Origin of the sequence: Pseudomonas sp. S3(2024) (assembly GCF_036861315.1) — a bacterium.
GTDB classification, from domain to species: domain Bacteria; phylum Pseudomonadota; class Gammaproteobacteria; order Pseudomonadales; family Pseudomonadaceae; genus Aquipseudomonas; species Aquipseudomonas putida_A.
The window spans coordinates 459597-515168 of record NZ_JAZAQQ010000002.1 but is presented as its reverse complement, the minus strand read 5'-3'; the positions used below and the strand labels follow the sequence as shown (position 1 = coordinate 515168).

At 60.3% G+C, this 55572-nt stretch carries 55 protein-coding genes and 3 pseudogenes (2 of these 58 running past the window's edge); 21 read left to right on the top strand and 37 right to left on the bottom strand.

Going from position 1 to position 55572, the window contains the following annotated elements:
* Positions 1-904 carry the 3' portion of a GAF domain-containing sensor histidine kinase gene (locus VLA07_RS07065; protein ID WP_333988719.1) on the top strand. 272 nt of this gene lie to the left of the window's left edge, so the window shows 904 of its 1176 coding nt (coding positions 273-1176); its start codon lies beyond the left edge, outside the window; it ends in the stop codon at positions 902-904.
* A 123-nt stretch (positions 905-1027) separates the two neighbouring features.
* On the opposite strand, the gene VLA07_RS07060 is transcribed toward VLA07_RS07065, so the two are convergent.
* Together VLA07_RS07060 and VLA07_RS07055 are read right to left on the bottom strand one after the other, a co-directional pair.
* Entirely contained in the window at positions 1028-1474 is a 447-nt protein-coding gene (locus tag VLA07_RS07060) for a hypothetical protein (RefSeq protein ID WP_139054834.1), read from the bottom strand.
* Between the two features lie 110 nt (positions 1475-1584).
* Positions 1585-3207 (bottom strand): methyl-accepting chemotaxis protein, encoded by a 1623-nt coding sequence (locus VLA07_RS07055; RefSeq protein ID WP_098965194.1) that lies wholly within the window; start codon positions 3205-3207, stop codon positions 1585-1587.
* 276 nt (positions 3208-3483) lie between these two features.
* On the opposite strand from VLA07_RS07055, the gene VLA07_RS07050 reads away from it, so the two are divergent.
* Both VLA07_RS07050 and VLA07_RS07045 read left to right on the top strand, forming a co-directional pair.
* Positions 3484-4506 (top strand): transporter, encoded by a 1023-nt coding sequence (locus tag VLA07_RS07050; protein WP_183784307.1) that lies wholly within the window; start codon positions 3484-3486, stop codon positions 4504-4506.
* Between the two features lie 383 nt (positions 4507-4889).
* Positions 4890-6506, top strand: coding sequence for an inorganic phosphate transporter (locus tag VLA07_RS07045; RefSeq protein WP_115989069.1), 1617 nt, complete (start codon positions 4890-4892; stop codon positions 6504-6506).
* Positions 6507-6627: 121 nt separating this feature from the next.
* Here the strand turns inward: VLA07_RS07045 and VLA07_RS07040 are convergent, their stop codons facing one another.
* Positions 6628-7524 (bottom strand): LysR family transcriptional regulator, encoded by an 897-nt coding sequence (locus VLA07_RS07040; RefSeq protein ID WP_333988718.1) that lies wholly within the window; start codon positions 7522-7524, stop codon positions 6628-6630.
* A gap of 120 nt (positions 7525-7644) precedes the next feature.
* Here VLA07_RS07040 and VLA07_RS07035 point away from each other — a divergent pair, with 120 nt between their 5' ends.
* On the top strand, positions 7645-8400 hold the full coding sequence (locus VLA07_RS07035; protein WP_103519776.1) for an SDR family NAD(P)-dependent oxidoreductase: 756 nt from the start codon (positions 7645-7647) through the stop codon (positions 8398-8400).
* Between the two features lie 109 nt (positions 8401-8509).
* Here VLA07_RS07035 and VLA07_RS07030 read toward each other — a convergent pair whose 3' ends face one another.
* Positions 8510-8947 carry a multidrug/biocide efflux PACE transporter gene (locus VLA07_RS07030; RefSeq protein WP_333988717.1) on the bottom strand — a complete coding sequence of 146 codons (438 nt, stop codon included), beginning with the start codon at positions 8945-8947 and terminating at the stop codon, positions 8510-8512.
* Positions 8948-9036: 89 nt separating this feature from the next.
* Here VLA07_RS07030 and VLA07_RS07025 point away from each other — a divergent pair, with 89 nt between their 5' ends.
* Complete coding sequence (locus VLA07_RS07025; protein ID WP_223007815.1) at positions 9037-9891, top strand: LysR family transcriptional regulator; 855 nt, start codon at positions 9037-9039, stop codon at positions 9889-9891.
* 376 nt (positions 9892-10267) lie between these two features.
* Here VLA07_RS07025 and VLA07_RS07020 read toward each other — a convergent pair whose 3' ends face one another.
* Genes VLA07_RS07020 through VLA07_RS07010 form a run of 3 tightly spaced genes read right to left on the bottom strand, consistent with a single transcriptional unit; the run spans position 10268 to position 12300 of the window.
* A complete protein-coding gene (locus VLA07_RS07020) occupies positions 10268-11497 on the bottom strand; it encodes an RNA polymerase sigma factor (protein WP_333988716.1) in 1230 nt (409 codons plus the stop codon).
* Entirely contained in the window at positions 11490-11834 is a 345-nt protein-coding gene (locus VLA07_RS07015) for a YciI family protein (protein WP_007969364.1), read from the bottom strand. The genes VLA07_RS07020 and VLA07_RS07015 overlap by 8 nt, the downstream gene beginning before the upstream one ends.
* A gap of 40 nt (positions 11835-11874) precedes the next feature.
* Positions 11875-12300, bottom strand: a complete 426-nt coding sequence (locus tag VLA07_RS07010) for a YybH family protein (RefSeq protein WP_027612596.1) — start codon at positions 12298-12300, stop codon at positions 11875-11877.
* Positions 12301-12440: 140 nt separating this feature from the next.
* Here VLA07_RS07010 and VLA07_RS07005 point away from each other — a divergent pair, with 140 nt between their 5' ends.
* Together VLA07_RS07005 and VLA07_RS07000 are read left to right on the top strand one after the other, a co-directional pair.
* Complete coding sequence (locus VLA07_RS07005) at positions 12441-12926, top strand: GNAT family N-acetyltransferase (protein WP_333988714.1); 486 nt, start codon at positions 12441-12443, stop codon at positions 12924-12926.
* 18 nt (positions 12927-12944) lie between these two features.
* Positions 12945-13550, top strand: a complete 606-nt coding sequence (locus VLA07_RS07000) for a pyridoxamine 5'-phosphate oxidase family protein (RefSeq protein WP_330206637.1) — start codon at positions 12945-12947, stop codon at positions 13548-13550.
* A 137-nt stretch (positions 13551-13687) separates the two neighbouring features.
* On the opposite strand, the gene VLA07_RS06995 is transcribed toward VLA07_RS07000, so the two are convergent.
* The 3 genes from VLA07_RS06995 to VLA07_RS06985 form a co-directional block, all read right to left on the bottom strand.
* Complete coding sequence (locus VLA07_RS06995) at positions 13688-14176, bottom strand: GNAT family N-acetyltransferase (protein ID WP_247269592.1); 489 nt, start codon at positions 14174-14176, stop codon at positions 13688-13690.
* 324 nt (positions 14177-14500) lie between these two features.
* A complete protein-coding gene (locus VLA07_RS06990) occupies positions 14501-14998 on the bottom strand; it encodes a GyrI-like domain-containing protein (protein ID WP_247269593.1) in 498 nt (165 codons plus the stop codon).
* Positions 14999-15066: 68 nt separating this feature from the next.
* Positions 15067-15729 carry a LysE family translocator gene (locus VLA07_RS06985; protein WP_333988712.1) on the bottom strand — a complete coding sequence of 221 codons (663 nt, stop codon included), beginning with the start codon at positions 15727-15729 and terminating at the stop codon, positions 15067-15069.
* Between the two features lie 137 nt (positions 15730-15866).
* On the opposite strand from VLA07_RS06985, the gene alaC reads away from it, so the two are divergent.
* Positions 15867-17084 (top strand): alanine transaminase, encoded by a 1218-nt coding sequence (gene alaC, locus VLA07_RS06980; RefSeq protein ID WP_095137080.1) that lies wholly within the window; start codon positions 15867-15869, stop codon positions 17082-17084.
* A gap of 180 nt (positions 17085-17264) precedes the next feature.
* On the opposite strand, the gene VLA07_RS06970 is transcribed toward alaC, so the two are convergent.
* Entirely contained in the window at positions 17265-18620 is a 1356-nt protein-coding gene (locus tag VLA07_RS06970) for a GntP family permease (protein ID WP_027612590.1), read from the bottom strand.
* A gap of 82 nt (positions 18621-18702) precedes the next feature.
* Complete coding sequence (locus VLA07_RS06965) at positions 18703-19236, bottom strand: gluconokinase (RefSeq protein ID WP_027612589.1); 534 nt, start codon at positions 19234-19236, stop codon at positions 18703-18705.
* Between the two features lie 216 nt (positions 19237-19452).
* On the opposite strand from VLA07_RS06965, the gene VLA07_RS06960 reads away from it, so the two are divergent.
* Positions 19453-20484, top strand: a complete 1032-nt coding sequence (locus VLA07_RS06960) for a LacI family DNA-binding transcriptional regulator (protein ID WP_330206639.1) — start codon at positions 19453-19455, stop codon at positions 20482-20484.
* A 143-nt stretch (positions 20485-20627) separates the two neighbouring features.
* On the opposite strand, the gene VLA07_RS06955 is transcribed toward VLA07_RS06960, so the two are convergent.
* The gene (locus VLA07_RS06955; protein WP_333988708.1) at positions 20628-21500 is read right to left on the bottom strand and encodes a LysR family transcriptional regulator; all 873 of its coding nucleotides are present in this window, start codon (positions 21498-21500) and stop codon (positions 20628-20630) included.
* Between the two features lie 121 nt (positions 21501-21621).
* Here VLA07_RS06955 and VLA07_RS06950 point away from each other — a divergent pair, with 121 nt between their 5' ends.
* The 3 genes from VLA07_RS06950 (at position 21622) to VLA07_RS06940 (ending at position 24328) form a co-directional block, all read left to right on the top strand.
* Positions 21622-22062 (top strand): PACE efflux transporter, encoded by a 441-nt coding sequence (locus VLA07_RS06950; RefSeq protein WP_333988706.1) that lies wholly within the window; start codon positions 21622-21624, stop codon positions 22060-22062.
* A 125-nt stretch (positions 22063-22187) separates the two neighbouring features.
* The gene (locus tag VLA07_RS06945; protein ID WP_333988705.1) at positions 22188-23612 is read left to right on the top strand and encodes an MFS transporter; all 1425 of its coding nucleotides are present in this window, start codon (positions 22188-22190) and stop codon (positions 23610-23612) included.
* A gap of 155 nt (positions 23613-23767) precedes the next feature.
* Positions 23768-24328, top strand: a complete 561-nt coding sequence (locus VLA07_RS06940) for a hypothetical protein (protein WP_123588811.1) — start codon at positions 23768-23770, stop codon at positions 24326-24328.
* A 126-nt stretch (positions 24329-24454) separates the two neighbouring features.
* Here VLA07_RS06940 and VLA07_RS27170 read toward each other — a convergent pair.
* From VLA07_RS27170 to VLA07_RS06930, 3 genes and pseudogenes are all read right to left on the bottom strand, one after another.
* Positions 24455-24883 (bottom strand): annotated as a pseudogene (locus tag VLA07_RS27170) (methyl-accepting chemotaxis protein); the annotation flags it as partial.
* Positions 24884-24997: 114 nt separating this feature from the next.
* Positions 24998-25774, bottom strand: a pseudogene (locus VLA07_RS27165) (PAS domain-containing protein); the annotation flags it as partial.
* A 405-nt stretch (positions 25775-26179) separates the two neighbouring features.
* Positions 26180-27070: a LysR family transcriptional regulator gene (locus VLA07_RS06930; RefSeq protein WP_027612582.1), complete on the bottom strand. Its 891-nt coding sequence runs from the start codon at positions 27068-27070 to the stop codon at positions 26180-26182.
* A 99-nt stretch (positions 27071-27169) separates the two neighbouring features.
* On the opposite strand from VLA07_RS06930, the gene gstA reads away from it, so the two are divergent.
* On the top strand, positions 27170-27763 hold the full coding sequence (gene gstA / locus VLA07_RS06925; protein WP_333988703.1) for a glutathione transferase GstA: 594 nt from the start codon (positions 27170-27172) through the stop codon (positions 27761-27763).
* Between the two features lie 125 nt (positions 27764-27888).
* Here gstA and VLA07_RS06920 read toward each other — a convergent pair whose 3' ends face one another.
* The 4 genes from VLA07_RS06920 to VLA07_RS06905 all read right to left on the bottom strand — a co-directional run bounded on the left by VLA07_RS06920 (position 27889) and on the right by VLA07_RS06905 (position 31426).
* Positions 27889-28902 (bottom strand): ABC transporter substrate-binding protein, encoded by a 1014-nt coding sequence (locus tag VLA07_RS06920; protein WP_027612580.1) that lies wholly within the window; start codon positions 28900-28902, stop codon positions 27889-27891.
* Positions 28899-29426, bottom strand: a complete 528-nt coding sequence (locus VLA07_RS06915; RefSeq protein ID WP_333988702.1) for a sigma-70 family RNA polymerase sigma factor — start codon at positions 29424-29426, stop codon at positions 28899-28901. Before VLA07_RS06915 ends, VLA07_RS06920 begins: the two co-directional genes overlap by 4 nt.
* A 124-nt stretch (positions 29427-29550) precedes the next feature.
* Positions 29551-30342, bottom strand: a complete 792-nt coding sequence (locus tag VLA07_RS06910) for a phosphate/phosphite/phosphonate ABC transporter substrate-binding protein (RefSeq protein WP_333988700.1) — start codon at positions 30340-30342, stop codon at positions 29551-29553.
* A gap of 142 nt (positions 30343-30484) precedes the next feature.
* Complete coding sequence (locus VLA07_RS06905) at positions 30485-31426, bottom strand: fatty acid desaturase (RefSeq protein ID WP_333988699.1); 942 nt, start codon at positions 31424-31426, stop codon at positions 30485-30487.
* Between the two features lie 324 nt (positions 31427-31750).
* Here VLA07_RS06905 and VLA07_RS06900 point away from each other — a divergent pair, with 324 nt between their 5' ends.
* Together VLA07_RS06900 and VLA07_RS06895 are read left to right on the top strand one after the other, a co-directional pair.
* Positions 31751-32170 (top strand): GNAT family N-acetyltransferase, encoded by a 420-nt coding sequence (locus VLA07_RS06900; protein WP_123588699.1) that lies wholly within the window; start codon positions 31751-31753, stop codon positions 32168-32170.
* 61 nt (positions 32171-32231) lie between these two features.
* Positions 32232-32309 (top strand): annotated as a pseudogene (locus VLA07_RS06895) (peptide deformylase); the annotation flags it as partial.
* Positions 32310-32445: 136 nt separating this feature from the next.
* Here VLA07_RS06895 and def read toward each other — a convergent pair.
* The 3 genes from def to VLA07_RS06880 form a co-directional block, all read right to left on the bottom strand.
* Entirely contained in the window at positions 32446-32985 is a 540-nt protein-coding gene (gene def / locus VLA07_RS06890; protein WP_333988696.1) for a peptide deformylase, read from the bottom strand.
* Positions 32982-33938 carry a YihY/virulence factor BrkB family protein gene (locus VLA07_RS06885; protein WP_047599583.1) on the bottom strand — a complete coding sequence of 319 codons (957 nt, stop codon included), beginning with the start codon at positions 33936-33938 and terminating at the stop codon, positions 32982-32984. The genes def and VLA07_RS06885 overlap by 4 nt, the downstream gene beginning before the upstream one ends.
* A 163-nt stretch (positions 33939-34101) precedes the next feature.
* Positions 34102-34293, bottom strand: coding sequence for a CsbD family protein (locus VLA07_RS06880; RefSeq protein WP_247269605.1), 192 nt, complete (start codon positions 34291-34293; stop codon positions 34102-34104).
* Between the two features lie 196 nt (positions 34294-34489).
* Here VLA07_RS06880 and VLA07_RS06875 point away from each other — a divergent pair, with 196 nt between their 5' ends.
* The gene (locus VLA07_RS06875) at positions 34490-34867 is read left to right on the top strand and encodes a hypothetical protein (protein ID WP_333988693.1); all 378 of its coding nucleotides are present in this window, start codon (positions 34490-34492) and stop codon (positions 34865-34867) included.
* A 162-nt stretch (positions 34868-35029) separates the two neighbouring features.
* Here VLA07_RS06875 and fadD1 read toward each other — a convergent pair whose 3' ends face one another.
* Both fadD1 and fadD2 read right to left on the bottom strand, forming a co-directional pair.
* Complete coding sequence (gene fadD1, locus VLA07_RS06870; RefSeq protein ID WP_183784121.1) at positions 35030-36727, bottom strand: long-chain-fatty-acid--CoA ligase FadD1; 1698 nt, start codon at positions 36725-36727, stop codon at positions 35030-35032.
* Positions 36728-37089: 362 nt separating this feature from the next.
* Positions 37090-38778, bottom strand: coding sequence for a long-chain-fatty-acid--CoA ligase FadD2 (gene fadD2 / locus VLA07_RS06865; RefSeq protein ID WP_333988691.1), 1689 nt, complete (start codon positions 38776-38778; stop codon positions 37090-37092).
* 241 nt (positions 38779-39019) lie between these two features.
* Here fadD2 and VLA07_RS06860 point away from each other — a divergent pair, with 241 nt between their 5' ends.
* The gene (locus tag VLA07_RS06860; protein WP_096795063.1) at positions 39020-39964 is read left to right on the top strand and encodes an alpha/beta hydrolase; all 945 of its coding nucleotides are present in this window, start codon (positions 39020-39022) and stop codon (positions 39962-39964) included.
* 42 nt (positions 39965-40006) lie between these two features.
* Entirely contained in the window at positions 40007-40477 is a 471-nt protein-coding gene (locus VLA07_RS06855; protein ID WP_003227420.1) for a MaoC family dehydratase, read from the top strand.
* A 124-nt stretch (positions 40478-40601) separates the two neighbouring features.
* Here VLA07_RS06855 and VLA07_RS06850 read toward each other — a convergent pair whose 3' ends face one another.
* Positions 40602-41069 (bottom strand): ferritin-like domain-containing protein, encoded by a 468-nt coding sequence (locus tag VLA07_RS06850; RefSeq protein WP_003227422.1) that lies wholly within the window; start codon positions 41067-41069, stop codon positions 40602-40604.
* Between the two features lie 205 nt (positions 41070-41274).
* On the opposite strand from VLA07_RS06850, the gene VLA07_RS06845 reads away from it, so the two are divergent.
* A complete protein-coding gene (locus tag VLA07_RS06845; RefSeq protein WP_003227425.1) occupies positions 41275-41511 on the top strand; it encodes a DUF3820 family protein in 237 nt (78 codons plus the stop codon).
* 27 nt (positions 41512-41538) lie between these two features.
* Positions 41539-42720, top strand: a complete 1182-nt coding sequence (locus VLA07_RS06840; protein WP_135296405.1) for an aminotransferase class V-fold PLP-dependent enzyme — start codon at positions 41539-41541, stop codon at positions 42718-42720.
* Between the two features lie 5 nt (positions 42721-42725).
* Here the strand turns inward: VLA07_RS06840 and VLA07_RS06835 are convergent, their stop codons facing one another.
* From VLA07_RS06835 to zwf, 4 genes are all read right to left on the bottom strand, one after another.
* A complete protein-coding gene (locus VLA07_RS06835) occupies positions 42726-43451 on the bottom strand; it encodes an intradiol ring-cleavage dioxygenase (RefSeq protein WP_333988682.1) in 726 nt (241 codons plus the stop codon).
* Positions 43452-43626: 175 nt separating this feature from the next.
* Positions 43627-44292 carry a bifunctional 4-hydroxy-2-oxoglutarate aldolase/2-dehydro-3-deoxy-phosphogluconate aldolase gene (locus tag VLA07_RS06830; RefSeq protein WP_003227433.1) on the bottom strand — a complete coding sequence of 222 codons (666 nt, stop codon included), beginning with the start codon at positions 44290-44292 and terminating at the stop codon, positions 43627-43629.
* A gap of 17 nt (positions 44293-44309) precedes the next feature.
* Positions 44310-45023 (bottom strand): 6-phosphogluconolactonase, encoded by a 714-nt coding sequence (gene pgl / locus VLA07_RS06825; RefSeq protein WP_095137060.1) that lies wholly within the window; start codon positions 45021-45023, stop codon positions 44310-44312.
* The gene (gene zwf / locus VLA07_RS06820) at positions 45010-46476 is read right to left on the bottom strand and encodes a glucose-6-phosphate dehydrogenase (protein WP_097085913.1); all 1467 of its coding nucleotides are present in this window, start codon (positions 46474-46476) and stop codon (positions 45010-45012) included. Before zwf ends, pgl begins: the two co-directional genes overlap by 14 nt.
* 226 nt (positions 46477-46702) lie before the next feature.
* On the opposite strand from zwf, the gene VLA07_RS06815 reads away from it, so the two are divergent.
* Positions 46703-47563, top strand: coding sequence for a MurR/RpiR family transcriptional regulator (locus VLA07_RS06815; protein WP_169842436.1), 861 nt, complete (start codon positions 46703-46705; stop codon positions 47561-47563).
* A gap of 137 nt (positions 47564-47700) precedes the next feature.
* Here VLA07_RS06815 and VLA07_RS06810 read toward each other — a convergent pair whose 3' ends face one another.
* The 7 genes from VLA07_RS06810 to VLA07_RS06780 form a co-directional block, all read right to left on the bottom strand.
* Entirely contained in the window at positions 47701-48555 is an 855-nt protein-coding gene (locus tag VLA07_RS06810; protein WP_007969321.1) for a D-hexose-6-phosphate mutarotase, read from the bottom strand.
* A gap of 285 nt (positions 48556-48840) precedes the next feature.
* Positions 48841-50190 carry a carbohydrate porin gene (locus VLA07_RS06805; protein ID WP_027612565.1) on the bottom strand — a complete coding sequence of 450 codons (1350 nt, stop codon included), beginning with the start codon at positions 50188-50190 and terminating at the stop codon, positions 48841-48843.
* A gap of 191 nt (positions 50191-50381) precedes the next feature.
* Positions 50382-51542, bottom strand: a complete 1161-nt coding sequence (locus tag VLA07_RS06800) for an ABC transporter ATP-binding protein (protein ID WP_333988679.1) — start codon at positions 51540-51542, stop codon at positions 50382-50384.
* A 2-nt stretch (positions 51543-51544) separates the two neighbouring features.
* Positions 51545-52390, bottom strand: a complete 846-nt coding sequence (locus tag VLA07_RS06795) for a carbohydrate ABC transporter permease (RefSeq protein ID WP_007969317.1) — start codon at positions 52388-52390, stop codon at positions 51545-51547.
* Entirely contained in the window at positions 52383-53291 is a 909-nt protein-coding gene (locus VLA07_RS06790) for a carbohydrate ABC transporter permease (protein ID WP_007917874.1), read from the bottom strand. The genes VLA07_RS06795 and VLA07_RS06790 overlap by 8 nt, the downstream gene beginning before the upstream one ends.
* 150 nt (positions 53292-53441) lie before the next feature.
* The gene (locus tag VLA07_RS06785) at positions 53442-54743 is read right to left on the bottom strand and encodes an ABC transporter substrate-binding protein (RefSeq protein WP_027612563.1); all 1302 of its coding nucleotides are present in this window, start codon (positions 54741-54743) and stop codon (positions 53442-53444) included.
* A 118-nt stretch (positions 54744-54861) separates the two neighbouring features.
* A protein-coding gene (locus VLA07_RS06780; RefSeq protein ID WP_333988676.1) for a D-mannose isomerase crosses the window boundary here: on the bottom strand, positions 54862-55572 show its 3' portion. The gene runs 549 nt beyond the window's last position; 711 of the gene's 1260 nt are visible here — the last part of the coding sequence; the start codon falls outside the window, past its right edge; it ends in the stop codon at positions 54862-54864.

Sequence of the window (55572 nt, the reverse complement as noted above, 5' to 3'; positions counted from 1 at the left end):
CCGCGATCATCACACCCCGCGCCTGTACAAGTTCGAGAGCTACATCTCGGTGCCGGTGTTCCGCACTGACGGACGGTTTTTCGGCACGATCTGCGCGCTCGATCCGAACCCCGCGCAACTCAAGTCCAGCAGCATCCAGAGCACCATGGAGTCGTTCGCGCGGATGCTCGCATTGCAGATCGAAGCCGAGGAAAACGCGCAGCTCACCGAAACCGAGTTGTTGCAGGAGCGCGAAACCGCCGAGTTGCGCGAACAGTTCATTGCCGTGCTCGGCCACGACTTGCGCAACCCGTTGTTTGCCATCAGCGCGGGCGCCGAAATGCTCCTGCGCAAGCATCCGGATCCGGCCATCGAAGTGCGGGTACGCAATATCCTTGGCAGTGCGCAAAGGGCAACGCGGTTGGTGGATGATGTGCTCGACTTTGCTCGCGGACGTCTGGGCAATGGTATTCCGGTCGCGATCCAGCCCTGCGCCGACTTGACCGACGCGGTGCAGCAGGTGGTGACGGAAATCCGCAATGTGCATCCGCAGCGCACCATTCACGCCTGCATCGGCGAATTGCAGGGCGTGGCCTGCGACCGTGGCCGGATTGCCCAGTTGCTGTCGAACCTGCTGGCCAATGCCGTGACCCATGGCGACCCGGAAGGGGATATCGAAGTCATCGCCCAGGTCGAGCACGGTGCGTTGATGCTGGCGGTGAAGAATCAGGGGCATATTCCCGAGGCGGTTTTGCCGCATCTGTTCCAGCCATACTCGCGCCCAAGCGCCAGCACGCCCCAGGCCGGGCTCGGTCTGGGGCTGTATATCGCCAGCCAGATCGCCCAGTCCCATGGCGGGCATTTGCATGTAGCGTCCACCGCACAGAGCGGCACGCTTTTCACCTTCAGCCTGCCAACCCTCTGAAACACACCGCAGTTCTCTGTAGGAGTGAGCCTGCTCGCGATAGCGGTGTGTCAGTCACCATGAATAAGGCAGATATACCGCTATCGCGAGCAGGCTCACTCCTACAGGGGAATCGCGTGATGCTTAAGCCGAAGTGCTGACCAGCGAGCCCGAGCTGCTCGATCCGGAATCCTGCAACGCCTGCAACAACGCCGCCGTGGCCGTCTGCAACGAAGCCGAGGTGCTGGAGATTTGCGACTCGGCGGACGCCACGTCGGCAGCCTTGGCATCAGCGTCTTCCTGCTTGGCCTGAGCCGCTTGCAGCGCCTGCTGCTGTTCCTGCAATTGCTTTTGCAGCTCGGCGATCTGCTTGCGCAGTGCTTTCACCGAATCCGATTCACCGCTGCTGTCGGAACTGCTGTCACCTGCCGGAGCCGCGCCCCCGCCAGCCGCCACTTTGCTGGTGTCGGCGCTGACGCCCGCGCTGCTGGTTGCAGGGGTCGAAGTGTCGTCGCTAGCGTCGCTGATCCTGGTTTTGCTGGTGGCGGTGCTGACGGTCTGATTGATCGAAACGGAGGTGATGCTGACCATGGGAGGGCTCCAATGCCGGTTATAGATAACCGGCCATCGGCGGCACTCGCACGGATTTGAGATCGACTGTGTACCGACTCGGTAACCGAACCGGTACACGTCAGCTGACGTCAGGCGCTCAGGCGCGCGGTGACTTCGTTGAGTTGCCCGGACAGGCCATGCAGGTTCTGGCTGGCGCTTTCGGTGCGCTGCACGCTGTTGAGGTTGGTGCTGGCGATGGACGTGATCTCGGTCAGGTTGCGCGAGATGTCTTCGGCCACCGAGGTCTGCTCTTCGGCGGCGGTGGCGATCTGGCGGTTCATGTCGCGGATCGCTTCCACCGCGTGGGTGATGCGCTCCAGCATCGCACCGGCCTGGGTCACTTGCTCGACGCTTTCGTCGCTGCGTGCCTGACCGCTTTCGATCGCTTGCGCAGCATCCACGGCGCCGGTCTGCACGTTCTGAATGATCTGGTTGATTTCAATGATCGACTCGGCCGTACGCTGCGCAAGGTTGCGCACCTCGTCAGCGACCACGGCGAAACCACGCCCGGCCTCTCCGGCCCGTGCCGCTTCAATCGCTGCGTTGAGCGCCAGCAGGTTGGTCTGTTCGGCGATGCCGCGAATCACTTCCAGCACTTTGCCGATGCGGCCGCTGTCGCTTTCCAGACGACGAATCACTTCCGCGGTGTTGGCGATTTCGCCACGCATCTTAGTGATGGTGTGGATGGTGCCCTGCATGACCTTTTCACCCTGCTGGGCAGACTGGTCGGCATCGTCGGCAGCGCGCGCCGCATCCGCCGCGTGACGGGCGACTTCCTGGGCAGTGGCAGACATTTCGTTCATCGCCGTGGCCACCTGATCGGTGCGGTTGAACTGCTCGTTGGTGCCGCCGGCCATGGTCGTGGCGATCGCATTCAGTTCGCCGCTGGCGCTGTCCAGATCACTGGCGCTGCGTTGCAGATGAGTGAAGGTTTCGGCGAGGAAATCACGCAGGGTATTGGCCGCGGCGGCGAGGTTGCCCAACTCGTCCTGACGGTCGTTGGCAACGCGCTCGGCGAGGCGCCCACGGCTCAACTGGGTGACGTAGTCGATCAGCTTGCGGATCGGCTCGATCAGGTTGCGGTTGACCAGCCACAGGCTCAGCAAACCGATCAGCAGACCCGAGCCGAGCATCACCAGAATCCCCAGCAGCACGGTGCTGTCAGCACTGGCGCTGATTTGCGCCGACTGTTCGGTGCCCTGCTTGCGCAGCTCGGCGACCAGTTCGCTCATCTGATCGCTGGTGGCACGGTCCACACCTTTGACGGCGCTGTCGCCAGCCGTTGGATCGGCACCCGCAGCGACATAGGCATCGCGGCCCTTCTGGTAAGCGCTGCCGAGTTGGCGGTGCTCATCACGCAAGCGTTCGATGCGGGATTTCAGCGCCGGCTCAAGACCTTTCTGCCCGGCCAGTTCACCGAGAATGTTCTGCACATCGCGCTGACGATCTTCGAACTGGCTCCAGTACTTGGCCAGGTCCGCCGGTTGCTTGCCGCGCAGCAAGACGTTTTTCCACTCCTGCACCTGCACTTTGAATTGCAGGTTGGCCTCGTCGATCAGTTGCGAGGTGTGCAACGGGCCGGCGATCAACTGGCTGTAGTTCTGCACGCCGTTGGACAGGAAATGAAAGCAGGCCAGTGCGATCAACAGCATCGCCAGCAGGCTGCCGCCCAGCAGGGCGAGAATTTGTGCTCTCAAGGATTTTTGCAGCATCGCGAGATACTCAGGACAGGGATGAGGCACGCCCGGTAAGGCGTGGAATTTTGCCGGACATCCGTGTCGGCGAGCCTTGGCTCATGGCCAAGCGCGCGCAACGTAACCCAAGCGTGATCGGCGTACCAGAGCGCTTCTTGAAGAAAATCCGACCGCCGGTAAGACATTGATCTGGCGTCACTTTGTCGTCACACAAGTGTCATCTGCGGTTGCGATGATGCGGCTCAGTGAACCTGCCATTCCGCGACCGACGCGCCCTCCTCGCAGCGAGCCTCCATGAACCACAGCCTCGACCTCAGTCATCGCGATCCTGATTTGTTCGGTCTGCTTTACGGCTTCCGTTTTCGTCCCGGTGAACGTGGCCGCGAAGTCGATTCGGCGACCGCCCTGCGTTGTCTGCAAGACGACAGCGACAGTGATGAATTCCTCTGGCTGCACCTGAACCTGGCGCACGCCGCGTGCGAGCGCTGGATGAAAAGTCATCTGCAATTGCCCGAAGAGTTTTTCGAGGCGCTGCACGAAGGTTCGCGCTCGACGCGCATCGAACACGTTGACTCGGCGTTGCTGGCAGTGGTCAACGACGTGGTGTTCAACCTCAGCAGCATGGTTTCCTCAGACGTGTCGACGCTGTGGGTCTGCGTGCGCAGCAAACTGATCGTCAGCGCACGCCTGCAACCGCTGCACTCGGTGGACAAATTGCGTTCGTCGGTGAAGGCCGGCGAATGCTTTCGCTCGCCGTCGGAACTGCTGGTGCACTTGCTGCGTGATCAGGGTGAAGTGCTGACGCAGATCGTGCGCAAGACCAGCATGAGCGTCGATCAGGTCGAGGACGAATTGCTCTCCTCACGCCTGTCGACCAACCGCGCCGAACTCGGCGCCAATCGCCGGGTGCTGGTACGCCTGCAACGGCTGTTGGCGCTGGAGCCGGGTTCGCTGCTGCGCCTGCTCAATCGTCCGCCGCCGTGGCTGCAGAAGGAGGACGTCAAGGAGCTGCGCAAATCCACCGAGGAGTTCGCGCTGATCATCAACGACCTCACCGCCCTCGGCGAGCGGATCAAACTGCTCCAGGAAGAAATCGCCGCCAACCTCAACGAACAGAGCAACCGCACCCTGTTCACCCTGACCGTGGTCACGGTGCTGGCGTTGCCGATCAACATCATTGCCGGTTTCTTTGGCATGAACGTGGGGGGAGTGCCACTGGCGACGGATCCCGAGGGGTTCTGGATATTGGTGGCGCTGGTGGCGACGTTTACCGTGATTGCCGGGCGCTGGGCGTTTCGCAAGCGTGGGGATTATTGACCCCTGATTTATGTGTTCACCACAGATCTCTGTTGGAGGGGGCTTGCTCCCGAAGGCGTCAGGTCAGCCAACATCATCGCTGAATGACAGACCGCATTCGCGAGCAAGCCCGCGACCACCCCGGATCGCGACCAGCCAAAATACTTCATTCACGGCCCATCTCCTGTGGGAGGGGGCTTGCTCCCGAAGGCGTCAGGTCAGCCAACATCTTCGCTGAATGACAGACCGCATTCGCGAGCAAGCCCGCTCCCACATTAAGATCTTCATCAGCCTTCAGATCAGCGGTGAGCTAATCCGCCAAACACTGACCTGCCGCAGTCTCTCTGTAATATTTAGCAACGATCATGACCGACACTCCTTCCCTCGCTCAGGATTGTCCGCTCATGGCTACTCCCTCCCTGACCGCCGCCCGCCCCACGTCCGCCCACGGCGGCCGGCCGGCACTCGATAAAAAACCCGGCCCGTTCACTTATGTGGTGTTCTTCGCGGTGCTCGCGATGGGGATGCTGTTCACCGCTTACAGCCTGATGCACGACATGCATGAGCTGGGCACCACCGTCACCACCTGGACCCCATTCCTGCTGCTCGGCGTAGCGCTGCTGATTGCGCTGGGCTTTGAGTTCGTCAACGGTTTCCACGACACCGCCAACGCGGTCGCGACGGTGATCTACACCCACTCGCTGCCGCCGAACGTGGCGGTGGTCTGGTCGGGTTTCTTCAACTTCCTCGGGGTGTTGCTGTCCAGTGGCGCGGTGGCGTTCGGCATCATCGCCCTGCTGCCGGTGGAGCTGATTCTGCAGGTCGGTTCGTCCGCCGGTTTCGCGATGATCTTCGCCCTGTTGATCGCGGCGATCCTGTGGAACCTAGGCACCTGGTGGCTGGGCCTGCCGGCCTCCTCTTCCCACACGCTGATCGGTTCGATCATCGGCGTCGGCGTGGCCAACGCCTTGATGCACGGGCGCGACGGAACCAGCGGCGTGGACTGGGCGCAGGCGACCAAGATCGGTTATGCGCTGCTGCTGTCGCCGTTGGTGGGCTTCGGCTGCGCGGCGCTGTTGCTGCTGGCCATGCGCGCCTTCATCAAGAATCGCGCGCTGTACAAAGCGCCGGAAGGCAACAACCCGCCACCGTGGTGGATTCGTGGTTTGCTGATCGCCACCTGCACCGGTGTGTCTTTCGCCCACGGCTCCAACGACGGGCAGAAAGGCATGGGCCTGATCATGCTGATTCTGGTTGGCACCTTGCCGATGGCTTACGCGTTGAACCGCACCATGCCCGCCGATCAGGCGCTGCAATTCGCTGCCGTCGCCGAGGTCACCCAGCAAGCGCTGGTGAAAAATACCCCGCTGCCAGCCCCGGTGGATCCGCGTCCGGTACTGTCCGATTACGTGCGCAGCAAGCAAGCCACGCCGCAACTGATCCCCGCCCTCGCTGCCCTCACCGGGCACATTGGCGAAGAGGTCAAAGGCTATGGCTCGCTGTCGAAAGTCCCGGCCGAGGCCATGGGCAACGTGCGTAACGACATGTACCTGGCCAGCGAAAGCATTCGCCTGATGGACAAGAACAAGGTCGGCAACTTCGACGCCGACACCACGGACAAACTGCAACTGTTCAAGCAGCAGATCGACAACGCCACGCGCTTTATTCCGTTGTGGGTGAAGATCGCCGTGGCCATCGCCCTGGGCCTCGGCACCATGGTTGGCTGGAAACGAATTGTGGTGACGGTCGGTGAAAAAATCGGCAAGACCCACCTGACCTACGCCCAGGGCGCCTCTGCGGAAACCGTGGCGATGCTGACCATCGGCGCGGCGGACATGTTCGGTTTGCCGGTCTCGACCACCCATGTGCTGTCATCGGGTGTGGCCGGGACCATGGTTGCCAATGGCGGCGGGCTGCAGATGAAGACCATCCGCAATCTGCTGATGGCGTGGGTGCTGACCTTGCCGGCGGCGATTCTGCTATCGGGCAGCCTGTACTGGCTGTTCACCCAGATTTTCTGAACAACCCGGCCCCCCCTGTAGGAGTGAGCCTGCTCGCGATAGCGGCGCTTCAGTCACATCTGCATCGACTGACAGCACGCCATCGCGAGCAGGCTCACTCCTACAGTTGATCTGCGGCGAGTTACAACGTCGAACGGATGACATCGCCCAACCACTCCATGAACACCCGCACCCGCAGCGGCAAATGCCGTTGCCGCGCATACAGGATGGCAATGCCCATCGCCGGCGCCGTGAACTGCGGCAGCACAGTCACCAGTTCTCCGTTATCCAGATGCGGCTGCATGCCGGTGCGCGGTACCTGAATCAGACCGAAGCCGCCCAGGCAGGCCGACTCGTAAGCATCGGTGCTGTTGACCGTGACGCTGCCAGCCATCGGCAATCGCCGCACCTGTCCGTCCTGTTCATACACAAACCCTTCCGAGCGCGAACCGAGCACCCCGACGTAGTGCACCAGCCGATGCTGCGCCAGATCCTCCAGCGTCTGCGGCACGCCGTAGCGCTCAAGGTACGCCGGGCTGGCGCAGTTGATCATCGGGAAGTCGCCCAAGTGCCGCGCCACCACCGATTGATCCGGCTGCGCGCCGATGCGTACCACGCAATCGAAACCTTCGCTGAGCAAATCGACACGGCGGTCGGTGCTGCTGATTTCCAGTTCCAGATTCGGGTGGCGCACCATGAACTCCGGCAGCAGCGGCATGATCAGGCGCCGCGCGAGGATGTTCGGCATGTCGACACGAATCCGCCCGCTCAGCGAGGCCGGATCCTGCCGAAACAGCCCCTCGATCTCGTCCATGTGCGACAGCAGATCCTTGCTGCGTTCGTACAGCACCAGGCCGTCCTGAGTCGCCTGCACCTTGCGCGTGGTGCGTTGCAGCAGGCGGGTGCCGAGCAGGGTTTCCAGGGCCTGGACATGTTCGGAAACCGTCGAGCGCGGCAACCCGAGACTCTCGCCAGCAAGGGTGAAACTCGACAGTTCGCTGACCCGGACGAAGGTGCGCAGCAGTTCCAGTTTGTTCATGAGGACACCCGTTGATTGTTCGGCTGAGTCGATCAGTGATTCCGGTTTCAGTCTGTTTATCACCCCATGGCGGATAAATAAACTTTGCTCATCACCACTCAACGCAATCGAGGATTTCACATGAGCCGCAAAATCGCATTGATCACCGGTGCCAGCCGTGGCCTGGGCAAGAACGCCGCCCTGCACCTCGCCGCCGAAGGCGTGGACATCATCGGCACCTACAACAGCCGCGCCGATGAAGCCCAGGCACTGGTGGCTGAACTGGAACAACGCGGCGCCAAAGCCGTGATGCTGCAACTGGATGTTGGTCGCAGCGAAACCTTTGCCGATTTCGCCTCGCGGGTTGCGCAAGCGCTGCAGCAACTGGAGCGTCCGCGTTTCGACTTCCTGATCAACAACGCCGGGATCGGTGTGCACGCGGCGTTCGCCGAAACCACCCCGGAACAGTTCGACCTGCTGATGAATATCCAGCTCAAAGGGCCGTTCTTCCTGACTCAGCAACTTCTGCCGCTGATCAATGACGGCGGCCGGATCATCAACATCTCCAGCGGCCTGACCCGCTTCAGCCTGCCGGGTTATGCCGCCTACGCGGCGATGAAAGGCGCGATGGAAGTGCTGACCCGCTATCAGGCCAAAGAGCTGGGCGCGCGGCAGATCGGCGTGAACATACTGGCGCCGGGCGCCATCGAGACCGACTTTGGCGGCGGTGCGGTGCGCGACAACGCGGCGTTGAACGCGATGGTCGCGAGCAATACCGCACTGGGTCGCGCCGGGCAGCCGGATGATATTGGTGGCGCGCTGTCGATGCTGCTGGCGCCGGGGGCGCAGTGGATCAACGGGCAGCGGGTTGAAGCATCCGGCGGCATGTTTCTCTAAACCCAACACGCCCCTGTAGGAGCTGCCGAAGGCTGCGATCTTTTGATCTTGTTTTTAAAAAATCAAAGTCAAAAGATCGCAGCATGCGGCAGCTCCTACAGGGTTCGGGTTAGCCCTGACAGGCGCTGCGCTGCACAAACCGCTCCCGCACCACGTCATAGCCCCAGTGATACACATAGGTGTACGGCAGGAAAAACAGCAGAACGCCGATGTCGAGCAAGAACGCCTGCCACAGGCTGACCGACAACCACCAGGCAATCAGCGGCACGCCCATCACGATCAATCCGCCCTCAAACAGCAACGCATGGACCACCCGCGTCCAGGCGTTGTGCGCGACGTGCAGGCGCTTGAGCATGCGGTCGAAAAAGCCGTTGAACAGCACGTTCCACGCCAGCGCCAGCAGGGCAATCAGCACGGTCACCGCGCCCATGTCCAGCAGCGGTTTGTCCATGATCCACGCCAGCAACGGCGTACAGATCAGGATCGCCAGACACTCGAAACCGATGGCCTGGAAGATACGTTCAGTGATGGATTTGTTGGCAGTCATGGCCTGACTCCTTGAGTGAAGAGGGTTGCCATGATCGGCCACCACGCCGATACTTCATAACCAATAACCATCGATCAAGGCGATAGTTCATGGCTTCGCAAGAAGTGCTGTTGGCGTTTGTTCAGGCTGCCACTCAGGGTTCGTTTTCGGCAGCGGCGCGCAAGCTGGGGCGCAGTCAGTCAACCATCAGTGCCGCAGTGGCCAGCCTGGAGATCGATCTGGATCTGGTGCTGTTCGACCGCAGCAGCCGCAAACCGACCCTGACTCCGGCCGGCCATGTGATGCTGCAACGGGCCGAGGCGATTCTGGCGGCCACCAGTCGTATGGAAATGAGCGCCCGGCAACTGGCCCAAGGCGTTGAGCCGAAGCTAACCGTGGCGATTTCCGACACCTATCAATCGGCGCGTTTCGAAGCGGCGCTGGTCGGCTTCGAGCAGCGTTACCCGGATCTGGAACTGGAATGCCTGATCGCCGAGTGCGACGACCTGATCGAGTTGGTCCAGCGTGGCCGCGCGCACCTGGCGTTTGCCGAAATGCAGGACACCTATCCACCGGATCTGGTGACCTCGACCGTCGCCGAGCGCACTGACCTGGCGCTGTTCGTCAAAGATGATCATGTGCTGACCCGTGTCGAACGGGTCGACCAGCAGGTGCTGGAGCAGCATCGCGAGTTGCGCCTGGCGACCATCGTCAATCCCTACGACAGCCGGGCGAAGGGCCGGGTGTGGTCGGCGCCGAGTTACCTGATGCTGATGGAAATGGCGGAGATGGGCTTTGGCTGGGCGGCGCTGCCGCGCTGGCTGGTGGCGCGTTTCGGTAATGGCTCGCTGGTGGAACTGACGGTGCGCGGCTGGCCGCGGCCGGTGTATGTCGATGCGTTGTGGTCGCGGATTTATCCGCCGGGGCCGGCGGGGAGCTGGTTGCTGAGCAAGATGCTGGAATAGAAGCTCCCAATCGCGAGCAAGCCTGATGTTTTCATGCTGACTTTACCGGCCCCTTCGCGAGCAAGCCCGCTCCCACAGTTCGAATGCGCTCACCTGTGGGAGATGCTGGAATAGAAGCTCCCAATCGCGAGCAAACCCGAACTTTTCATGCTGACTTCACTGGCCCCTTCGCGAGCAAGCCCGCTCCCACAGTTGGAATGCGCTCACCTGTGGGAGATGCGGGAATAGAAGCTCCCAATCGCGAGCAAACCCGAACTTTTCATGCTGACTTCACTGGCCCCTTCGCGAGCAAGCCCGCTCCCACAGTTGGAATGCGCTCACCTGTGGGAGCGGGCTTGCTCGCGAAGGGGCCAGTATTGCCAATGAATTCCTCGGATCATTCCAGTTCGCTCAGCCGCCCCTCGATAAACCGCCGCTCCGGCTCTTGCCGGGTCAGTTCCAGTGCTCGCCGATACGCCGCCCGCGCCTGCTCCACCCGACCCAACTGCCGACAAAACTCCGCCCGCGCCGAATGTGCCAGGTGGTAATACTGCAACTCGCCGCGATCCAGGATCCCCTCGATCAGCGTCAGCCCCGCCAACGCGCCATCGCGCTTGGCCACTGCCACCGCGCGGTTCAACTCGATCACCGGCGACGGCATCGCGCGCAACAGCACGTCATACAGCCCAACAATCTGCTGCCAATCGGTTTCTGCCGCTGACGGCGCTTCGGCATGCACCGCGGCGATCGCCGCTTGCAGGCAATACGGCCCGAACCTTCGGGTGGTCAGCGCCCGCTCCACCAGCGCACAACCTTCAGCAATCAACCCGGCATCCCAGCGCGAGCGATCCTGATCGTCCAGCAGGATCAATTCTCCACTGGGTGACGTGCGCGCCGGCCGCCGCGACTCATGCAATAGCATCAACGCCAGCAGGCCCATGACCTCCGGTTCCGGCAGCAGCTCCATCAGCAACCGCCCAAGCCGAATCGCCTCGCGAGTCAGATCTTCGCGGGTCAGCTCGGCGCCCATCGATGCCGAATAGCCTTCGTTGAACACCAGATAAATCACCCGCAACACGCTGTCGAGGCGCTCGGGCAGTTCGCTCAGGCTGGGGACTTGATAAGGAATTCTGGCGTCGCGAATCTTCGCCTTGGCACGGACGATGCGCTGGGCAATCGCCGCCGGTGCCGAGAGAAACGCGCGGGCGATTTCCTCGGTGGTCAGGTCACAGACTTCACGCAGGGTCAGCGGCACTTGCGCATCCGCCGCCAGCGCCGGGTGACAGCAGGTGAAGATCAGCCGCAGGCGGTCGTCTTCCACGTCTTCGCCACTCCAGTCGGCCTGCTCCAATTCTTCGAGCTGCGCCAGCAACAGCGGCTGCGAGGCCTTGAACCGGGCGCGGCGGCGCAATACATCGATGGCCTTGAAGCGCCCGGTGGACACCAGCCAGGTACGCGGATTGTCCGGTACACCGTCGCGCTGCCAGCGCTCGACCGCGACGAAGAACGCCTCGTGCAAGGCTTCTTCGGCGAGATCGAAATCCCCGAGCAGACGAATCAGGGTCGCCAGAATCCGCCGCGAGTCTTCGCGATAGACCTGCTCGACCCGCGCCCGGACTTCAGACATTCAACTGCCGCACCGGACGCACTTCAACGCTGCCGACCCGGGCCGCCGGAATGTTACCGGCGACCTGAATCGCTTCGTTGAGATCCTTGGCATCGATCAGGTAAAACCCGGCCAGTTGCTCCTTGGTTTCAGCGAACGGGCCATCGGTGATCGACAGCTTGCCGTTGCGCATGCGCACGGTGGTCGCGGTCTGCACCGACTCCAGCGCTTCGGCCGCGACCATCCGCCCGCTGCCCTGAATCGACTCGGCATAGGCCCAGCACTCGGCGTCTTCCGGGCTGTCGGGCGAGGTGTGCAGCAGGCGCTCATCGCTGTAGACCAGGCATAAATACTTCATGGCGTTCTCCTGAATCGAACGGATCAACTATGGCTGAAGATCAGGGTTGTACATCGAACAGCGTGCTGCCGCTCATCGGATCGAACGGTGCCGACCAGTGCTCGTGAGCGATCTTCCACGTCCCGCCGACCTGCCGATAGCACGCGGTGGCGCGCATCCAGCAGCTCTGGGTTTCGCCCTTGTCGTTGGTGCCGCCGCAATGCGTTACCCAATGGGCGAAGGCGAGGTTGTCGGCGGTCTCGATGGCGATCTCGTGAAACTCGAAAACGTGCGGGCCGGAACACATCTCCATGCAGGCTTCCCAATGTGCACGGTAGGCCGCTTTGCCCTTGAATTGCAGGGCCTTGATCGCATCGAAGGAGACGATGTCGTCGGTGTACAACGTCATGACCTTGTCGACGTTCTTGGTCATTACCGCGTCGCGGTAGGTATTGATCAGGGTCTGGATTTCAGTCTGTGCGCTCATGGTGTTCTCCGTGTTTTTGTTGTGAAGACACCCTTAGTCGTTCGGCAAACCGGCAGATCGACAGCCGAAACAAAAAATTTCCGCCGAACACAAAATCGCTAGAATCCGAGGCTCATCTTTGTAGGAAAAAGGAAATTCCCGTGTCAGCCCAACTCGTGCCGTACGACCGCCTGAACGCCTTGCAGCGTCAGCAAGTCGAGGCGATTGAAATCCATCCCGAGCAGATCAAATTCTCCGGCGACATCCATGGCGCGCTGCACACGCTGCTGTCCAGACCCGGCCCCGGCGTCAAAGGTTTCGCGCTGCTGGCCGATCAGGTGCCGGTGGCTTTTCTGCTGCTCAAGCGCCCACCGGTGTTGCCGGACTGGGCCGATGAACACAGCGCCACCCTGCACGCCTTGCAGGTCGATCACCGGGCGCAGGGCAAAGGTTACGGCAAGGCTTGCCTGCAGGCGCTGCCCGAGGTGGCGCGTGAAGCATGGCCGGAGATCAAGGGGCTGGAACTGTCGGTGGATGCCGATAACGATGCCGCCATCGCGCTGTACGCCAAACACGGTTTCGTCGACAGCGGCGAAGCGTACAAGGGCCGGGTCGGTTACGAACGGCGTATGGGACTGTTTTTCTAAATCATCGAGGGATGCACGATGATCGATTCAATCGAAGCACTGGAAGCTATTTACGGCCTGCCCCACGACCGCGCGGTGCGCAAGCAGATCGGTTTTCTCAACGAGGATTATCAGGCGATGGTGCGCCTGTCGCCGCTGGTGATCGTCAGCTCGGTGGGCGCCGACGGTCTCGACAATTCGCCGCGCGGTGACAAAGCCGGGTTCGTGCGGATCATTGACCAAAACACCCTGGCCCTGCCGGACCGCCCGGGCAACAATCGCATCGATACACTGCGCAATGTGCTGCACGATCCACGGGTGTCGTTGCTGTTCATCATTCCGGGCATTGGCGAGACCTTGCGGGTCAATGGCACCGCGACCATCAACGCCGATCCTGAGCTGCTGGAAAGCTTTGCGGTGAACGGCAAACCGGCGAAAACGGTGTTGCTGGTGACGGTAGAGGCAGCGTTTTTCCACTGCTCGAAAGCCTTTGTGCGCTCTGACGCCTGGAACCCGGAAACCCACCTGCCGCGCTCGGCCCTGCCCTCTGCCGGCGCCTTCCACAAGCGCCTGAATGACGGGCAGTTTGACGCCGAGACCTACGACCGCGAAGCACCGAAAAGAGTAAGCGACACTCTCTACTGACACCTATCAACGAGTCACCACTGCTCCCCTGTGGGAGCGGGCTTGCCCGCGAAGGCGTCGTGTCAGATAAATCATTGGCAACTGACACACCGCCTTCGCGAGCAAGCCCGCTCCCACATTTGGGCTTGCAGCGATTTTCAGAGGGTCAGAATCATCTCGTGCCACGCCATCCCGCCGTGATCCGACTCCGACGGCTTGATGTAGGCAAAGCCGAACCCGGCGTACAACGGAATGTGCTGTTCCTTGCACATCAAGTGAATCGTCGCCTTGTCCATCCCGCGCATGCGCTCGATGAACTCGGCCATCAGTCGCTTGGCCAAACCCTGGCCCTGATAGTCCGGGTGCACCACCACCGACATGATCACCACGTTCGGCCCTTGCGGGTCGTGACCGATCAGCTCCTTGAACGCCTCGTCGGACATTTGCACATCAAACGCCGCGCCCGAGTTGATGAACCCGGCGACTACGCCGTCTACTTCGACGACGATGAAACCCTCGGGCCAGGTGGCGATGCGCGTGGCGATCTTCTCGCGAGTGGCGGCTTCATCGCCTTCGTAGGCAACGGTTTCGATCGCGTAGCAGCGGTCCAGGTCGGCGGCGGTGACGTTGCGGATGACGGTGTTCATGGCAGCTCGAAAATCAGCGGAGAAAAGTGCGCAAAGCATAAAGGAATAAGGTGTTCATATCGATCCGCGCCAGGGGTGTAAAGCCTGCGTATAAGCGCTTTTCTTCGTGCCGGTGACAGGCTATTCCTGCGGTGTGTCTCTGATCATCCTTGGGGGTAACCGCTTATGAGCAGCGTTGAAATCGGCCTGTTGATGGTGTTGGGCATCAGTACGTTCGGCTTTATCACCTTGGGCATCGACCTGTTGCGGGCGCGACGGCTGGGCAAGGGCAAACGCGGTTGAACAGCATGAGGCGGATCAGTGATCCGCCTCATCGTCATGGGCTCAGGCTTTGCTGTCGACTGGGACGCAGATTTCCAGTTTGCCGGTGTGCAGTCGCGGATTGAAATCGGCGCTGTAGCGTTCCAGTTCCGGGGCATTCAGTTCCACGTAATGGGAAGTCGGTAGCCAGGTCTTGTAGATGTATTGCAGGGTTTGGGGCAACTGGTCGAGCGGTCCCTTGTGCTCGAACACCGCGTACTGCCGGGGCAGCACTTCGACCCACTGATAGACCTTCTGGTCGAGGTCATCGAGCTTGCTGATTTCTACCCCTGCGATGTAGTCGAAGCCACCCTTGCCGTCGAAATTGCTGCAGACGCCGTAGGTCACTTCGTTCTTTTGTCCCGGTATGTTTCCCAAGTGCGGCAAGAACTTTTCCCACAGCGCGGGGATGTCCTTGGTAGCAGTGCCCTGGGTAAATCGACCACGAAATCCCGCGATCAGCAGGAAGTGTCCATGTTCGAAGCGAGGTTCCGCCACTTCGACGCGTTTTTGCTCATCCATGACTCGACTCCTGGAACAAAATTAGGGGTTCGGCTGCTGAGTATAGAAGCCAAACACGATTCGCAATGTCACAAGGTGTGCAACTGGTCGGCAGCGCCGGAGCCAACGAACTCGTTATAACCGGATACGATCACGTAAACCGCGAAATAGCAGAAGATCGCCGCCGATGCCATGTAGGAGTAGCGCAACAGCTTGTCGCCGAGCAACTTGCCGCCGTGGCTTGCGGCAAAGCACAGACCGGCCGACCACAGCAGGCCGGCGCAGAGAAAACCGCCGAGAAACAGCGCCGAGCTGAGCGGGCCGCCGCCACCGGAACGGGCGATCAGGGTGCCGCCAACCGCGGCGAACCACAGAATCGCGCTGGGCGAGGACATGGCGAGGAAGATCCCGCGAAAGAATTCCTTGCGATGCGAGTTCTGCCCCACCTCCGCCGTCGCTGCCAACTGCGCTTCGTGGTGAATCGCCGAATAGATCATCTTCGCCGCAAAGTAGATCAGCAGCGCCGACCCGCCGATCCACAGCACCCAGCGCACGCTTTCGTACTGCAGCAACACGGTCATCCCGGCCAGCGCCAGCACCGCGTAGATCAGGTCGCCGACGCAAGTGCCGAGGCCCAGCGCGAAGCCCTGAAAGTAACCGCGCTGCATCGCCAGGGTGATCATCGCGATGTTGGCTACGCCGATGTCCAGGCACAGCGAAAGGCTCAGCAAGAAGCCGCTGGTGAATTCCATTAAGCATTTCCTTGGAAAAAATTATTGTCGTGCACGCTGGACAGTCTGCCATCGCTGCCCTTATCTTCCGCCACAGGTCACCGCAGTGACCAGCGTCGCTCGGACGGTTCCGGGCGCTTACGTTATCCGAGGCAACAATGGCTGAACAAGGTTCGCCGCGCCGCTTTGCGCGCATAGATCGACTCCCCCCTTACGTTTTCAACATCACCGCCGAGCTGAAGATGGCCGCGCGGCGTCGTGGTGAAGACATCATCGACTTGAGCATGGGCAATCCCGACGGGGCCACGCCGCCGCACATCGTCGAAAAACTCGTACAAGTTGCCCAACGTGAAGACACCCACGGTTACTCCACGTCCAAGGGCATTCCGCGCCTGCGCCGGGCGATTTCCAACTGGTACAAGCAACGCTACGCGGTCGATATTGACCCGGAAAGCGAAGCCATCGTCACCATCGGTTCCAAGGAAGGCCTGGCGCATTTGATGCTGGCCACCCTGGATCAGGGCGACACGGTGCTGGTGCCCAACCCGAGCTACCCGATTCACATCTACGGCGCAGTGATTGCCGGCGCCCAGGTGCGTTCGGTACCGCTGGTGCCGGGCGTGGACTTCTTCGATGAACTGGAGCGGGCGATTCGCGGTTCGATCCCCAAGCCGAAAATGATGATCCTCGGTTTCCCGTCCAACCCCACCGCGCAGTGCGTGGAGCTGGATTTCTTCGAACGGGTGATCGCCCTCGCCAAGCAGTACGACGTGCTGGTGATTCACGACCTGGCCTACGCCGACATCGTCTACGACGGCTGGAAAGCCCCGTCGATCATGCAGGTACCCGGCGCCAAGGACATCGCGGTGGAGTTTTTCACCCTGTCCAAGAGCTACAACATGGCTGGCTGGCGCATCGGTTTCATGGTCGGCAACCCGGAGCTGGTCAACGCCCTGGCGCGGATCAAGAGCTATCACGACTACGGCACCTTCACTCCGCTGCAAGTGGCGGCGATTGCCGCGCTGGAAGGCGATCAGCAATGCGTGCGCGACATCGCCGAGCAGTATCGCCAGCGCCGCAACGTGCTGGTCAAAGGCCTGCATGAGCTGGGCTGGATGGTCGAGAATCCGAAAGCGTCGATGTACGTCTGGGCGAAGATTCCCGAGGCGTACGCGCATCTGGGTTCGCTGGAATTCGCCAAGAAGCTGCTGGCCGAGGCCAAGGTCTGCGTCTCGCCGGGGGTGGGTTTTGGTGAGTATGGCGATGATCACGTGCGCTTTGCGCTGATCGAGAACCAGGACCGGATTCGTCAGGCCGTGCGCGGGATTCGCGGGATGTTCCGGGCGGATGGCCTGGCCCCGAAAACCACTGCCTGACACCTACCCCCCTGTGGGAGCGGGCTTGCTCGCGAAGGCGTCGTGTCAGTCAACATTTTCAGCGACTGATACACCGCTTTCGCGAGCAAGCCCGCTCCCACAGGGGTAATGCATTCATCCTGATATTGTCGGGCACAAAAAAACCGCATCGCTGCGGTTTTTTTGTGTCTGTGTGATCGCTTACACGAACAGCGACAACAGCAGGATAAAGCCCAGGCCCACCACCGACAGGATAGTTTCCATAGCGGTCCAGGTCTTGAAGGTTTCGGCCACGGTCATGTTGAAGTACTGCTTCACCAGCCAGAAACCGGCGTCGTTCACGTGGGACAGAATCAACGAACCGGCACCGGTGGCCAGCACCAGCAGCTCACGGTTAACGCCCGGGATCATCCCCACCACCGGCACCACGATGCCGGCGCCCGTGATGGTCGCCACGGTGGCCGAACCGGTGGCGATACGAATCACCGCCGCCACCAGCCATGCCAGCAGAATCGGCGAGATCTGCGCGCTGACTGCCATGTGGCCGATCACGTCGCCCACACCACTGGTCACCAGCATCTGCTTGAAGCCACCGCCAGCACCGATGATCAGGATGATCGCGGCGGTCGGCGCCAGGCTCGCGTCCAGCCACTTGAGCATCTGCTGCGAACCGATGCCCTGCTTGTGACCGAAGGTGTACAACGACAGCAGCAAGGCCAGCAGCAGGGCCGAGATCGGGTGACCGATCATGTCCATCCAGGTGCGGAAGAAGTGACCGTCCGGCAACGCGACGTCAGCGAAGGTTTTCAGCAGCATCAGGAACACCGGCAACAGCACGGTAATCAGGGTGATGCTGAAGCTCGGCAACTTGGTTGAGTCGTCGCTTTCACGGGCCAGTTGATCAACCAGTTCCTGATTCGGGTGACCGGGGATGTGCTTGGCGATGAAGGTACCGAAGATCGGACCGGCAATGATGGCGGTCGGCAGCGCGACGATCAGACCGTAGAGAATGGTCTTGCCGATGTCAGCGCCGAACACGCCGATGGCCAGCAGCGGGCCCGGGTGCGGTGGCACCAGACCGTGTACCGCGGACAGGCCGGCGAGCAGCGGGATACCGATCTTGATGATCGACACGCCGGTGCGCCGGGCCACGATGAACACCAGCGGAATCAACAGCACGAAGCCGATTTCGAAGAACAGCGGGATACCGACGAGGAACGCGGCGAACATCATTGCCCACTGCACCTTGTCCTTGCCGAAGGCGCGGATCAGTGTCTGGGCGATCTGATCGGCACCACCGGATTCGGCCATCATTTTGCCGAGCATGGTGCCCAGCGCGAGGATGATGCCGACGAAACCGAGCACGCCACCGAAGCCGTCCTGGAACGCCTTGATGATGGTGCCGATCGGCATGCCGGACGTCAGGCCGAGGAACGCGGCCGCAATGGTCAGCGAGATGAAGGGGTGAATCTTGAATTTGGTGATCAGGATAATCAGGCCGATTACCGTGACCACTGCATCGAGCAGCAGGTAGGCGTCGTGGGACATGCCAAACATTGGGGGTGTCTCCTGGCTTGTTGTTGTTATTAAAGCGGGTTAAACAGAATTCGTGAGGACAGCGCTAGCTCTTTCAACACACTCATACCGCCTGTTTCAAACCGTGGGCCTGCCACCAGACGTGCGCCTGGGCCGCCAGTTCTTCAACGCTGTGGATCGAAGCATTCAGCGCCAGGGTCAACGGCTCACCTACCGGCGATTCGAGGGTGGCGAACTGGCTTTCGATCAACGTTGCCGGCATGAAGTGTCCCGGGCGATGGGACACGCGGTCGGCGGCCACTTCCGGGGTCAGCTCAAGAAACACGAAGCCCAGGCCCGGCAAGGCACTGCGTAGCACTTCGCGATAACTGTGTTTAAGGGCCGAGCAGGTCAGCACCGGGCGTTTACCCGATGCATCGACGCGACGCAGTTCATCGCACAGGCTGTCGAGCCAGCCGGCACGGTCGTCGTCGTTCAAGGGGATCCCCGCGCTCATCTTTTCGATGTTGGCGGCCGGATGAAAAGTATCGCCTTCAATGGCAGTGGCGCCGCTCAATTGGCACAGGGCCTCGCTGACGCACGTCTTGCCGCAACCGGCAACGCCCATGATGACCAGGGCGGTGATGGGATGACTCATATAACACCTCAGCGCGCAGACAGCGCTACCTTTGCTAGCTATGACTCTAGTGCACAGGCAGAAGTTGCCGACGCCTTCTTGTCGTTTTTTTGGGTTGCAGCAGGTTTGTTCCCAACGCCAAAAAGCGAAGATCAGGCAGGACCTCGCTTACGCATTTGCAGCTGCATCAGGACAGCGCTACCTTAGTGCCTTGATTTTTGTTTGGCAAGCCGCCCGATGACCACCCCTAAAAACGATAAAAACACTCGCACCACCGGCCGTCCCACCCTTAATGAAGTTGCCCGCCTCGCCGGCGTGAGCCCGATTACCGCCTCCCGCGCCTTGCGCGGGGTCAGCACCGTGGCCACGGAGCTGGTGGAAAAAGTGCAGAAAGCAGCCAGTGAACTCAACTACGTGGTCAACCCTGCCGCCCGCGCCCTGGCCTCGGCGCAAAGCCATTCGGTGGTGGTGCTGGTGCCATCGCTGTCCAACCTGCTGTTCATCGATACGCTGGAAGCCATTCATCGGGTGCTGACACCCAAGGGCTTCGAAGTGCTGATCGGCAACTTCCACTATTCGCGCGATGAAGAAGAAAACCTGCTGCGCAACTATATGGCCTATCAGCCACGTGGTTTGCTGCTGACCGGCTTCGACCGCACGGAAAGTTCGCGGCGGATGATCGAGGCCAGCAATATTCCCTGCGTGTATATGATGGAACTAGACAGCGCCGCCGGCGTGAATTGCGTGGGTTTCTCCCAGCTCAGCGCCGGCGAAACCGCGGCCGAACATTTGCTCTCGCGCGGTCGCAAGCGTCTGGCCTACATCGGTGCGCAACTCGATCAGCGCACCTTGTTGCGCGGTGAAGGTTTCCGCAAAGCCCTGCAGAAGGCCGGGCGCTACGACCCGGATCTGGAAGTGCTGACGCCGCGCTCCTCGTCCGTGGGCCTGGGCGGTGAGCTGTTCCTGCAACTGCTGGCAGCGCATCCGGATGTGGATGCGATCTTCTTCGGCAACGACGACCTGGCGCAGGGTGCGCTGCTGGAGGCGCTGCGCAACGGGATCAAGATCCCCGAGCAGGTGGCGATTCTCGGCTTCAACGACTTGCCGATGTCCGAACACATGGTGCCGCGCCTGAGCAGCATTAACACCCCGCGTGAAGCGATCGGCCGGCGCGCGGCGGAGCAGATGTTGACGTTGATGGCGGGCAACAGCGTGGCGCGGCCCGTTGAGGATATGGGTTTTGAATTGAAGATTCGCGAGAGTACCTGAAACCTCCTACAAGGATCGCCTGCACACTGCAAAATCCTGTGGGAGCGGGCTTGCTCGCGAAAGCGGTGGATCAGTCAGCACATACTTTTCTGACACACCGCCTTCGCGAGCAAGCCCGCTCCCACAGGAGATCTGAGTCGGGTTCAGTGGCTGAGCAGTTCGACGAGCGCCAGCGCGCCCTTCTGCAACGGCTGGCTCTTGAGCCACACCGCGTGCACCGGCAGTACCAGGCCGTTTTCGATGTTGCGAAAATTCAGTCGCTTCAAGCGCCCGCTGTCCAGCCACGGCTGCACCACCGACAACGGGAAATTGCCCCAGCCCAGCCCCGCCTCGACCATCTCCAACGCGGTCTCCAGCGTGTCGGTGCGCCAATGCGATTCGGCCACCAGCGGCCGGGTTTCGCTGATCGGCAAGTCGCGGCTGGCGACGAAGATCTGCCGCACATGCACCAGGTCTTCGAGAAACAGATCCTGCCCCTGCAACAACGGACTGTCCGCCGCGAGCGTGGCGATCATCCGTTCGCTGCCGACAAACTGAAAACGCTCCAGCACGTTCATGCTCAACCCGGCGAACGCCAGACACACGCTGACGCGGCCACTGTGCAGCATCGCCAGCACATCGTCCTGCGGCGCGGTCAGCACTTCGATGTCGAGTAACGGATGGCGTTCGGCAATCACCTTGATCGCGGCGAGCAAGCGGCGCCGGTCAATGTCCGCGACCACGCCAATCGACAGCTTGCTCTCCAGCCCCAGCGACAACTCCACCGCATGCACTTGCAGTTGCTTGAGCTGCTCGGCAATCAGCCGCGCGTGGGGCACCAGTGACAGTGCCATCGCTGTCGGCTGCGGCTCGCGATGGCTGCGGTCGAACAAGGCGTAGCCAAGCTCCGCCTCCAGATTGCCGATAGCCATGCTCACCGCGGAAGGTACCCGGCCCAAAGCGCGGGCAGCAGCGGAAAACGAGCCACGCTCGATCACTGCGAGGAATAGTTCGATGCTGTCGCTGTTGAAATTCAAAACACCACCTATCACCAAAACTGAAAGCTACTGACTTTTTCTGTCACGCATATTGAAGCTATCTTTTGCCGCCTTCGCCAGTCCCGCTGGCCAACACGTTGCAAGAAAGAGGCAAATCCCCATGCAAGGCGTCAAACGCAAACTGGTCTACGTGTCGCTCTACGAAGTGATCGGCATGACCTTCTCCGCCCTCGGCCTGGCGCTGTTATCCGGCACTTCGCCCGGCAGCACTGGCCCACTGGCGGTGATCATCACCACCATCGCGGTGACCTGGAATTTCATCTACACCTCGCTGTTCGAGCACTGGGAAAGCCGCCAGCAGTCACGCACCCGCACGGTCAAACGGCGCGTCGCTCATGCAGTCGGTTTTCAGCTGACACTGATCGTGTTCCTGATTCCGCTGATCGCCTGGTGGATGAATATCAGTCTGGTGCAGGCGTTCCTGTTGGATCTGGCGCTGATCATCTTCATCCCGTGCTACACGTTTGCCTTCAATTGGCTGTTCGATCGCGTCTTCGGCTTGCCGGCCTCGGCGCTGCCCGATTCGACCGCTGCGGCATAAATCGTTAATTGGTAAGCAGTTATTGCAAGAAATCGGCGGTTCTCCGGGGCTAACCGCCGAAATTCACAATCCGTGAACTCCGATAGCAGGCTAAGCTTTTCCATCAATAAAAAATGGATCCGCAGATGACTGCTCATGCCCCCGCCGCCGCGCAAAGCGACGGCATCGACCCGATACGCGCCGCCGAGATTTCCGCCCGCATCGACCGCCTGCCCGCCGTCGCCACCATCTGGCGACTGGTGGCGCTGTTGTCGATTGGTGGTTTCTTCGAACTCTACGATTTGTTCCAGACCGCCTACATCAGTCCGGGGCTGATCCGTGAAGGGATCTTCGCCACCGGCAATCAGGGCGTGTTCGGCTTCTCCGATCAGGCAGCGTTCGCGTCGGCGACCTTCCTCGGCCTGTTCCTCGGCGCGAGCCTGCTCAGTCCGTTGGCTGACCGTTTCGGCCGCCGCGCAATCTTCACTTTTGCGCTGGTCTGGTACACCGTGGCCACGGTGCTGATGGGCGTTCAAAGCTCGGCGCTGGGCATTATCTGCATGCGTTTTCTGGTGGGCATCGGCCTCGGGATCGAGCTGGTGACCATCGACGCCTACCTCTCGGAACTGGTGCCCAAACGCATGCGCAGTTCGGCGTTTGCCTTCGCCTTTTTTGTGCAGTTTCTCTCGGTGCCGGCAGTGGCACTCATGTCCTGGTGGCTGGTGCCGCAGGCGCCGTTCGGTGTGTCCGGCTGGCGTTGGGTGGTGTTGGCGAGCGCGGTGTTTGCACTGTTCATCTGGTGGCTGCGCAAGCGTCTGCCGGAGTCGCCACGCTGGCTGGCGCAGCATGGGCGGTTCGATGAAGCGAACAGGATTCTCGACGACATCGAAGCCCGCTGCGAAAAGGATCACCGCCAACCACTGGCCGCTCCGGAAGCGGTGCCTGTCGATGTCGAGGGCAAGGGCCGCTTCGCCGACATCTGGCAACCACCATATCGGCGTCGCGCATTCATGCTGATCGTGTTTCACGTGTTCCAGGCGATCGGTTTCTTCGGTTTTGGTAACTGGCTGCCGGCGTTGCTTTCCGGCCAGGGTGTGAGCGTCACCCACAGCCTGATGTACGCGTTTATCATCACCCTCGCCTACCCGCTCGGGCCGTTGCTGTTTGTGAAGTTTGCCAACCGTTTCGAGAACAAGTGGCAGATCGTCGGCTCGGCCCTTGGCGCCATGACTTTCGGCACCTTGTTCGCGTTGCAGACCAGCGCCTTCGGCCTGATCTTCTGCGGGGTGATGATCACCTTCTGCAATGCCTGGCTGAGCTTCAGTTATCACTCGTACCAGAGCGAACTGTTCCCGACCAACATCCGCGCCCGGGCGGTGGGCTTCTGTTATTCGTTCAGCCGCTTGTCGACGGTGTTCAGCAGCCTGCTGATCGGGCTGTTTCTCGACCACTTCGGCACGCCCGGGGTACTCGCTTTCATTGTCAGCAGCATGCTGATCGTGATGCTGACCATCGGCTGGTTCGGCCCGCGCACACGCAATCTGGCGCTGGAAAACATTGCCCACCGCTGAGGCTACACGGTCATCCTCTGCCGCCCGACGGCAAGGGATGACCGCTTTGCTGCACATGCCAGATAACTAACACGTTGAAATAAAAGAACTTTCTTTAAAGGCACGCTAATTGCTCGGATATGCCCGTCAGCAATTATCCAAAGGTCTCCATCATGATGTTGGTCAGTGCCAAACAGCAGCAGCTCATCCACCTGCCCAAGCGGCTGGCGGATGACGCGACCACGACCGCCGCTGCCGGTCTGCAAAGCGGCCTGCACGGCGCCATGCTGCAATCGCTGCAGAACCAGGCCCAGTCGCAAGCCACCGATGCGACCTCCAGAGTCGAGGATTCGGCCACGCAGATCGCCACCCAGCAAGTGGCCGCCGCCACGCGCATCAGCGATAACGTCGACGAAGCCTTCGCCAAAACCCGTGTCGGCCTGCAAACCACCGACGCCACGGCGGCCGGCACCACCGCCGGGACCTCGGCCACTGACGCGTTCAAGGACTACATGAGCAAGTCGCCGGAACAGCGCCTGCGCGACAGTATCCTTCAGAGCATGGGCATCACCGAAGACGACATCAAAGCCATGCCGCCGGAGAAACAACTGGCCATCGGCAAAGAGATCGCCGAGCGTCTGCAGGACAAGATGAAGCTGGCGCAAGCGGAAAAAGACAACGTCAATGACGTCAAAGACAGCGACAAACTGGCGGACAAGTTTCTCGCGGCGCTTTGATCTGAAAGTTGCTTAGAAACCAATGTAGGAGTGAGCCTGCTCGCGATAGCGATACATCAGTTACTTATCCAGTGACTGACGCACCGCAATCGCGAGCAGGCTCACTCCTACCGTTGTTGATGGGTGTCAGTTCAGCTGCAACGTCGCATTGAACTGCCCGATCGCATCCACCACATGCCGTGATCCCTGCTGAATTTCCAGAATCACCTCCCCGGCCTCATTCGCCAGTTCCACACCCAGCCCGGTGCGGCTCAGGCTCGACTGCATGCTCGACACCGCGCTCAGCGACAGGTCATGGTTTTTGCGTACCACTTCGACAATCTCCAGGGTCGCCTGACTGGTGCGCGCCGCGAGACTGCGCACCTCATCCGCGACCACGGCAAATCCGCGTCCGTGTTCACCGGCTCGCGCCGCTTCGATGGCCGCGTTGAGCGCCAGCAGGTTGGTCTGGTCGGCGATGCCGCGGATGGTCTGGACGATGGTGCCGATGATGTCCGACTGCTTGCTGACCGCATCAATGCTCAGCGCCGCTTCGTTGAGGTCGCGGGAAATGTCCTGAATGATCTGCACCGTCTGCTGCACCACCTGTGAGCCCTTTTGCGCGCAGGCGTCATTTTGTACCGAGGTGCTGTGGGCCGATTCCGCGGCGTTCTGCAGCGTAGTCATTTGTTGGGTGATGTCGCTGGCGAACTTCACCACCTTGTACAAACGACCTTTGGTGTCGAACAGCGGGTTGTACGAGGCTTCGAGATAAACCATCTGCCCAGACTTGTTCTTGCGTTCGAAACGGTGCGAGTGATATTCGCCGCGATTGAGCGACGCCCAGAACGCCTTGTACTGCGCCGATTCGGATTCGGAACGGTGACAGAACATGCTGTGGTGATGGCCAACGATTTCGTTGAGCGAGTACTGCATGGTTTTCAGAAAGTTGTCGTTGGCGGTAATCACATTGCCCTCGGGCGTGAACTCGATCACCGCCATCGAACGGCTGATCGCCGCCAGCATGCTTTCCTCTTCGTGTTCTTTGTTGACCCGGGCGGTGATATCCGACGCGACCTTGATGACACTTTTTACTTGTTTGTCCGCGCCGTACACCGGCATGTAACTGGCTTCCAGCCAGATCTCCTTGCCGGACTTGTTCAAGCGCAGAAACGTGCCGCTGATCGGCTCACCCCGGGCCAGGTCGCGCCACAACTTGGCGTACTCCTCGCTGCGGTAAAACGCTTCTTCGCAAAACACCCGGTGATGTTTGCCGCGCACTTCCTCGGCGCTGTAACCCATGGTCTTGCAGAAGTTTTCGTTGGCATCCAGAACAATGCCCTCGGGGGTAAATTCGATCATCGCCATGGAGCGGCTGATCGCTTCGAGCTTGGCGTTGGCTTCGGTCAAGGCGCAGCTGAAACGCTCGATTTCCTGCAGGTCAGCCTTGTGATGTAGGTTGAACATGGTTGTATCACCTTCCGCGCGGTCTTTTGATTTGATGAAAGTCAGGTCTTTCAGCATCCACCACTACGTTCCACAGAACAGGCACACGCATTCCTCCACGGGAGGAAGTTGTCAGGTGATAAATGATGTTTAATCCGAGGGTCCATGCAGCGACGCTCTAATCAAGACATCCTTCTCTTGATAGCCCAGCAGCGGGCCAGCCCTAACGTGCAGAAAACTTCCATGTACAACTTGCTCCTTGTTGGTTCAGTGTCCGGTGCCTTGGGTTGCGCACTCTGGCAGCGTTGAAATCACGGCTAACAGATGACGGTCGACATAGTTAGTTACAGCTAGCATAGCCATCGCCATGCCGTGCGCAAGGCCACTAGTCGGCCAGTATCTGGCACTTTTTGCACAAGAAACGGTTCAGCGAGCTGTCGCGACCGCCGTCTCCGCCACCAGATCCAGCAACGCCTGCACCGCCGCTGGCGGCGTCTGCCCCGCAGGCAGCACCAGCGAAAACACCCGTTCGATACGTGGCTGCAGGGCAATCACGCGCAAGCCCTGGCGCTCGGCCGGCAAGGTCATTTCCGGCACCAGGGTCACGCCGAGATTTTCCCGCACCAACGTGAAGGCGCTGCTCCATTCGCGCACCTCGACCCGCACGTCCTGCAACTGCAACCCGGCCTCGGCGGCGAGGCTGCGGGCGTTGGTCGAGCAACCGCCGGTGGCCAGCACAAAAGGCAGCGCCGTCAGTTCTTGCAGGCTGACGCCCTGCTCGGTTCCTCGCAGCGCCAGCGGATGCCCTGCCGGCACCACCGCTACCCATTCATCCCGACCCAATGGCCCGGCGTTACGCTCGGGTGTCGGGTTGAGCACCACACCAACATCCACCAGACCGGCCGCGAGCAGGGTTTCCACCTCGTCGTCGCTGACCTCCAGCGCCACCACTTCGATCCCCGGATACAGCCGATTGAACTGGCGCAACAGCGGCGGCAGAAAACTCGCCAGCACCATGGGAAAACTCGCCAGACGAATTGTCCCGCGCAGCATCGGGCGCACGCTGTCGACGGTCTGGCGAATGGTCTCCAACGCACCGAGCATCAGCCGCGCCTGCTCGATCACCGGCAGGCCGATGGCGGTGGGCAAGGTCTGTCGGCTTTCGCGGCTGAACAGTTGCACGCCGAGGGTTTCTTCCATCAGCGCCAAGGCCTGACTCGCGCCGGACTGGGTCATGCCGACCCGCTCGGCAGCGCGGGTGATGTTGCCGTGATCGGCCACGGCGACCACCAGCCGCCAATGCATCAGGTTCATCATGGCAGTAGCTGTCCTTATGGCAGGTTTCTGAAAGATTAATTTTACCGAGGGTGCGGCGCACTATGACACTGGCGCCAATTCCTCACCAGAGAGCTGCCGATGAAGCTGTATTACGCCCCGCAAGCCTGTTCACTGGCGCCGCACATTGTGTTGCGCGAACTGAAGCTGCCCTTCGTGCTGATCCGCGTCGACAACCGCAGCAAGCTCACGGCCAGCGGCGAAGACTTTCTCGCGATCAACCCCAAGGGCTACGTCGCGGCCCTGCAACTGGACGACGGCGCGGTACTGACCGAAGGCCCGGTGATCCTGCAATATCTGGCGGATCTGCAACCACAGCCAGGACTGGCGCCAGCACCCGGCAGTTTTGAACGGCTGCGTTTGCAGGAGTGGCTGAATTTCATTTCGAGCGAGATCCACGGCGGGCTTGGTGCGCTGTTCGATGAGCGGTTGCCGGCCGAGGTGATCAAGGAGAAGTTGTTCAAGCGTTTTGCGGTGTTGGTCGCAGTGCTGGAGCAGCAGGAGTATCTGCTGCCGAGCGGCTTCAGCGTCGCGGATGCCTTGTTGTTTGTGGTGTTGCGCTGGGCCGGGTTGTTCGGGATCGAACTGGCGCAGTGGCCGGCACTGGCGCGGTTTCAGGCGCGGATTGAGCGGCGGCCGACCGTGATGGCGGCGTTGGCTGCGGAAGCGGCGTAAGTCTTTAGATCATTCGCGAGCAGGCTCGCTCCCACAGGGGTTTTGTGCACGTCAAAAATCCAGTGTGGGAGCGAGCCTGCTCGCGAAGGCATCAGTTCAAACAACACCGATCAACCGGCAGAAACTCAAAGCCCCGCCGTCACCTTGCTCGCCACCTCCCCCGGTACCCACGCCCTCCACACCTGCGGCTGATCGCGCAAAAACGCTTCGGCAACCTGCCGCGGTGGCTGGCGTTTTTCGCTCATTCCGGCCAGCGTCTGGTTCAGCAGATCAATCGGCAAATCGACTTTCTCGAAGAACGACACCAGCTCCGGGTATTGCGCCTTGAACGGCGCCGACACGCCAATCGCCAGGCTGGCCGGCATCGAGCGGGTGCCCTTGGGATTCGGGTTGTTGGCATCGGCCAGGGTTTTCCAGGCTTCAGCATCGAACGGCGGCTCTTCGAGCTTCACCAGTTTGAAGCGCCCGAGCAGCGGCGTCGGCGACCAGTAATAGAACAGCACCGGTTTGCCGCGTTTGATCGACGACGCCACCTCGGCATCCAGCGCCGCGCCGGAGCCGGTGCGAAAGTTGACGTAGCTGTCGGTCAGCGCATAGGCCTTGAGTTTCTGGCTGTTGACGATCTCCGAAGTCCAGCCGGTCGGGCTGTTGAGGAAGCGTCCACGGCGCGGGTCTTCCGGGTCGCGGAACACGTCCTTGTAGCGCGGCAGGTCGGCCACCGATTTCAGCTCCGGTGCCAATGGTTTGATCCCGCGCTCGGGGTCACCCTTGATCACGTATTCCGGCACCCACCAGCCCTCGGTCGCGCCCTTGACCGTGTCGCCAAGGCCGAACACCTTGCCTTCATTGGCAGCCTTGACCCACGCCGGACTGCGCCCGGCCCACTCCTCGCCGATCACCTGAATATCGTTCTTCGCCAGCGCCGCTTCCAGGCTGACGGTGCTGCCCGGCAGCGTGTCGGTCGGGTAGCCGTAACCTTTTTCGACGATCAGGCGCAGCACTTCGGTGATGAAACTGCCGCTTTCCCAAGTGATGTCACCGAAGTGGATCGGTGCGGTTTTTTCCGCCGCCGAAACAGCGCCGACGCTCAGGCTCAGCGCCAGTAACGAACGGCCGAGCAGGGTTTTGATTGATCTCATGCGGACCTCTTGTCTGTCAGGATTTGGTTGGCGCTGTGGCGGTCGCACAGGGCTTGGGAGCGGCTCATGTAAACGCTGACCGAACGCTGAGAGATGCCCAGTTCGGCGGCGATTTGCGGGTAGGTCAGGCCATCGATGCGCGCCAGCAGAAAGGTCGAGCGAACTTTGCCCGGCAGGCGTTGCAGGCTGTGATCGAGGCGTTTGAGGGTCTGGCTCAGTTGCGCGAGGTCTTCAGGCGAGATAGCGACCTCGACGTCGATCTGCTGCGCATGCCGGCGCTCCAGATCCGCCCGGCGCCAGCGCTGATAAAGCAAGCGCTGAGCAATCGTGGTGAGCATCGCGCGGGGTTCGCGAATCGCCGTGATACTGGGCGCCTGAAGCAATTGCACGAAGGTTTCGGCGGCGATATCTTCCGCGCCTGCGGAGTCGTGCAGATGTCGGCTCAGGTAAGTGCACAGCCAGCGGTAGTGGGCGCGGAACAGAGCGTCGAGATGATTGCGGTGAGCGGTGTCGGCGCCGGACATAAGGGCTCCTGGGTAAGGGTCGCTGAATGTCCGGTGATCCGGTGGCGCGATCGTAGCAAGGCGCCTTATGCATTAATAATATTTATATTTCATTTTTATATTCTTTTTGGAGATATAAGGCTGTTCAGCGCAAGCGCCCGTAGCCCAACTCTTCAGCCTCACGTTGATAGTCGAGCAAGATCTGATAATCGCTTTCGCTGGCGGGCAACACTTCAGGCAAGCCGAGGATCTGCGCCACATCAGGCAATTCACGCAACGCCTGATTCATTACCCGGCGCAACTGTTCGATCTGCTCATTCGTGGCAGTCGCGGCGGTGATAAACGGCAACGTCGGGCTGAACGCACTACGCGCCACAACCCGCAATCCGTTGACCTCCTCAGGTGCGTATTGCGCAAGGCAGGCATAGGTCACGCTGTCGATCGCCGCCAGATCGGCGCGCGCTTCACGCAACCAACGCAGACTTTCGCGGTGCGCCCCACTGATGCCGACCGTGGCGAAAAACTGCCCGTCGCGGTGCAACGGCGCCAGACGCTGGCGCAACAGGTTCATGCCGCTGTTGGAGTCGTCACTGTTGATCACCCCGCGACTGCCACGAAAATCCGCCAGGGTTTTGCGCGTATCGTCAGCACGGCTGAGAATCAGGCTGCAATGATTGCCGGCAGTGGCGTCGGGCAATTCGTAGCGCGGGCGACCGACGATGCGTACCTGATCGCGCAGCAAGGTCATCAAGGGATAGCCGCAGGTCTGGGTCAGCAGCAGATCCGGCGACAACCAAAGCTCGGGGAGCGACAGGCTTGCGGCGTTGAGGCGGGAATGGCCGAGGTGTTCAAGAATGCGGGCGATCCAGCGTTCGTTGGCCGCGCGAATGGGCTCGGGGGCGGTGTACATCAGCAGTTCGAGGTGGTGTTGGGTCATACACATTATTCCCGGACAACAGATTTCCACTGTAGGCCTTCGCCTGCTCGCGAATGCGGTGTGTCAGCCTCCATATGCGTTATTGACACACCGCTTTCGCGAGCAAGCCCGCTCCCACAGGGGTTTTGTGGTGTTTTTGAGGTTAGTGGTAAGGATGTTGCGGACTGTCGATCGGCCTGAATCCATGCTGCCGCCACAACTGCCCATAACCCTGCACCAGAAACCCGCCACTGCGCGCCACCCATTGTTCGCGGCGCATCCGGTAGGCCGCCGGCAAGTCGTACCACGCCAGCCCCGGCAGGTCGTGATGCACCAGATGAAAATTCAGATTCAGAAACAGCCAGCGCCACGGCCAACCGGCTTCGTTGAGCACGGTGCGCTGCTCCGGTTGTGCGTGCGGGCGGTGTTCATAGTAGGAGCGGATCATCGCGATCGACAGTGCCGGCACACTGATCAGCAGCAGGTAATGCCAGACCGGCAACACGCTGAAGCGCGCGATAAACCACAGCATCAACACGCTGAACGCACCGTGGGTCAGCCACATCGACCAGGCCTGACGCTCGCGGTTTTTCAGGCGTTGCAGTTCTTCGGCAGCCAGCGCGATCAATCCCAGCGGCGCACCAATGATGAAGCGGCCGATTACGGTTTTATTCAGCCAGTGCAGGCTGCGTTCGAACAAGGAACTGCCCTGCCAACGCGCGGCCGTCAGATAACGGCTTTCCGGATCGATACCGGGCACAGTCAGGTGTTCATCGCGGTGATGCAGCAGGTGGCTGTCGCGATACAAGGTATACGGGTACCACACCGCAAAAGGTGCGTAGCCGAGGATTTTATTGAAAAGCACCGAGCGGGTCGGGTGCCCATGCAGCAATTCATGCTGCACTGACAACCACAGCACCAGCAGCGGAATCAGCAGCAATGTGCTCAAGCCGCGACCGAGCCACTGACCGTTGATGATGATCGCGAACCAGCCGCCATACACGCCGATCAGCAGCAGCCAGGTCGGCCATTCGGTGCGGGCGGTGAAGCGCTGGCGCAGGGTTTCGATCTGCTGGCGATGGTCGGCGTCGAAGTAATTCGGCATGGCGTGGCTCGGAACGGGAATCTTCCCCTTCTGTGCAACGAAGCCGAGCAATCTTGCAGATTATTTTTGCGCTGAAACGGGAGCCCGGGGGACGGGCTCCCGAAGGACGTGATCAATGACCGAAAATATCGACCTTCTTGGCTTTCTTCTCTGCACGCTTTTCAATCGCCGTCTTCACCGGTTTCTTCTTCGCGGCTTTCTTTGAATCCATACCTTTGGACATGATGCGTACTCCACTCACAGGGATGTAGGCTCAGGTATACACCTATCGCGCGTCGCGCGTTCTTTTATAATCGGCGCTTTGCCCGCCGCCAGTCCGATCCCATGCCCGATACCCGATACGTCCTGCTCGACGAGCCGTTGTGGCCGTTGATGAACAAGTTTTACCGCAGCCACCAATCGTCGATGAAGGCGGTGCGCGATGCGCAGTTGTGGGTGGCCCGTCGAGAGGACATCGTTGCCGCATTGTGCTTGCGGCCGGTGGCGGGCGGGTACTGGTTGACCGGATTGTTTGTTGATCCGGGTTGCCGTGAGCAAGGGATCGCCGGAGAGTTGATCACGGCGGCGGTGAAGGATTTGCAGGAGCCGGTGTGGCTGTTCTGTCATCCGGACTTGCGCGGGTTTTACGAGCGGCGCGGTTTCAGTTTCGATCCCGCCCTGCCCTACGCACTGGCCGAGCGGTTGAGCCGGTATGCGCGGAGCAAGCCGATGATTGCAATGGGGCTGGAACCACATTCAATCTAAGATCACAGATACCCTTGTGGGAGCGGGCTTGCTCGCGAAGGCGTCGTGTCAGTCGCTGCATCAATTGACTGATACGNTCAGCAAGTTCGGCTTTACCGAAGTGATGTTTCCGGATCTCGATCCCACAGCCGATGACTGATCCTGAGAACACCTCTATCCCAATGTGGGAGCGGGCTTGCTCGCGAAGGCGTCGTGTCAGTCGCTGCATCAATTGACTGATACGACGCCTTCGCGAGCAAGCCCGCTCCCACATTGGGATAGAGGTGTTCTCAGGATCAGTCATCGGCTGTGGGATCGAGATCCGGAAACATCACTTCGGTAAAGCCGAACTTGCTGAAATCGGTAATCCGCGACGGATACAAGCGGCCGATCAGATGATCGCATTCGTGCTGCACTACCCGCGCATGGAAGCCTGACGCCACGCGTACGATCGGCTCGCCCTTGGGATCAAAGCCTTCGTAGCGAATCTGCTGATAACGATCCACCGCACCGCGCAGGCCGGGCACCGACAGACAGCCCTCAAAGCCCTCGTCGGTCAGCGGACTCAGCGGCGTGATCAGCGGATTGATCAGGATCGTCTGCGGCACCGCTTCGGCGTCCGGATAACGTTCGCTGTGCTCGAAACCGAAGATCACCAGTTGCAGGTCGACGCCGATCTGCGGCGCGGCGAGGCCGACGCCACCGACACTTTCCATGGTCTGGAACATGTCATCGATCAGTTGCCACAGCTCGGGGCTGTCGAACATTTCCGGCGGCACGGGTGGAGCAATGCGCAGCAGGCGTTCGTCGCCCATTTTGAGGATTTCACGGATCATGGTCGGGCTTCGTCAGTGTCCGGCTTGAGCGAGTGGTCACGCCCCAGGCCAGAGACATGTTGTTTGGGATGTTCATCGAGTTCGCCGGGGACTTTCTCGCCCTCGTCCTTGCCCTCGCTGGACATGTGTTCGATCACCGCATTCATCTCGGCGCCGAGCAGCAGCACCGCCGAGGAAATGTAGAAATACAGCAACAGCACGATGATCGCCCCGATGCTGCCATACATCGCGTTGTAGTTGGCGAAGGTTTTGACGTAGAACGCAAAGCCCAGTGAGGCGATGATCCACACCACCACGGCGAGTACCGAGCCGGGGGTGATGAAACGGAATTCCTGTTTGACGTCGGGCATCACGTAATAGATCAGCGCCACCGCGACCATCATCAGAAACACGATCACCGGCCAGCGCGCAATCGTCCACACAGTGACGATGAAGTCTTCCAGCCCCACCTGCGCGGCAATCCAGCCCATCACTTGCGGCCCGAGCACCATCAGTGCGGCCGCCACCAGCAACATGCCGGCAATGCCGACGGTGTAGAACACCGACAGCGGGAAACGCTTCCAGATCGGCCGGCCCTCGACCACGTCGTAAGCGGCGTTCATCGCGCTCATCATCAGCCGCACGCCGGCAGACGCGGTGTACAGGGCGATGACGATACCGACCGAAAGCAAGCCGCCCTTGGACTGCTGCAACTGATCGATCACCGGGTTGACCTGTTCCAGCGCCTGCGGTGGCAGCACCAGTTCCGACTGCAGGCGCAACCAGCTAAAGAAGTCCGGCAGGTGCAGGAAACCGATCAGGGCAATCAGGAACAGAATGAACGGGAACAGCGAGAACAGCATCTGGTAGGCCAGTGCCGAGGCGTAGGTCGACATCTCGTCGTCGACGAATTCAGTGACCGTGCGCACCATCACCCGGTGCAGTGGCAGACCTTTCATATCTGGAAAAATCATTCGCGTCTCCTTTCGCCGCATTACAGGTTGAAGTCGTGGCGACTCAGGGGCCGTTTTCTACATCACGGTAGCCTACTTGGCGACCTTCGTGGATGGCTGTCGGGTTTTGACACAAAAACGGCCATCCTTGGATGGCCGCTCGTGTGTTTCGTTCAAGGCGGAATTACGCCTTGTCGACACCTTTCTTGATGGCGTCTTTGGCTTTGCCGACAGCTTGCTGGGCTTCGCCTTTTTTCTCTTGCAGTTTGCCTTCGGCTTGCAGCTTGGTGTTGTCGGTTGCTTTGCCGACGCCTTGCTTGACGTTGCCGACTGCTTCGTTAGCCATGCCTTTTACTTTATCGCCAGCGCTACTCATGGTGTTTCTCCTTGGTGCATTGAAGGGGAAAAGTCAGTACGTAATGATTGACTGGCCGGGTTTGCCACGAGTTTCATTTATTTTTGCCGTTCATTTCGTCGTGCCATGCAGGTTGGGCTTTATGTTTACCCCGCAAGCCCCGAGAATGCGCAGCTATGGGCGCGGTGCGCCAACGATCAGATCCCGCAGGAATGTTATGAAACTCGATAAAAAGCAGGCCATTGCCCGTCGCAACCAGGAACTGGGCGGCGCTGTGCTCGGCACCAACAACTGCCACTTCGCCGAATTGAACCGCAACCGCAACATCTGGTGGTTCGACCTGCCGGTGACGCGCCTCGCCGTCGGTCAGTACGAGTGGATTCACCTGCTGATGCACACCCCGGCCACCGACGAACTGCTGCACCTGAAAGTGCCGACCGTGTTCCTGCGCGAAAAGCTCGAAGGCCTGGTGATTCGCAACCAAGGCAAGCGCAAGGCGGCATTGAGCCTGGAATTGAGTGCGGACAAGGATTCGTATCTGCAGGACATGCGTCCGGCGGGAACCAACGTGAATTTCGCGCCGTTCCGGCAGTAACCGAAAAGCTTCGCGAGCAAGCCCGCTCCCACATTTGACTGTATTCCAACTGGAGGAACGCGGTTGAATGTGGGAGAGGGCTTGCTCGCGAAGGCGGCATCACAGTCACTACAGATCCACCACCTACCAACAAAAAGCCCCGCATCTGCGGGGCTTTTTGCTTCAGGCGGCGGACTTGGCCTTGATCTTCTTCAGCTCTTCATCACGCAACTCACGGCGCAGGATCTTGCCGACGTTGGTGGTCGGCAGCGCATCGCGGAACTCCACCGAACGCGGCACCTTGTAACCGGTGACGTTGGCGCGCATGTGGTCCATCACGGTTTCCTTGGTCAGGGTCACGCCCGGTTTGGCCACGATAAAGATCTTGATCGCCTCGCCCGACTTCTCGTCCGGCACGCCGATGGCCGCGCACTGCAACACACCCGGCAGGGTCGCCAGCACGTCTTCCAGTTCGTTCGGGTAAACGTTGAAACCGGAGACTAGGATCATGTCTTTCTTGCGATCGACAATGCGCATGTAGCCATCGGGCTGGATCAGCGCGATGTCACCGGTCTTCAGCCAGCCTTCGCTGTCGAGGATCTCGTCGGTGGCTTCCTGACGCTGCCAGTAGCCCTTCATCACTTGCGGGCCCTTGACGCACAGCTCGCCGATTTCGCCCATGGGCTGCTCGACACCGGCATCGTCAATGACTTTGCACAGGGTCGACGGCACCGGAATGCCGATGGTGCCGATCTGAATGTTCTGGATCGGGTTGACCGTGGCCACCGGGCTGGTTTCGGTCATGCCGTAACCTTCGCAGATCGAGCAACCGGTCACCGCTTTCCAGCGCTCGGCGGCGGCCAGTTGCAGGGCCATGCCGCCGGACAGGGTGACTTTCAGATTGGAGAAATCCAGCTTGCGGAAACCTTCGTTGTTGCACAGCGCGACGAACAGCGTGTTCAGGCCAACGAAGCCGCTGAACTTCCACTTCGACAGTTCCTTGACCATCGCCGGCAGGTCGCGCGGGTTGCTGATCAGGATGTTGTGGTTGCCGATCAGCATCATCGCCATGCAATGAAAGGTGAACGCATAGATGTGGTACAGCGGCAGCGGGGTGATCAGGATCTCGCAGCCTTCATTGAGGTTGGAACCCATCAGCGCCTTGCACTGCAGCATATTGGCGACGAGGTTGCGATGGGTGAGCATCGCGCCTTTGGCCACGCCGGTGGTGCCGCCGGTGTACTGCAACACCGCGACATCGCTGCTGTGCGGATTGGCTTCGGCCACCGGCTGGCCCTGGCCCTTGCTCAGCACGTCGTTGAACTTGACGGCTTTGGGCAGGTGATAGGCCGGGACCATCTTCTTCACGTACTTGATCACGCTGTTGATCAGCAGGCGCTTGACCGGCGGCAGCAGGTCGGCGACTTCGGTGACGATGACGTGCTTGACCCCGGTTTTTGGCACCACGGCTTCCGCCAGGTGCGCCATGTTGGCCAGGCAGACCAGGGCTTTGGCGCCGGAGTCATTGAATTGGTGTTCCATTTCCCGCGCGGTGTACAGCGGGTTGGTGTTGACCACGATCAGCCCGGCGCGGATCGCACCGAAGACGGCGACCGGGTACTGCAGAACGTTGGGCAGTTGCACGGCGATTCGATCACCGGGCTGCAAGTCGGTATGCTGTTGCAGATACGCGGCAAACGCACCGGACAATTCGTACAGTTCACCGTAGGTGATTGTCTTGCCCAGGTTGCTGAAAGCCGGCTTGTTGGCGAAGCGTTGGCAGGATTGCTTCAACACTGCCTGAATATTCGGGTACTCGTCTGGATTGATGTCGGCAGCAATTCCAGCCGGGTATTTATCCTTCCAAAAGTCTTCGATCATGGAAGCCCACTCCTCAGCAACGCGAATTCTTCACCGCATTTGATGCGATTATTATTGGTGTGTGTTTTGTATTGGTGAATCTGGCTTTTCTACAGGCCGAGAAGTCACAAAGCGCGCCGAGAGTAGCAGCTTTGCCGAGGGCCGACTAGAGCCAAAAGCGGCCTCCATGGTCACTTTAGTGACTCAAGACTTTCCAGCAGTCATTTTAGAGCAAAAATCCTATACCACCCTGAAAGCCCCGGTTTTCCGGGCCTTCACCCCCCAAAAAGCATCGCGGGCAAGCCCGCTCCCACAAGGTTGGTGGAGATCCCTGTGGGAGCGTGGCTTGCCCGCGATCCGCGCCACGCGCGGCCATTCACCAATCAGGCAATGTCGCGCAACTCCCGCCGCAGAATCTTCCCGACCGGCGTCATCGGCAACGACTCACGCAGCACGATGTGTTTCGGCACCTTGTAAGCGGTGAAATTCTCTTTGCAGTACGCCTTCAGTTCTTCGAGGCTGACCCCGGTTTCCCGCGCCACCACAAACAGCTTCACCGCTTCGCCCGAACGCTCGTCCGGCACGCCGATCACCGCGCAGTTGGCGACTTTCGGGTGGGCCATCACCACGTCTTCGATCTCGTTGGGGTACACGTTGAAACCGGAGACGATGATCATGTCCTTCTTGCGATCGACGATGCGTACGAAGCCGTCCGGGTCGATCACCGCGATATCACCGGACTTGAACCAGCCCTCGGCATCCAGCACTTCGGCGGTGGCTTCGGGTTTGTGCCAGTAGCCTTTCATGATCTGCGGGCCTTTGATGCACAGCTCGCCACGCTCGCCCATCGGCTGCTCGACACCCTCGTCATCGATGACCTTCAGCAGCGTACCCGGCACCGGCAGACCGACGGTGCCCAGACGCGACTTGTCGCCATACGGGTTAGTGCAGGCCACCGGCGATGTTTCCGTGAGGCCGTAACCCTCGGTGATGCGGCAACCGGTGATCTGCTCCCAGCGCTCGGCGGTGGCCTTGACCAGCGCGGTACCGCCGGAGTTGGTCAGCTTGAGGCTGGAGAAATCCAGGGTCTTGAAGTCCGGGTGCTCCATCAGCGCGACGAACAACGTATTCAGTCCGAGCAACGCCGAGAAGCGCCAGTTCTTCAGCTCTTTAATGAAGCCTGCGATGTCGCGCGGATTGGTGATCAGCACGTTGTGGTTGCCGGAAACCATCATGCACATGCAGTTCGCGGTGAAGGCATAGATGTGGTACAGCGGCAATGGCGCCACCATCACCTCCTGCCCTTCGCGCAGCAATGGCTGACCGTCCGGCCCCAACTGCGCAAGACACGCGCGCACCTGCTGCATGTTCGCCACGAGGTTGCCGTGGGTCAGCATCGCGCCCTTGGCCAGGCCGGTGGTGCCGCCGGTGTATTGCAACACGGCGATGTCGTCGAGACCGACTTTCAGCGGCTTGATCCCCAGACCACGGCCCAGGCGCAGCGCACTCTTGAGCGAGATCGCCTGCGGCAGCGAATAGTCCGGGACCATTTTCTTCACTTTGCTGACCACGGTGTTGATCAGCCAGCCCTTGGCGGTGGGCAGCATGTCGCCCATCTTCGCTTCGATCAGGTACTGGATGTCAGTGTCCGGCAGCACTTCCTGGACCTTCTGCCCGAACATGTTCAGGTACACCAGCGCGCGGGCACCGGAATCCTTGAACTGGTGGCGCATCTCGCGCGCGGTGTACAGCGGGTTGGTGTTGACCACGATCAGCCCGGCGCGCAAGGCACCGAACACGGCAATCGGATATTGCAGCACGTTGGGCATCTGCACCGCGATGCGATCCCCCGGCACCAGATCGGTGTGGGCTTGCAGGTAACCGGCGAACGCCGCGCTGTAGCGCTCGAGTTCAGCGTAGGTCAGGGTCACGCCCATATTGCTGAAGGCCGGACGGTCCGCGAATTTCTTGCAGGAACGCTCAAACACCTCGATCACCGACTTGAACTCGCCCATGTCGATGTCCAGTGGTACGCCGGCGGGGCGTTTGTCATTCCAGAAATCAGGTTGCATTGTTCTTGTCCTCTTTACCTGAATCGATCCGGGAGCCGCTTTTCTGTGGTTTCGCGCTGATCCCTGAGGGCACAAAGCAAAAAGCGGAGCTTCACGGACACTAGCAGTTATGGCCATTGAGGCAAATATGGGCGATGGCGACATTGATCGTATGAATCTTCCTGCCGTGGCGTGAGCTGATCGGACGCGCTATACAATGCAACGACTGCGGGCCGATACCGCTCGATAAAAAGGAATTGCCATGATCCACCGAGGCTTTTGGCTGGACGCGAGTGACCGCAGCCGCCTGTTCGTCAACCAGTGGTTGCCTGCCGCGCCCTTGAAAGCGCTGATCCTGCTGGCCCACGGCATGGCCGAACACAGCGCGCGCTACGAGCGGCTGGCGAATGCGTTCTGTGAACAAGGCTACGGTGTGTACGCCCCGGATCTGCGCGGCCATGGCAAAACCGCCGAACACGGGACGCTCGGGCATTTCGCCGATGACGACGGCTGGTGCAAGGTGATCGGCGATCTGGCCAGCCTCAATCAGCACATCGGCCAGCAGCATCCCGACGTGCCAATCATCCTGCTCGGGCACAGCATGGGCAGCTACCTCGCTCAGGGTTATCTGCTGCATCACAGCGCCAGCCTGCACGGGGCGATTCTCAGCGGTTCGAACTTCCAGCCGGTGGCGCTTTACGGCGCCGCACGGCAAATCGCCCGTTTCGAAAAACTGCGTCAGGGCGGCAAGGGCCGCAGTGCGCTGATCGAGTGGTTGTCGTTCGGCTCGTTCAACAAAAAATTCAAACCGGCGCGCACGCCGTTCGACTGGCTGAGCCGCGACCCGGTCGAGGTCGATCTGTATGCCAACGACCCGTTGTGTGGCTTCCGCTGCACCAATCAATTGTGGATCGACTTGCTCGGCGGCTTGCAGCAGATCAGCAAAGCGTCCAATCTCGCCCAGATCGACCCGGGCCTGCCGCTGCTGGTGATCGGCGGTGAATGTGATCCGGTGAGCGAAGGCAAGCGTCTGACAGATCTGGCCGAAGCGTTGCGCTCGGCCGGCAGCCAGAACCTGCAACTGAAGATCTACCCGCAGGCGCGGCACGAATTGTTCAACGAAACCAATCGCGACGAAGTGATTGCCGATGTGCTGACCTGGATCGACCAGGCGCTGAGCCATCGCCGCCCCCATCGCAGCGAATAATTTTTGTGGATTCACTTTAATCCGTCACAGGAATCAAGACCGATGACCCAGGTTACCAACATCCCTTACGAAGCCCTCGAAGTCGGCCAGACCGCCAGCTACAGCAAGACTGTCGAAGAGCGCGACATTCAGCTGTTCGCCGCGATGTCGGGCGACCACAACCCGGTGCACCTGGACGCCGAGTTCGCCGCTGCCAGCATGTTCAAGGAACGCATCGCCCACGGCATGTTCAGCGGTGCACTGATCAGCGCGGCCGTAGCGTGCGAGCTGCCTGGGCCGGGCACCATCTACATCGGTCAGCAGATGAGCTTTCAGAAGCCGGTGAAGATTGGCGATACCCTGACCGTGCGCCTGGAAATCCTTGAGAAGCTGCCGAAGTTTCGCGTGCGCATCGCCACTCGCGTGTTCAACCAGCGCGATGAGCTGGTGGTGGATGGCGAGGCCGAAATTCTGGCACCGCGCAAGCAGCAGACCGTGACCTTGCCGACGCTGCCGGCGATCAGCATCGGCTGATCATCAGGTACACAAAACAAAAGTGGGAGCGGGCTTGCTCGCGAAGGGGTCGTGTCAGCAACAGCATCGTTGCATGACACACCGCTTCGCGAGCAAGCCCGCTCCCACAGTTTTTTAGCGTGGCTTACGAACGAGCGCGAGCCTGGTTACGCAGGGCTTTCACTTGGTCGTGGTTGCGTTGTACGCCGTGGTACTGACGCTCAACCAGGTCACGAATACCTACCAGGCCGTGCTTGTTGATTTTCTCGATGGCTTCACGATAGGCCTTCAGGGCGTGGTCTTCACCGCGCTCGGCTTCGTTCAGCACAGCCTCTTCGTCCTTGCCAGTGAACATGGCTTTGACGTCGACCCAGCGACGGTGCAGGTCACCGCTGACGCTGGTAGAGGTTTCCGGATCACCGCCCAGTTTACGCACTTCAGCCTGCAGTTCAGCGGCGGCAGTCGCGCAATCGGCAGAACGGGTCACGAACAGGGTTTTGAGTTCTGGATGCTTGATGTCTTCAGCGCAAGTCTTGAACCCTTCCTGGCCGTCCTTGCAGGTTTCGATCAGGTCGTTGAGTACAGAGATCGCTTCTTTATTCATGTCAGTCATTTTTCAATTCCTTGCGGTTGGTTGAAGATGCAAGGGTTATTGCAGTGTGCGTGCCAGCTTTTCATTCAAAAATAAATCGTTATTTTTCAACAACTTAAAGATATTTGAACTATCTGTATCACGGTTATTTGCATGATCTGTCATTTGGCCTGCATGCAGAATGCCTGTATTTTCCTGACTGATTGAATCCAGATGACTGCCACTGATGAATCCTGAAAAACTTGAACTGCTGATCACCCGTGAAATGCCCTTCGGCAAGTACAAGGGCCGAATCATTGCCGACCTGCCGGGGCCTTACCTGAACTGGTTTGCCCGCGAGGGTTTTCCTCACGGCGAACTCGGCGGACTGCTGGCGCTGATGCAGGAAATCGACCATAACGGCCTGTCGGACCTGCTCGAACCGTTACGCGCCAAACACGGCAAACCTGCCCCGCGCCACTGAAGCGCCCTCCTCCCTAGAGCCTCGACCATGCCTGATAACACCCGCCGTGCCCGTGACGAAGCGTTCTGGCAAACCTTCGCCGATCGTTACGAAGCGCAAACCGGCCCGCTGAACCTGGAGAACGGTTACTTCGGGCGCATGTCGCGCACAGTGATCGAGGACTATCAGCGCAATATCGAGCTGATCAACACCAGCAACTCGGTGTACGTGCGCCAGCGTTTCGAACAGCACGACAGCCTGGAGATCCGTGCGCAACTGGCCGAGACCATCGGTGTGCGCGCGCAGAGCGTGGCCTTCACCCGCAACGCCAGTGATGCGCTGCAATCGCTGATCCGCAATTACAATCGCCTGCTTCCGGGCGATCAGGTGCTGATCAGCGACCTGGAATACGACACGGTGAAAGGTGCCATGCGCTGGCTGTCACGCCATCGCGGCGTCGACGTGATCGAGATCAACCACACTCACCCGGCCAGTTTCGACAGCCTGCTGGACAGTTACCGCGAAGCCTTCATCCGCTATCCGAAACTCAAACTGATGGCCCTGACCCATGTTACCCACCGCACCGGTCTGGTGATGCCGGTGCAGGCCATCGCCGAACTGGCGAAACAGCATGGCGTGGACATCATCCTCGACGGCGCTCACGCCCTTGGCCAGATCGAGTTCAACCTTGAGGCAATGGGCATCGCCTTCGCCGGTTTCAACCTGCACAAGTGGATTGGCGCGCCATTGACCTTGGGCTTTCTGTACATCGCCCCGCAGCGCCTGGCCGACATCGATCCGGACATGGGCGAAATGCACTTTCCGGCCACCGACATCCGCGCCCGCACGCCGTACAGCACGCCGAACATTCCGGCACTGATGTCGCTGCCGCTGGCGCTCGAGGAGCACCGCTCGCTCGGCGGCGCTGCGGCCAAAAGCGCCCGGCTCAATTACCTGCGCAATCTGTGGGTCAGCGCGGTGCGGCACCTGCCGGGGATCGAGGTGATGACCCCGGACGATCCGCGCCTGTATTGCGGAATCACCTCGATGCGTTTCACTCGCCACGCCGATCAACAGGCAATGGTCGAGCGCCTGCTCAACGAGTACAACCTGTTCACCGTGGTACGCAACGGCGCAGCGAGCGGGCCGAGCATTCGCATCACGCCGGGGCTGACCACCACTGCGGCTGACATGCAGTTGCTGACCCGTGCACTCAACGAGCTGCGTTGATCGGTTCACACGGTGTACTTGTCGAAGTCCTCGGGTTTGATCTGCGACGAGGCGGCAAAGGTGTCGATGCCGATGGTCAGGTGGCCGAAGAAACCGTCCTCGTGAGAGTCGCGGCCGATCGGCCACACGGTCAGGGTCGAATCTTCGCCGCGCATGTTGCTGTAGTAGCTGTCATCGGCATTGTTCAAGGGTGTCGAGGCTCGCCCGCGATAGTCACGGGCATTGAGTACCGCGCGTGACACCACTTCGGGGAAATACAGCTGACCGACCCAGGCCACGTTGCGCTCCTCCAGATATTCACTGCCGCTGACCATGCGCACCGCCACATGAATGTGCAGCGCCCGACCGGCATAGAACCCCGGATAGATGGTGGTGAAGCGCACCCGCCCCTGCTGGTCACAGAACTGGCTGCCGCGCAGGTAAGTGTCATCGTCGGTGCGCGGCACCGAGCCGATGGCATCGGAGCCGACCTCCAGATCCGGATTGATCCGGCTCCACCCCGAATAGGCGCCTCGTGCATTGCAGTGCCAGATGTCCACCAATGCTCCGCTCACCGGTTGACCGGTCATCGCGTCGACAATGCTCAGGCGCAGCAGCAAGGGCAGGCCTTCGGCGCCTTCGCTGATGTTGCGCCGCAGCAACTTCGGATTGCGAAAGTACGGCCCGGCGATCTGCTCGGGGGCCAACTGATAGATCGATGGTGACGGTGCGGTTGAAGTGTCTCGTTCCATGACGCGTTCTCTTTTCCATAAGATGAACGCAGATTAACGGCGCACGAGCCCCGCGGTGCGGTAACTATGTGTCGCGCCGTTTCCATGAGTATTTTTGCCGGGCAAAAAAAAACGGTGCACCGACCAAGCGCACCGTAAAGCCGTAGAACACACAACGAAGTGTCAGGTAAAACGTTTAGTCCAGCAGCGCCAGGGCCTCGGCGGTGCATTCCTGAATGCGCGCCCAGTCGCCGTTCTTGATCCATTCGGGATCGAGCATCCAGCTACCGCCCACGCACATGACGTTTTTCAGCGCCATGTAGCTCTTGATGTTGGCCGGGCCAACACCGCCGGTCGGGCAGAATTTCACTTCGCCGAACGGGCCGCCAAGGGCCTTGATCGCTGCCACGCCACCGCTGACTTCCGCCGGGAACAGCTTGAAGCGGCGATAGCCCAGGCCATAGCCTTCCATGATGCCAGAGGCGTTGCTGATGCCGGGCAACAGCGGAATCGGGCTGTCGACGCTGGCTTCGAGCAGGTCACGGGTGATGCCTGGGGTAACGATGAATTGCGAACCCGCCGCTTCCGCTGCTGCAAGCATGTTGCGATCAAGCACGGTGCCGGCACCGGTCACCAGTTCCGGACGCTGCTCACGCAGGATCTGGATCGCCTTGAGACCGAACTGCGAACGCAGGGTCACTTCCAGCGCGGTCAGGCCACCGGCGGCCAGAGCGTCGGCCAGTGGCAGCACGTCCTGTTCACGGGCGATGGTGATCACTGGCAGGATCCGCGCCTTGGCGCAGAGGCTGTCGATCAGGGCAACTTTGTCCGCCATGGAAACGGTCGGGGATGGATTTTTCATAGCGGCTGATCCTTGGCTCATGGGCACCAGTAAATCTCTAACGTAGGTTGCAGAAACGCGCGCACCGGCATGGCCGCGACGTCGTCGGATGCCAGTGCGGCATTCAGAGTGGTCAGTTTCGACTGACCGGAAATCGACAGAATCTTGTGCTTCGCCGAAGCCAGCAGCGCACGGCTCATGGTCAGACGTTGACGCGGCACACTCGGCGCCAGCATTGGCCAGCAGCGACGGCTGCCGTCAGCCTGCAAGGCTTCAGTCAGGTTCGGGCTGTCGGGGAACAGCGACGCGGTGTGACCGTCATCGCCCATGCCCAGCACCAGCACGTCGATCGGCGGCAATTCCGCGAGCAGACGGTCGGCCTGTTCCGCAGCCTGCTCGACGTTGGCCGCCGCGCTGTAGAGGCTGAGGAACTGCGCCTTGGCGGCCGGCCCTTTGAGCAGGTACTGCTTGAGCAGGCCGGCATTGCTGTCGGCGTGTTCGACCGGTACCCAGCGTTCGTCGGCGAGGGTCACGACGACCTTCGACCAGTCCAGCTCCTGCTTGGCCAGGTGCTGAAAAAACGCCACCGGGCTGCGACCGCCTGAGACCACCAGCACCGCGTTGCCGCGTGCAGCGATGGCATCGCTCAACTGCTTGGCGACGTTCAGCGCCAGACCTTCGGCCAACAGCACCGGGCTCTTGAATTCGTGGGCATTCACGCCCGCGGGCAGTTTCACATCAGATATCGCCATACCACGACCTCCCGTCCCGCGTAATCAGTGCAATCGAGCTCATCGGCCCCCACGACCCGGCCGCATACGGCTTGGGCGCGTCACCGGACTTCTTCCAGCCGGCGATCAACTGGTCACACCACTTCCACGCGGCTTCGATTTCATCTTTACGGACAAACAGGTTCTGATTGCCGTTCATCACTTCCAGCAACAACCGCTCGTAGGCATCGGGGATCCGCGCGCTGCGCCAGGTGTCGGAGAAATTCAGTTGTAGCGGGCCGCTGCGCAGTTGCATGCCCTTGTCCAGGCCCTGCTCCTTGGTCATCACCCGCAAGGAAATGCCTTCGTCCGGTTGCAGACGGATGATCAGTTTGTTGCTGATCTGCAGGCGCTGTTCCGGCGCGAAAATGTAGTGCGACGGTTCCTTGAAGTGGATGACGATCTGCGACAGTTTCTGCGGCATGCGCTTGCCGGTGCGCAGGTAGAACGGCACGCCGGCCCAGCGCCAGTTGCGGATGTCGGCACGCAGGGCGACGAAGGTTTCGGTGTCGCTCTGGGTGTTGGAATTCGGCTCTTCGAGGTAGCCCGGCACGGATTTGCCTTCGCTGTGGCCGGCGATGTACTGACCGCGCACCACTTGGGTGGTCAGGCCTTCCGGGCTGATCGGCGCCAGGGCCTTGAGCACCTTTACCTTTTCATCACGGATGCTATCGGCGGACAGGTCGGCCGGCGGGTCCATGGCGATCAGGCACAGCAGCTGCAACAGGTGATTCTGGATCATGTCGCGCAGTTGGCCGGCCTTGTCGAAATAGCCCCAGCGGCCTTCGATGCCGACCTTCTCGGCCACGGTGATTTCCACGTGGGAGATGTAATTCTGGTTCCACTGGGTTTCGAACAGGCTGTTGGCGAAACGCAGGGCGATCAGGTTCTGGACGGTCTCTTTGCCCAGGTAGTGGTCAATGCGGTAGGTGCGGTTCTCCGGGAAGAACTGCGCCACGGCGTCGTTCACCTTGCGCGAGGATTCCAGATCGGAGCCGATCGGCTTTTCCAGGACCACGCGGGTGTTTTCTGCCAGACCGACTTTCGCCAGGTTCTCGCAGATCGCGCCGTACACCGCTGCCGGTGTGGCGAAGTAGGCAATCATGCGTTGCGCGCTGCCGGCCGCTTCGGCCAGCGCCACATAGTCTTCAGCCTTGAGGAAGTCGACGTGCAGGTAGCTCAGGCGCGCCAGAAAGCGCTCGGCCACGGCCTCGTCCAGCTCTTTGCCGACGTAACGGCGCAATTCGGCGGCGATGAACGCCATGTGCTGCTGCTCGGAACCGGGTTCACGGGCCAGCGCGATGATGCGCGTGTCCTCGTGCAACAGGTCGGCGCCATCGAGGTGATAAAGGGCAGGAAACAGCTTGCGCAGGGCCAGATCGCCCAGAGCGCCGAACAAGGCAAAGGTGCACGGTTCAACCGTAATCGAAGGCATGATGTTTGTTCTTTTATCAAGTTAAGCTACAAATACCTTTTTTCAAGGCATCACTCAAGGGAAAATGTAGTAATAACCACAACATTTTCGCAAAATACAGATTCCGAGTGGTGGTCGGTCGGAGCCACCAGTAGGATAGGCCACCGTTACGGGCCACATCAAAGGCCCAATTTGCATAGCCCGGCGCACCTTTGCGCAGGTGAATTAGGAATTCCATATGGACCGCGTGCGAAATTTACTGGAACAGATCCAGAGTCGCCTTGAAGAGCTGAACAAGGCCGAACGCAAAGTCGCCGAGGTGATCCTGCTCAACCCGCAGCAGGCCACCCGCTTCAGCATCGCCGCCCTCGCCCAGGCCGCATCGGTGAGCGAGCCGACGGTCAACCGTTTCTGCCGTTCGTTCGGTGTCAGCGGCTACCCTGAACTCAAGCTGCAACTGGCGCAAAGCCTGGCCAGTGGCGCAGCGTATGTCAGCCGTGCAGTGGAGGCCGATGACAATCCCGAGGCGTACACGCAGAAGATTTTCGGCAGCGCCATCGCTTCGCTGGACAGTGCTTGTCAGGCGCTCGATCCGAACCTGATCAGCCGCGCCGTCGACCTGTTGATTCAGGCGCGGCAGATTCACTTCTTCGGCCTCGGTGCGTCAGCGCCTGTGGCTTTGGATGCGCAGCACAAATTCTTCCGTTTCAACCTCGCCGTCACCGCCCATGCCGATGTGCTGATGCAGCGAATGATTGCTTCGGTGGCGCATACCGGTGAGCTGTTCGTGATCATTTCCTACACCGGCCGCACCCGCGAACTGGTGGAAGTGGCGCGCATCGCCCGGGAGAACGGCGCTTCGGTGCTGGGCCTGACCGCCGAGAATTCACCGCTGGCCAAAGCCAGTACCCTGAGCCTGAACATTCCGCTGCCGGAAGACACCGACATCTATATGCCGATGACCTCGCGGATCATTCAGTTGACGGTACTGGATGTGCTGGCGACCGGCATGACGCTGCGTCGCGGGGTGGACTTCCAGCCGCATCTGCGCAAGATCAAAGAGAGCTTGAATGCCAGCCGGTATCCGGTGGGTGATGAGTTCAACTGATCCAGAATTTAGGCTGATTGATCCGGCCTCTTCGCGAGCAAGCCCGCTCCCACAGTAGATGGCATTCCAATTGAAGGAACCCGATCACCTGTGGGAGCGGGCTTGCTCGCGAAGGCGTCAGCAGACACACCACAGATCTAGGCAGCAGCCCACGCCTGCAAACTCAAATGCGCCTTCTCCCCCGGCGCCAGATGCAGGCTGTCGGTACCGCCCGCCGCCGCTTCGACACAAACGAACTCCGTCACTTCATCCCAGCTCACGCCCAACAGGGGGCGCGAGCCAGGATGCCAGACCACGGTATCGCCGCTATCACCGGTATCGATGCACAACTCGCGCTGCCAGGCGTGATCCTTGAGCTGTAATTCGCCGTCGTGCTGGAACACCCGCTGACAGCCGCCATCGACGCGCAACTCGCCTTCCTGCTGACAGGACTGGCGGCTCAGTTGGTCATAACCCTGCGCACCTTCAAGCCCAGACAGCGCTATCTCACCGACATCACCAATACGCCAGTAAGCGTGCAAAGCCTGGCTCAATTGGCACGGCATGTCGTCCTGATGCTCGGTGCTCAGGCGTAACTCCATGCGTTCACCCAGGTGCGCGTGCAGGTCAACCTGCCAGTCGCACAGCTGCAATTGCCAATGCAGACGTACGCCATCTTCGGCGCTGCTGCTGTCGAGCAATTTCCAGTCGAGCAGTCGTGCCCAGCCATGGGATGGCCAGGCATTTTCGCTCGGATGGCGGCCATACCACGGCCAGCACACCGGCACGCCGCCGCGAATGGCGCCAACGTGGGGCCACTTTGCCGCACACCACAGCCACGGTTTCTGCCCGCGTGGCTGAAAGTGCAGCAACTGCGCGCCCTGGCGGCTGAACACCGCCTGACACAGCGGATGGTCGATCACCAGCACATCGCGCATCTGATAGCGCTCCCAGGCGAACACCGGTCGCTCGCGCAGGGATTTGAAGAAGCGTTGCAGCGGATGCTCATGCATTGGCCACGGTCCTGAAAATCATGGGGGTACTCAACAATCCACATTGCTCTTGTGGCGAGGGAGCTTGCTCCCGCTGGGCTGCGAAGCGGCCCCAAAACCATTCACTGCGGTGTGTCATTTAAACCTCATCATCAGGATTTACGACTGCTGCGCAGCAGAGCGGGAGCGAGCTCCCTCGCCACAAATGGGCACGACACAAACCTTGTATACGAGTCGCAAAAAAAAGCGGACAGCCTTGGCTGTCCGCAAATATGCGCACATAGAGAGGAGCTTATCGCAACAGCGTTAGAACGTAGACTGAATTTTCAGGCCAGCGACCAAAGCGTTGTCCACTTCATCCACACCACCCGGGTGAGTGATGTATTGCAGGTTAGGGCGTACGGTCAGCCAGTTGGTGACGTGGAAGCCGTAGTTGATCTCGTAGTTGTATTCGGTTTCACGAATTGGCGAGAACACCGGGTTGTCGTAGTCCGAAACACCGTTGGAAGCATTCAGGAACTCGGCGTTTTTCTTCACGTCATCGTTGACGTGGATACGCGCCGCACCAATGCCGACGTCATCTTTAGGACGCGCGTCGAACGGGCCCTTGTAGACAAACATCACCGACTGGTAGTTGTCGATGAAGTTGGTGTCCTTGTCGTGGAACGTGGCGTTGGCGGCGATGTTCAGACCGCGCGAAGCATCACCGTTGTGGCTGGTGAGTTGCTGCTGCGCGACGAACCAGTAGCCGTGTTTGCTGCTGTGGGTCTTGTACGCGTCGCCAGTGGTTGCAGCGTCGAAGCCGTTGACGTCTTCACGGACGTCATTGGCGTCAGCCGTGCTCTTGTAGTAACCGACGCGGTATTCACCCGGCAGGCTGTTGACCTTCGGCGACCAGACCAATTCAACCGGCAACACAGTACCTTTGGTGCCGCTGCCGCTGAGCTTGAAGCCGTTGCCGTGTTCCAGCTGCGACGGGTTCTGGTTGTAAGCACCGATCTGCGCGTAGAGCTCGTCGTTGATGTTGTACTTCACACGGATCGCGGCCTGGCTGACCGGCCAGTTGTACCAGATGTTGGTCGCCCAGTTACCCACTTGCGAGCCGCAGAACGCCAGGTTCTGGAAGTCGCACGGGAAGGTGTTGAAGTCTTCGCCTTCACCGAAGTAACCGGCCTTGACGTCGAGCTTGTTGTCGAAGAACTGGTGCTGAATCCACAACTGGGTCAGACGCACCATGTGGCCACGACCGTAGACTTCCTGCGAAGACGACAGAGTGCCGGCACGCGGATCGCCAACGCGGTCGTTGGAGATGTTTTGCCCGTTACGGTTGGTCAGCTGGATCTTGGCCTGAGTGTTGTCCCAGCCCCAGAGTTTTTGCAGATCCAGCGCCACGCCCAGACCGAACTGATCGCTGTAGCGACCGGTCTTGTCGTCGTTATAGCCGCCATGCAGGTTGGCGCCCATTTCCCCAACGTAGTCAGCCTTGATGTCGATACCCTGCTCGATCAGCTTGGTCCGCTCGCCACCCCAGTCACCGGTCATCCATTTCGAGTCGGAGCTGAAGGCATCCGCCGCCATGGCGTTACCGGCCAGCACCAATGCCGCCGCAGCTGACACTTGGCAGATCAACCGGGCATTGACGTGTTTCTTTTTCATCCCTACATCCTCGTCTTTATTGTTATTAACTGTTTTTTTCCAACGCGGTTTACATAAATTGCGATGCTCGACAGACCGGGCAGCGCTTGCTCCTTGTAGGAGTGAGCCTGCTCGCGATAGCGGTTTTACATTCAACATCTCTGTCGACTGATACACCGTCATCGCGAGCAGGCTCACTCCTACATTGCTCTTCAGCGACCCTTGAACTGGGCCACGTTCGCCGACCGCGCTTCGGTCTGCGCCTGGCCCGCAACGCCCAGACGCTCGCCAGTCTTGGCATCGAACAACAACACTTTCGACGGATCGAATTGCAGGGTCAGGGTCTCGCCCACCTGCGGCGCCACGTCCGGTGCCAGGCGGCAGCAGACCTTGGTGTCATTCAGGTTGACGAACACCAGGGTGTCCGGACCGGTCGGCTCGGTGACCTGCACTTCGGCCTTGATGCTCGGCAGACCATTGCCCTCGCCGTTCGCCAGAACAATCTGTTCCGGGCGCAGGCCGAGGATCACTTCGCGATCTTCCAGCCCTGCATCCTGCATGCTCATCGGCAACTCGCAACGCGCCTGACCGCTGTCGAGCAGCGCCAGCAGACGACCGTCCTTGCGTTGCAGACGCAGCGGAATGAAGTTCATCGGCGGCGAACCGATAAAGCTCGCGACGAACAGGTTGGCCGGGTCGTTGTAGATCTCTTTCGGCGTGCCGAACTGCTGAATGATCCCGTCCTTCATCACCGCCACTTTGTCGCCCAGGGTCATTGCTTCGATCTGGTCGTGGGTCACGTAGACCGTGGTGGTTTTCAGGCGCTGGTGCATCAGTTTCATTTCGGTGCGCATCTCGACGCGCAGCTTGGCGTCGAGGTTCGACAGCGGTTCGTCGAACAGATAGATCTTCGGACGACGCGCCAACGCACGGCCCATCGCCACCCGCTGTTGCTGACCACCGGAGAGCTGGCCCGGCTTGCGGTTGAGCAAGTGTTCGATCTGCAGCAGCTTGGCCACGCGCGCGACTTCTTCGTCGATCGCCGACTGGCTCATCTTGCGAATTTTCAGACCGAACTCGATGTTCTCGCGCACGCTCATGGTCGGGTACAGCGCGTAGGACTGGAACACCATGGCGATGTCACGATCCTTCGGGCTCATGCCGCTGACATCCTGATCGCCGATCATGATCGCGCCACCGCTGATGGTCTCGAGGCCGGCGATGCAGTTCATCAGGGTCGATTTGCCGCAGCCCGACGGGCCGACCAGGATCAGGAACTCACCGTCCTTGATCGACAGTTCGATGTTCTTCAGGGTGTCCGGCAGGCCGGCACCGTAGGTCTTGTTGACGTTGCGAAGTTCGAGCGTTGCCATGATTACCCCTTGACTGCGCCGGCCGTCAGCCCGCGCACGAAATACTTGCCTGCGACCACATAGACCAGCAGGGTCGGCAGGCCGGCGATCATCGCCGCTGCCATATCAACGTTGTATTCCTTGGCGCCGGTGCTGGTGTTGACCAGGTTGTTCAGCGCCACCGTGATCGGTTGCGAATCACCGCTGGAGAACACCACACCGAACAGGAAGTCGTTCCAGATCTGGGTGAACTGCCAGATCAGGCAGACCATGATGATCGGGGTCGACATCGGCAGAATGATCTGCCGGAAGATCGTGAAGAAACCCGCGCCATCCAGCCGTGCAGCCTTGATCAGCGCATCGGGAATGCTCACGTAGTAGTTACGGAAAAACAGCGTGGTAAACGCCAGACCATAGACCACGTGAACGAAGACGAGGCCGGTGGTGGTGCTCGCCAGGCCCATCTTGCCGAGGGTGAACGAAGCCGGCAGCAGCACGGTCTGGAACGGCAGGAAGCAGCCGAACAGCAGCAGACCGAAGAACAGCTGCGAACCGCGGAAGCGCCAGAACGACAGCACGTAGCCGTTCAACGCGCCGATGGCAGTGGAGATGACCACGGCCGGCACGGTGATCTTGATCGAGTTCCAGAAGTAACCGTCCACCGTGGCCCAGGCCTTGACCCAGCCGATGCCGCTGACCACGGTCGGCCAACTGAGCAGGTTGCCGGTGCTGATGTCTTCCGGGGTCTTGAAACTGGTCAGCAGCATCACCACCAGCGGAATCAGGTACAGCAGGACCGCGAGGATCAGCACCGCGTAGATCGCGACGCGACTCAGGCTGAAAGCGGGTTTGGCAGCGAGACTAGTCATTACGCTTGGTCCTCAGCTCGGAGTACAGGTAAGGCACGATGATCGCGAGAATCGCACCGAGCATCAGAATCGCACTGGCCGAGCCCATGCCCATCTGGCCGCGACTGAAGGTGAAGGAGTACATGAACATCGCCGGCAGGTCGGAGGAATAACCCGGGCCACCCGCCGTCATCGCCGCGACCAGGTCGAAGCTCTTGATCGCGATGTGGGCGAGGATCATCACCGCACTGAAGAACACCGGACGCAGGCTTGGCAGTACGACTTTCCAGTAGATGGTCGGCATGCTCGCGCCATCGATCTGCGCGGCACGGATGATCGACTGATCAACCCCGCGCAGGCCGGCGAGGAACATTGCCATGATGAAGCCCGAGGCTTGCCACACGGCGGCGATCACCAGGCAGTAGACCACGCGATCCGGGTCGATCAGCCAGTCCAGACGGAAGCCTTCCCAGCCCCAGTCACGCAACAATTTGTCCAGGCCCATGCCCGGGTTGAGCAGCCATTTCCACGCGGTACCGGTGACGATCATCGAGAGCGCCATCGGGTACAGGTAAATGGTGCGGATAAAGCCTTCGCGACGGATGCGCTGGTCGAGGAACACTGCCAGCAGCACACCGATCACCAGGGTGATGCCGATGAACATGCCACCGAACACCGCGAGGTTCTTGCTCGCCACCCACCAGCGATCGTTGTCGAACAACCGCGCGTATTGCGCCAGGCCGGCCCACTTGTAGTTGGGCAGGAACGTCGAGGTGGTGAACGACAGCACGAACGTCCACAGGATGTAGCCATAGAAGCCCACCAGCACGATGAACATGCTCGGCGCCAGCACCAGTTTCGGTAGCCAGCGCTGCAGTGCATCGAACGGCGAGGCCTTGCTGAACACAGCAACAGAACTCATGGGGAAATCCAGTACGAGAGAAAAGGACTACTTGGGCAACTCGTCCCCTTGTAGGAGTGAGCCTGCTCGCGATTGCGGTGTGTCAGTTGATGAATCTGTTACCTGACAAACTGCTATCGCGAGCAGGCTCACTCCTACAGGGGCCAAGGATTACTTGGCCGACTGAACCGCCGCGCCCAGTTTCTTGGCCGCATCGGCCGGGTCGGCTTTCGGGTCGTTGATGTAGTTGGTCACGACATCAAAGAACGCGCCCTGCACCGCCAGCGTGGTCGCCATGTTGTGCGCCATGCTCGGCTGCAGACCACCGGACTTGGCGTCTGCCAGGAAGTCCTTGGCAGCGGTCTGCGCGCAGGAGTCGAAACCGAGTTTGTCCATGTTGTTCAACATGTCGTTACGTACCGGGATCGAGCCTTTGTTGATGCTGAAGACTTTCTGGAAGTTTTCACCCAGCACGACTTTGGCGATGTCCTGCTGACCGGCCGCAGTGCCTTTGTCTTTCTGCTTGAACACCGCCAGGGAGTCGATGTTGTAGGTGAACGCCTTGTCGGTCCCCGGGAAGGCCACGCACTCGTAATCCTTGCCGGCGACTTTCTTGGCGGCGGTCCATTCGGACTTGGCCCAGTCACCCATGATCTGCATGCCGGCCTTGCCGTTGATGACCTTGGCCGCTTCCAGGTTCCAGTCCTGGCCTTTGCCGTCCTGATCCATGTAGGTCGCGACTTTCTTCAGCTCGGTCAGCGCCTTGACCATTTCCGGACCGGTCAGCGCTTTGTTGTCCAGGTCGACCAGGGCTTTCTTGTAACCATCAACGCCCATGACCGAGAGCACCACGGCTTCGAACACGGTGCTGTCCTGCCAAGGCTGACCGCCGTGGGCCAGCGGGATGAAGCCCGCAGCCTTGAGCTTGTCGCCGGCGGCGTAGAATTCTTCGAGGGTGGTCGGGTTCTTGGTGATGCCGGCCTTTTTGAAGACTTCCGGGTTGATCCACAGCCAGTTCACCCGGTGAATGTTCACCGGTACGGCCACGTAATCACCGTCGTACTTCACGGTATCGGAGACTTTCTTGTCGAGCAGGCTGTCCCACTTCTCTTCTTTGGCCACGTCCTTCAGGACGTCGGTGTCGAGCAGACCGGTGGAAGCCCACTCCTGGATGTCCGGGCCCTTGATCTGGGCGACACCTGGTGGGTTGCCGGCAACGGCGCGGCTTTTCAGCACGGTCATGGCCGTGGCACCGCCACCGCCGGCGACAGCGCCGTCTTTCCAGGTGAAACCGTCTTTTTCAACTTGCGCCTTGAGCACATCGACAGCGGCTTTTTCGCCACCGGAGGTCCACCAGTGCACGACTTCGACCGAACCTTTGGATTCGGCAGCGGAAACACTGAGAGGCAGAATTGCGAGCGGGAACAGGGAGGCGACAGAAATGACAGTAGCGAGGCGAGAAATCGCATTCATCTGAGATGTACCTTTCTTGTTGTTATGCATGCAAGTCTGGTGCTTGCGCTGCACAGGAGTTTAAACAGGGCGATTCCCTTCGCAGGTAACGAAGGGACGCGCAAATGTCACCACATGGTTACACAGGAACAGGCCGGGATATTTGCGCCAGAGCTGTCGCCATACTCGGTGACAAGGGTAGACGAGGGATCAATACCGCCTGCCAGGCATGATACAGATCGGGTTTGCCCGGCCAGATATCGGCGCTCGGACGGTTTTGCGGATCGAGTTCGTGATGCCAGCTGCCGTCGCAGCGATCGATGAAATGGCCTTCACAGAATTCCCAGAACAGCCGGTACCAGGTTTCGTATTGCGCATCACCGGTGCGTTTGAGCAAGGCGCTGGCAGCCGCGCTGGCTTCAGCATGGGTCCAGTGCAAGCGATGACGCACCACGGCTTTGTTGCCCCAGTCGAGGGTGTAAACGATCCCCGGCGCGCCATCGACGTCCCAGCCGTTGCGGCAATTCTGTTCGAAGAGTTTCTGTGCATCGGTCGCCAGCCAGCCCGGCGTGAGCATCCCGGCCTGAACCCGCGCGGCTTCGAGGTGCAGCAACAGCCGCGCCCACTCGAAACCGTGGCCCGGCGTGGTGCCGTAAGGGCGGAAGCCATCGGCGGGATTGTCGTGGTTGTACTCGCGCAGCGGTTGCCAGTCGCGGTCGAAGTGCTCGATGACCATGTAGCCGTTGGCGGCGGCGTGACCGTGAATCACCCGCTCGACGATGCGCTGCGCACGTACCAGCCAGCGCGGATCTTCAGTGACATCGGCCAGCGCGAGGAACGCTTCGGTGGC

Coding starts and splice junctions, on each gene's coding strand:
- VLA07_RS07060 (WP_139054834.1), bottom strand. CDS start 1,474: ATGGTCAGCATCACCTCCGTTTCGATCAATCAGACCGTCAGCACCGCC.
- VLA07_RS07055 (WP_098965194.1), bottom strand. CDS start 3,207: ATGCTGCAAAAATCCTTGAGAGCACAAATTCTCGCCCTGCTGGGCGGC.
- VLA07_RS07050 (WP_183784307.1), top strand. CDS start 3,484: ATGAACCACAGCCTCGACCTCAGTCATCGCGATCCTGATTTGTTCGGT.
- VLA07_RS07045 (WP_115989069.1), top strand. CDS start 4,890: ATGGCTACTCCCTCCCTGACCGCCGCCCGCCCCACGTCCGCCCACGGC.
- VLA07_RS07040 (WP_333988718.1), bottom strand. CDS start 7,524: ATGAACAAACTGGAACTGCTGCGCACCTTCGTCCGGGTCAGCGAACTG.
- VLA07_RS07035 (WP_103519776.1), top strand. CDS start 7,645: ATGAGCCGCAAAATCGCATTGATCACCGGTGCCAGCCGTGGCCTGGGC.
- VLA07_RS07030 (WP_333988717.1), bottom strand. CDS start 8,947: ATGACTGCCAACAAATCCATCACTGAACGTATCTTCCAGGCCATCGGT.
- VLA07_RS07025 (WP_223007815.1), top strand. CDS start 9,037: ATGGCTTCGCAAGAAGTGCTGTTGGCGTTTGTTCAGGCTGCCACTCAG.
- VLA07_RS07020 (WP_333988716.1), bottom strand. CDS start 11,497: ATGTCTGAAGTCCGGGCGCGGGTCGAGCAGGTCTATCGCGAAGACTCG.
- VLA07_RS07015 (WP_007969364.1), bottom strand. CDS start 11,834: ATGAAGTATTTATGCCTGGTCTACAGCGATGAGCGCCTGCTGCACACC.
- VLA07_RS07010 (WP_027612596.1), bottom strand. CDS start 12,300: ATGAGCGCACAGACTGAAATCCAGACCCTGATCAATACCTACCGCGAC.
- VLA07_RS07000 (WP_330206637.1), top strand. CDS start 12,945: ATGATCGATTCAATCGAAGCACTGGAAGCTATTTACGGCCTGCCCCAC.
- VLA07_RS06995 (WP_247269592.1), bottom strand. CDS start 14,176: ATGAACACCGTCATCCGCAACGTCACCGCCGCCGACCTGGACCGCTGC.
- VLA07_RS06990 (WP_247269593.1), bottom strand. CDS start 14,998: ATGGATGAGCAAAAACGCGTCGAAGTGGCGGAACCTCGCTTCGAACAT.
- VLA07_RS06985 (WP_333988712.1), bottom strand. CDS start 15,729: ATGGAATTCACCAGCGGCTTCTTGCTGAGCCTTTCGCTGTGCCTGGAC.
- alaC (WP_095137080.1), top strand. CDS start 15,867: ATGGCTGAACAAGGTTCGCCGCGCCGCTTTGCGCGCATAGATCGACTC.
- VLA07_RS06970 (WP_027612590.1), bottom strand. CDS start 18,620: ATGTTTGGCATGTCCCACGACGCCTACCTGCTGCTCGATGCAGTGGTC.
- VLA07_RS06965 (WP_027612589.1), bottom strand. CDS start 19,236: ATGAGTCATCCCATCACCGCCCTGGTCATCATGGGCGTTGCCGGTTGC.
- VLA07_RS06960 (WP_330206639.1), top strand. CDS start 19,453: ATGACCACCCCTAAAAACGATAAAAACACTCGCACCACCGGCCGTCCC.
- VLA07_RS06950 (WP_333988706.1), top strand. CDS start 21,622: ATGCAAGGCGTCAAACGCAAACTGGTCTACGTGTCGCTCTACGAAGTG.
- VLA07_RS06945 (WP_333988705.1), top strand. CDS start 22,188: ATGACTGCTCATGCCCCCGCCGCCGCGCAAAGCGACGGCATCGACCCG.
- VLA07_RS06940 (WP_123588811.1), top strand. CDS start 23,768: ATGTTGGTCAGTGCCAAACAGCAGCAGCTCATCCACCTGCCCAAGCGG.
- VLA07_RS06930 (WP_027612582.1), bottom strand. CDS start 27,070: ATGATGAACCTGATGCATTGGCGGCTGGTGGTCGCCGTGGCCGATCAC.
- gstA (WP_333988703.1), top strand. CDS start 27,170: ATGAAGCTGTATTACGCCCCGCAAGCCTGTTCACTGGCGCCGCACATT.
- VLA07_RS06920 (WP_027612580.1), bottom strand. CDS start 28,902: ATGAGATCAATCAAAACCCTGCTCGGCCGTTCGTTACTGGCGCTGAGC.
- VLA07_RS06915 (WP_333988702.1), bottom strand. CDS start 29,426: ATGTCCGGCGCCGACACCGCTCACCGCAATCATCTCGACGCTCTGTTC.
- VLA07_RS06910 (WP_333988700.1), bottom strand. CDS start 30,342: ATGACCCAACACCACCTCGAACTGCTGATGTACACCGCCCCCGAGCCC.
- VLA07_RS06905 (WP_333988699.1), bottom strand. CDS start 31,426: ATGCCGAATTACTTCGACGCCGACCATCGCCAGCAGATCGAAACCCTG.
- VLA07_RS06900 (WP_123588699.1), top strand. CDS start 31,751: ATGCCCGATACCCGATACGTCCTGCTCGACGAGCCGTTGTGGCCGTTG.
- def (WP_333988696.1), bottom strand. CDS start 32,985: ATGATCCGTGAAATCCTCAAAATGGGCGACGAACGCCTGCTGCGCATT.
- VLA07_RS06885 (WP_047599583.1), bottom strand. CDS start 33,938: ATGATTTTTCCAGATATGAAAGGTCTGCCACTGCACCGGGTGATGGTG.
- VLA07_RS06880 (WP_247269605.1), bottom strand. CDS start 34,293: ATGAGTAGCGCTGGCGATAAAGTAAAAGGCATGGCTAACGAAGCAGTC.
- VLA07_RS06875 (WP_333988693.1), top strand. CDS start 34,490: ATGAAACTCGATAAAAAGCAGGCCATTGCCCGTCGCAACCAGGAACTG.
- fadD1 (WP_183784121.1), bottom strand. CDS start 36,727: ATGATCGAAGACTTTTGGAAGGATAAATACCCGGCTGGAATTGCTGCC.
- fadD2 (WP_333988691.1), bottom strand. CDS start 38,778: ATGCAACCTGATTTCTGGAATGACAAACGCCCCGCCGGCGTACCACTG.
- VLA07_RS06860 (WP_096795063.1), top strand. CDS start 39,020: ATGATCCACCGAGGCTTTTGGCTGGACGCGAGTGACCGCAGCCGCCTG.
- VLA07_RS06855 (WP_003227420.1), top strand. CDS start 40,007: ATGACCCAGGTTACCAACATCCCTTACGAAGCCCTCGAAGTCGGCCAG.
- VLA07_RS06850 (WP_003227422.1), bottom strand. CDS start 41,069: ATGACTGACATGAATAAAGAAGCGATCTCTGTACTCAACGACCTGATC.
- VLA07_RS06845 (WP_003227425.1), top strand. CDS start 41,275: ATGAATCCTGAAAAACTTGAACTGCTGATCACCCGTGAAATGCCCTTC.
- VLA07_RS06840 (WP_135296405.1), top strand. CDS start 41,539: ATGCCTGATAACACCCGCCGTGCCCGTGACGAAGCGTTCTGGCAAACC.
- VLA07_RS06835 (WP_333988682.1), bottom strand. CDS start 43,451: ATGGAACGAGACACTTCAACCGCACCGTCACCATCGATCTATCAGTTG.
- VLA07_RS06830 (WP_003227433.1), bottom strand. CDS start 44,292: ATGAAAAATCCATCCCCGACCGTTTCCATGGCGGACAAAGTTGCCCTG.
- pgl (WP_095137060.1), bottom strand. CDS start 45,023: ATGGCGATATCTGATGTGAAACTGCCCGCGGGCGTGAATGCCCACGAA.
- zwf (WP_097085913.1), bottom strand. CDS start 46,476: ATGCCTTCGATTACGGTTGAACCGTGCACCTTTGCCTTGTTCGGCGCT.
- VLA07_RS06810 (WP_007969321.1), bottom strand. CDS start 48,555: ATGCATGAGCATCCGCTGCAACGCTTCTTCAAATCCCTGCGCGAGCGA.
- VLA07_RS06805 (WP_027612565.1), bottom strand. CDS start 50,190: ATGAAAAAGAAACACGTCAATGCCCGGTTGATCTGCCAAGTGTCAGCT.
- VLA07_RS06800 (WP_333988679.1), bottom strand. CDS start 51,542: ATGGCAACGCTCGAACTTCGCAACGTCAACAAGACCTACGGTGCCGGC.
- VLA07_RS06795 (WP_007969317.1), bottom strand. CDS start 52,390: ATGACTAGTCTCGCTGCCAAACCCGCTTTCAGCCTGAGTCGCGTCGCG.
- VLA07_RS06790 (WP_007917874.1), bottom strand. CDS start 53,291: ATGAGTTCTGTTGCTGTGTTCAGCAAGGCCTCGCCGTTCGATGCACTG.
- VLA07_RS06785 (WP_027612563.1), bottom strand. CDS start 54,743: ATGAATGCGATTTCTCGCCTCGCTACTGTCATTTCTGTCGCCTCCCTG.